This window comes from Pseudorhodoferax soli, assembly GCF_003337555.1.
Lineage (GTDB): Bacteria > Pseudomonadota > Gammaproteobacteria > Burkholderiales > Burkholderiaceae_C > Pseudorhodoferax > Pseudorhodoferax soli.
In genome coordinates this window covers 273,572-331,064 of sequence record NZ_QPJK01000003.1, presented here as the reverse complement: position 1 = coordinate 331,064, position 57,493 = coordinate 273,572, and the positions used below count along the sequence as shown (strand labels likewise).

The following is a 57,493-nucleotide window of genomic DNA, read 5'->3' as shown; positions in this document are numbered from 1 at the left end:
ATCGCGCAGCGTGCCGAACAGGCTGTTGGTGTTGCCGAACACGAACTGGCTGGCCACCAGGTGGTCGCCCGCCCGCAGCAGCGTGAAGAACACCGCGCTGATGGCGCCCATGCCAGTGGCGAAGCAGATGCTGCCCACGCCCCGCTCCAGCCGCGTGATCTGCGCCTCCAGGGCGGCCGTCGTCGGCGTGCCCTGGCGGGCGTAGCTGAAGCCGCCCTTGGTCGTGCCCTGGAACACCCCGATCAGGTCCTCGACCTTGTCGAAGGCATATTGCACGGAGGTGTGGATGGGCTTGTGCACGCCGCCATGCTCGATGCCGAAGCGCCGGTCGGAATGCACGATGCCCGTGCTGATGCCTTCTGAGGCCATGGGCGGATCAGGCTCCGGTCTTGTTCTTGTAGTTGGCGATGCCGTCGACCACTTCCTTCTTGGCCGCGTCGATGCCTTCCCAACCCAGCACCTTGACCCACTTGCCGGCTTCCAGGTCCTTGTAGTGCTCGAAGAAGTGGGTGATGGCCTTCAGGCGCATCTGGTTCACGTCGGCGACGGTCTTCCAGTGCGTGTAGATCGGCAGCACCTTGTCGGTCGGCACGGCCAGCACCTTGCCGTCCACGCCGGCCTCGTCTTCCATCATCAGGATGCCCAGCGGGCGGCAGGGCACGACCACGCCGGGGAACAGCGGGTACGGCGTGATGACCAGCACGTCGACCGGGTCGCCATCGCCGCTCAGCGTCTGCGGCACGTAGCCGTAGTTGCTGGGGTAGTGCATGGCGGTGGTCATGAAGCGGTCCACGAAGATCGCGCCGGAGTCCTTGTCCACCTCGTACTTGATCGGATCGGCGTTCATCGGAATCTCGATGACCACGTTGAACGCATCGGGGATGTTCTTGCCGGGGGAGACTTTGTCGAGGGACATGGTGCTTTCGGAGCAGTTGAGAAAAGGGAACGCCTGGGACAAACCCGGATTTTAGGGGGCGCGCTCGCGGTCGAGGCCGCGATGCAACAGTGTTTGCGAGATTTGCTTATATATTGGCCCGGTTGGCCAATCGTCATTCGCACGAGTTCTGAGCACGACGAGGAAGCAACGCAGCGGGGCACCGCGTGCGTTGTGCCCTTTCGAGCAACGAGAACAAGCGTGAGGAGAGACGTTCTATGACTGGCAACTCGGCGCTGATATTGGCGCTGGTCTGCGGCTTCATTGCCGTGGCCTATGGCTTCTGGGCCCGCAGCTGGATTTTGGCCAAGGACGCGGGCAACGCCCGCATGCAGGAGATCGCCGCGGCGATCCAGACCGGGGCTGCAGCCTACCTTGCACGACAGTACAAGACCATCGCCATCGTCGGCGTGGTGCTGACCGTGCTGATCGCCCTGTTCCTGGACGCCAAGACGGCGGTGGGCTTCGTCATCGGCGCCGTGCTGTCGGGCGCCTGCGGCTTCATCGGCATGAATGTCTCGGTGCGGGCCAACGTGCGCACGGCGCAGGCCGCCACGCAAGGCATCGGGCCGGCACTGGACGTGGCCTTCCGCGGCGGCGCCATCACCGGCATGCTGGTCGTCGGGCTGGGGCTCTTGGGCGTCACCGGCTTCTATTGGTATCTGGCCGCCAACGGCGCGCCGGGCACCAAGCCCAGCGAGCTGCTGAACCCGCTGATCGGCTTCGCATTCGGCTCTTCGCTGATCTCCATCTTCGCGCGGCTGGGCGGCGGCATCTTCACCAAGGGCGCCGACGTGGGCGCCGACCTGGTCGGCAAGGTCGAAGCCGGCATCCCCGAGGACGACCCGCGCAACCCCGCCGTCATCGCCGACAACGTGGGCGACAACGTGGGCGACTGCGCCGGCATGGCGGCCGACCTGTTCGAGACCTACGCCGTGACATTGATCGCCACCATGGTGCTGGGCGCGCTGGTGGTCACCGGCGGCGGTGCCAGCATGGTGGTGTATCCGCTGGCGCTGGGCGCGGTGTCCATCGTCGCTTCCATCATCGGCTGCTTCTTCGTCAAGGCCTCGCCCGGCATGAAGAACGTGATGCCGGCGCTGTACAAGGGCCTGGCGGTGGCCGGTGTGCTGTCGCTCGTGGCGTTCTGGTTCGTCACGGCGTGGCTGATCCCCGACAACGCGATTGCCGCGGCCGGCAGCCAGATGAAGCTGTTCGGCGCCTGCGCCGTGGGGCTGGTGCTGACGGCCGCGCTGGTCTGGGTCACCGAGTACTACACCGGCACGCAGTACGCACCCGTCAAGCACATTGCCCAGGCATCGACCACTGGCCACGGCACCAACATCATCGCGGGCCTGGGCGTGTCCATGCGCTCCACCGCCTGGCCGGTGATCTTCGTCTGCATCGCGATCTGGGTGTCCTACGCCCTGGGTGGCCTGTACGGCATCGCCATCGCAGCCACCTCCATGCTCAGCATGGCGGGCATCGTGGTGGCGCTGGACGCCTACGGCCCCATCACCGACAACGCCGGCGGCATTGCCGAGATGGCCGAGCTGCCCAGCAGCGTGCGCGACGTGACCGACCCACTGGACGCCGTGGGCAACACCACCAAGGCCGTGACCAAGGGCTACGCGATCGGTTCGGCGGGCCTGGCGGCGCTGGTGCTGTTCGCCGACTACACGCACAAGCTGGAGGCCTACGGCCGCGTGATCACCTTCGACCTGTCCAATCCGATGGTCATCATCGGCCTCTTCATCGGCGGGCTGATCCCCTACCTGTTCGGCGCCATGGCGATGGAGGCCGTGGGCCGCGCAGCCGGCTCGGTGGTGGTGGAGGTGCGGCGCCAGTTCCGCGACATCCCGGGAATCATGGAAGGCACGGCCAAGCCCGAGTACGGCAAGGCTGTGGACATGCTGACCTCGGCCGCCATCAAGGAAATGATGGTGCCCTCGCTGCTGCCGGTGGTCGTGCCCATCCTGGTGGGCCTCTTGCTCGGCCCGGCAGCGCTGGGCGGGCTGCTGATGGGCACCATCGTGACCGGCCTGTTCGTGGCGATTTCCATGTGCACCGGCGGCGGCGCCTGGGACAACGCCAAGAAATACATCGAGGACGGCCACCACGGCGGCAAGGGTTCGGAGACGCACAAGGCCGCCGTCACCGGCGACACCGTGGGCGACCCGTACAAGGACACGGCCGGCCCCGCGGTCAATCCGCTCATCAAGATCATCAACATCGTGGCGCTGCTGATCGTGCCGCTGGTGATGCAGTTCCACGGCGGCTCGGTTCCGATGGCAGCGCCGGCCGCCGCCACGGCTGGCGGCGATGTGGCCTCGTTCCGGGTCGACAACGGGGTCGTCAAGTTCTACTTCGCCAGCGCCAAGGCCGATCTGGCCACCGGCAGCGAAGCCGCGCTGGCCGAGGTGGCCAAGGCCGTCGCCGCCGGCAAGCGGGCGGTGGTGAGCGGCTACCACGATGCCTCGGGCGATGCCGCGAAAAACGCCGAACTGGCCCGCCAGCGCGCTGTTGCGGTGCGTGACGCGTTGAAGACCGCCGGTGTGCCCGAAGACAAGGTCGAACTCAGGAAGCCGGAGCAGACCACGGCCGGAGGCCCGCCCGCGGAGGCACGCCGGGTGGAAGTCGCCGTGCAATAGTCGGCGGCCCGCTTCCCCTGCGAGCCCGCCTGCAGCGCGGGCTTTTTGTTCACGGGCGGCCCAGGCCGTGCGGCCACGTAAGATTCCCCGCCATCGCCTGGCGACCGCCGGGCCCGCGATGCTCTATCCCCGGATGCGGCATCTGCCACACACACTCACGGTTGCCCCATGCCCCTGAACTACATCGCCAACGCCTTCGTCCCCTCCTCTTCCGGCCGCACCATCCCGGTCATCGACCCGTCCGACGGCCAGCCCTTCGAGGAGATCCAGCGCAGCAACGCACAGGACATCGACGCCGCCGTGCGCGCTGCGCGCCAGTGCTACGACGGCGTCTGGTCCAAGCTGTCGGCGGCCGAACGCAGCCGGCTGCTGATGCGCCTGGCCGAGAAGATCGCCGAACATGGCGAGGAACTCGCCGCGCTGGAACAGCGCGACTGCGGCAAGCCGACCAAGCAGGCCCGCGCCGACGCCATCGCGCTGGTGCGCTACTTCGAGTTCTATGCCGGCGCCTGCGACAAGCTGCACGGCGAGACCATCCCCTACCAGAACGGCTACAGCGTGTTCACCTGGCGCGAGCCGCATGGCGTGACGGGCCATGTCGTCCCCTGGAACTACCCCATGCAGATCTTCGGCCGCTGCGTGGCCGGCGCGCTGGCGGCCGGCAACGTCTGCGTGGTCAAGCCCTCGGAAGACGCCTGCCTGTCGCTGCTGCGGGTTGCCGAACTGGCGGCCGAGGCCGGCTTTCCGGCCGGTGCCATCAACATCGTGACGGGCTACGGCCACGAGGTCGGCGACGCGCTGGCGCGCCATCCCGGCATCGACCACATCAGCTTCACGGGCAGCCCCAAGGTCGGCACCTTGATCCAGCAGGCCGCCGCGGAGCGCCATTGCCCGGTCACGCTGGAGCTGGGCGGCAAGAGCCCGCAGATCGTGTTCGCCGATGCCGACCTGGACCAGGCCATCCCGGCCATCGTCAACGCCATCGTGCAGAACGCGGGCCAGACCTGCTCCGCGGGTTCGCGCCTGCTGGTCGAGCAGTCCATCTACGAGCCGCTGCTCGAACGCCTCGCCACGGCGTTCGAAGGCCTGCGCGTCGGCCCCGCCGCGATGGACCTGGACGTGGGCCCGCTGATCCGCGCCACGCAGCAGCAACGCGTCTGGGATTTCCTGTCCGATGCCCATTCGGCCGACATCCCGGTCGTGGCCCAGGGCCGCGTGGTGGAAGAAGCGCCCGAGACCGGCTACTACCAGGCCCCCACGCTGCTGCGCGACGTGCCCGTGGACCACCGGCTGGCGCAGGAAGAGGTGTTCGGCCCCGTGCTCGCCGCCATGGCCTTCCGCGATGAGGAGCATGCACTGGAACTGGCCAACGCCACCCAGTTCGGCCTCGTGGCCGGCGTCTGGACGCGCGACGGCGCACGCCAGTTCCGCATGGCCCGCGGCGTGCGCAGCGGCCAGGTGTTCATCAACAACTACGGTGCGGGCGGCGGCGTCGAACTGCCCTTCGGCGGCGTCAAGAGCTCTGGCCACGGCCGCGAGAAGGGTTTCGAGGCGCTGTACGGCTTCACGGTCCTCAAGACCGTGGCGGTGCGCCACGGCTGAGGCGGCTCAGCCCAGGGCGGTGTCGAGCAGCATCATGAGCACGAAGCCCAGCATGAGCCCGCCCGTGGCCCAGGCTTCGTGGCCCTTGCGGTGGGACTCGGGAATGATCTCGTGGCTGATCACGAACAGCATGGCGCCAGCCGCAAAACCCAATCCCCAGGGCAGCAGCGCGGCCGAGTAACTGATGATGGCCGCCCCGATGACGGCACCCACCGGCTCGATCAAGCCGGAGGCCATTCCCAGGCCCACGGCGACACTGCGCCGGTAGCCCGCCGCCAGCAGCGCCACGGCAACCACCAGGCCCTCGGGCACATCCTGTATCGCAATGCCGGTGGCCAGTGCGCCGGCCCGCGTCGGGTCGGTGCCGGCGAAACCCACGCCGATGGCCAGTCCCTCGGGCAGGTTGTGCAGGGCGATCGCGAAAACGAACAGCCAGGTGCGCTTGAGCGTGCGCGCTTCTGGACCCTCCTTGCCCTTGATGAAGTGTTCGTGCGGCAACCACCGCTCCAGCGCCAGCAGCACGATGCCGCCCAGCAGGATGGCCGCCCCCACGGTCATGCCCGAACGCCACGGCCCGGCACCGCCTGCAGTCGCGGCGGCCAGGCCCGGAATGATCAAGGAGAACGCGCAGGCGGCCAGCATCACGCCTGCGCCAAAGCCGAACAAGGTGTCTTGCGCACGGTCCGACAGGCGCTGCGACAGCAGGACCGGCACCGTGCCCAGCGCCGTGGCCAGCGCGGCCACCGAGCCGGCCTGCAGGGCCGCGGCCATGACCGGGTCTGCCAGGATCCGCTGGAGCAGGTGCACCAAGGGCAAAGCCAGGCCTGCAAGCAGGATGGCCCAGCCCAGCAGCTTGCGCGGGCGCAAGCCGGCCGTGGCCGTCATCTGGCCGGAAGACTGCGTCCCGTGCATCGGCTTCCTTTCCAAGGTTCAGCGCGGCCGGCGGGCGGCGGCGAAGCGGCCCGACACCTCGGTCCAGTCCACCACATTGAAGAAGGCCTGGATGTACTCCGGCCGGCGGTTCTGGTACTTGAGGTAATAGGCGTGCTCCCAGACGTCCAGCCCCAGGATGGGCGTGTTGCCCGACAGCCAGCCCGCCATCAGCGGGCTGTCCTGGTTGGCGCTGCTCTCGACGACCAGCTTGCCGTCCGGCGCCACGCTGAGCCACGCCCAGCCGCTGCCAAACCGTGTCAGCGCAGCGCGCGTGAAGGCATCCTTGAACGCTGCGAAGCCGCCCAGGTCCGCCTGGATGGCCTGCGCGAGTGCGCCCGTGGGCTCACCACCTCCCTGCGGCGACATCACGGTCCAGAACAGGCTGTGGTTGGCATGCCCGCCGCCGTTGTTGCGCACCGCGGTCTGCAGGCTCTCCGGCAACGTGGCGGCCTGGGCGACGAGTGCCTCGATCGGCAGCTCGGCCCATTCCGTGCCCTGCACCGCGTTGTTCAGGTTCGCGATGTAGGTCTGGTGGTGCTTGCTGTGGTGGATTTCCATGGTCTGCGCATCGATGTGGGGTTCGAGCGCGGTGTAGGCGTACGGCAGGGCCGGCAAGGTGTAGGGCATCGTTGTTGTCCTGTGGGTTGCGAAGTGAATTGAATCGGTGCGCCGTCAGTGCAAGGAGCCGAGCGCCACGCCCAGGCAGCCGGCGCGCAGGGCACGCGCGATCATGGGATGGGCGCCATGGGCTTCGAGGTACAGCAGCAGAGCCGCGTGGGTCTCGCGGCTGTGGCGCAGTGCCGCCTGCCGCAGCGCCCCGTCGGTGGTCGGGTTGCACAGCAGGTGCATCAGGGTTTCGTGGGCTGACGCCAGCTGGGCGGCCGCGAGGTCGTTGCCGCCGGCGTCAAGCTGGACCTCAGCGAGGTTGTGGTGGGAGACGACCAATGCGGCCACGCAGTCGTCGCTGCGCTCGCCCGGCTTTGTCAGCAGTGCCCGGGCCATGCCCAAGGCCTCCTGGAAGCTCGCCAGTGCCAGCAACACATGGCCTTGCCGCGCCGCCGCGGTGCCACGCGACATGAGCGACTGCCAGGGCAACAGCAGGTCGCCGCCGGCCGTTCGCGAATTGAGGGTTTCAGGATCCACGCGCATGCCTCCATCTGGGGTGCGCCCTTTGCGTGGACTGGAGCGTGCGTACTCGGGCGATCAGATGATAATGACTCGCAATTCCATTGTCCACACGCCAGCGGATTCCCCCAGACGCTGCGGCACAATCCCGCGATGGTCCGCCGCGTCATTCCCCTCGTTGTCCAGGCTGCGCCGCTGCCGGTCCCGCTGCATGCCGTGGACGAGGGTGCCGGCACGCTGTACGACCAGCTGCAGCGCCCCCTGCGCGACCTGCGCATCAGCGTGACCGACCGCTGCAACTTCCGCTGCAGCTACTGCATGCCCAAGGAAGTCTTCGGCAAGGACTACCCCTACCTGCCGCACAGCGCGCTGCTGAGCTTCGAGGAGATCACGCGGCTGGCGCGGCTGTTCGTGGCGCAGGGCGTGCGCAAGATCCGCCTGACCGGTGGCGAGCCGCTGCTGCGCAAGAACATCGAGGTGCTGGTCGAGCAACTGGCCGGCCTGCGCACGCCGGATGGCGAGCCGCTGGACCTGACCCTCACGACCAACGGTTCGCTGCTGGCGCGCAAGGCCGCCAGCCTGAAGGCTGCTGGTCTGAACCGGGTGACCGTGAGCCTGGACGGGCTGGACGACACCGTGTTCCGGCGCATGAACGATGTGGACTTTCCCGTCGCCGACGTGCTACGCGGCATCGAGGCCGCCCACCAGGCCGGGCTCGGCCCCATCAAGGTCAACATGGTCGTCAAGCGCGGCACGAACGAGCAGGAGATCGTGCCGATGGCGTGGCATTTCCGCGGCACGGGCGTGGTGCTGCGCTTCATCGAATACATGGACGTGGGCGCCACCAACGGCTGGCGCATGCACGAGGTCATGCCCTCGGCCGAGGTGGTGCAACGTCTGTCGGCCGAGCTGCCGCTGGTGGCGCTGGAGCCTTCGGCGCCCGGCGAGACGGCCGAGCGTTGGGGCTATGCCGATGGCTCGGGCGAGATCGGCGTCATCAGCAGCGTGACCCAGGCCTTCTGCCACGACTGCAACCGCGCCCGGCTGTCGACCGAAGGCCAGGTCTACCTGTGCCTGTTCGCAAGCCGCGGCCACGACCTGCGCAGCCTGCTGCGCGGTGGCGCGGACGACGGGCAGATCACACAGGCCATCGCCGGCATCTGGCACAACCGCAGCGACCGCTATTCGCAGCTGCGCGGAGCCGGCATGCTGGCACCGCTCGAGAAGCGCATCGAGATGAGCTACATCGGCGGCTGAGCCAGGGCCAGCGCCCCAGCTGAACTGCGGCGGCTTACCCGACCCAGCGCCGGGCGTTGTGCCACAGCTCCATCCAGGGGCTGGTGGCGCTCTTGTCGCAAGGCGTCCAACTCATCTGGATGTTGCGGAACACGCGCTCGGGGTGCGGCATCATGGCCGTGAAGCGGCCGTCGGCCGTCGTCACGGCCGTCAGGCCGTCCGGGCTGCCGTTCGGGTTGAACGGGTAGGCCTCGGTCGGCTGGCCGTGGTGGTCGGTGAAGCGCATCGCAGCGATCGCCTTGGCCGCATTGCCGCGCCGCGCGAAGTTGGCGAAGCCTTCGCCGTGCGCCACCGCGATCGGCAGCCGGCTGCCCGCCATGCCCTTGAAGAACAGGCTGGGCGATTCCAGCACTTCCACCTGCGACAGCCGCGCCTCGAAGCGCTCGCTGCGGTTGGTCGTGAAGCGCGGCCAGTCCTGCGCGCCCGGGATGATGTCGGCCAGCTCGGCGAACATCTGGCAGCCGTTGCAGACACCGAGGCCGAACGTGTCGCCGCGGCCGAAGAAGGCCTGGAACTGCGCCGACAGGCGTTCATGGAAGGTGATCGATCGCGCCCAGCCGATGCCTGCGCCCAGCGTGTCGCCATAGCTGAAGCCGCCACAGGCCACCACGCCCTGGAAATCGGCCAGGTCGAAGCGGCCGGCCTGCAGGTCGGTCATGTGCACGTCGAAGGCCTCGAAGCCGGCCTGGGTGAAGGCCCAGGCCATTTCCACGTGCGAGTTGACGCCCTGCTCGCGCAGCACGGCCACCTTGGGCCGGCGCTGCAGCAGTGCCGGCGCCACGGTCGTGCTGGGCGAGAAGGTCAGCGCCACCTGCAGGCCGGGATCGTTGGCTGCACCAACCGCCGCATGCTCCGCATCGGCGCCGGCCGGGTTGTCGCGCTGCTGGCAGATCTTCCAGCTCACGCTGTCCCAGACCTGGTGCAGGTCGGCCAGCTTGGCAGCGAACACCGACTTGGTGTCGCGCCAGACCTGGACCTCGCCCACGCCGACCTCGATGGCGCCGCCCGCAGGCCGCGTCTTGCCGATGAAGTGGCTCCATTTGGACAGGCCGTGGGCACGCAACACCTGCATGACCTCGTTGCGCTCGGAGGTGCGCACCTGCAGCACGGCGCCCAGCTCCTCGCTGAACAAGGCCTTCAGCGTGAGCTCCTCGCGCCGCGCCGAGACCTGGCTGGCCCAGTTCTTGGCGTCGCCGTACTCGGCCCGGCTGTCGCTGATCCCATCGCCCTCGGTGACCAGCATGTCCACGTTGAGCGCCACGCCGACATGGCCGGCGAAGGCCATTTCGCAAACCGTAGCCAGGAGACCGCCGTCGCTGCGGTCGTGGTAGGCGAGGATGCGGCCTTGGGCACGCAGTGCGTTGACCGCGTTGACCAGGTTGACTAGGTCCTGCGGCTCATCCAGGTCGGGTGCGGCATCGCCCACCTGGCCCAGCGTCTGCGCCAGGATGCTGCCGCCCATGCGGTGTTTGCCACGGCCCAGGTCGACCAGCACCAGCGTGCTGTCGGCCTCGGTCGCGTCCAGTTGCGGGGTGAGCGTGCCGCGCACGTCGGCCAGCGTCGCGAAGGCCGAGACGATCAGGCTCACCGGTGCGCTGACCTGCTTCTGCTCTGCGCCATCCTGCCACTGCGTGCGCATGGACAGCGAGTCCTTGCCGACCGGGATCGAGATGCCCAGCGCCGGGCACAGCTCCATACCGACCGCCTTGACCGTCGCGTACAGCGCGGCGTCCTCGCCCGGCTGGCCGCAGGCCGCCATCCAGTTGGCCGACAGCTTGACGCGCGGCAGCTCGATCGGCGCGGCCAACAGGTTGGTGATGGCTTCGGCCACCGCCATGCGGCCCGAAGCCGGCGCGTCGATGACGGCCAGCGGCGTGCGCTCGCCCATGGACATCGCCTCGCCTGCGAAGCCGGCGTAGTCGGCCAATGTCACGGCGCAGTCGGCCACGGGCACCTGCCAGGGGCCGACCATCTGGTCGCGGTGCGACAGGCCGCCCACGGTGCGGTCGCCGATCGTGATCAGGAAGCGCTTGGAGGCCACGGTCGGGTGCGCCAGCACGTCGATCACGGCCTTCTGCAGCTCCACGCCATTCAGGTCCAGCGGCGCGAAACGGCGCGCCACGGTCTGCACGTCGCGGTGCATCTTGGGCGGCTTGCCCAGCAGCACTTCCATCGGCATGTCGACCGGCGCATCGTCCGCTGCCAGCACCAGCCGGCGCTCCTCAGTGGCCCGGCCAACGACGGCAAACGGGCAACGCTCGCGGGCGCAGAAGGCCGCGAAGCGCTCCAGCGACTCGGGCGCGATGGCCAGCACGTAGCGCTCCTGGCTCTCGTTGCACCAGATTTCCTTGGGCGCCATGCCCGACTCTTCCAGCGGCACGGCCGACAGGTCGAAGCGCGCGCCGCGGCCGGCGTCGTTGGTCAGTTCCGGGAAGGCATTGGACAGGCCGCCCGCGCCGACGTCGTGGATCGCCAGGATGGGGTTGTCTGCACCTTGCTGCCAGCAACGGTTGATGACTTCCTGCGCACGGCGCTCGATCTCCGGGTTGCCGCGCTGCACCGAGTCGAAGTCGAGTTCGGCCGCGTTGGCGCCCGTGGCCATGGAACTGGCGGCGCTGCCGCCCATGCCGATGCGCATGCCCGGGCCACCCAGCTGGATCAGCAGCGCGCCGGCCGGAAACTGGATCTTGGTGGTCTGCTCGGCGGCGATGGTGCCCAGGCCGCCCGCGATCATGATGGGCTTGTGGTAGCCGCGGCGCTGGCTGTCCACGTCGCTGGCGGCCGTCTGCTCGTACTCGCGGAAGTAGCCCAGGAGGTTGGGCCGGCCGAACTCGTTGTTGAACGCCGCACCGCCGAGCGGGCCCTCGGTCATGATCTGCAGCGCACTTGCGATGTGGGCCGGCTTGCCGTAGGCCACATCGGCCGCAGCGGGCCAGAGCTTGGAGACCGTGAAGCCGGTCAGGCCGGCCTTGGGCTTGGAGCCGCGGCCCGTCGCACCCTCGTCGCGGATTTCACCGCCCGCACCGGTGGACGCGCCCGGGAAGGGAGAAATCGCCGTCGGGTGGTTGTGCGTCTCCACCTTCATGAGCACATGGTGCAGCGCCGGCTGACCGGCATAGGCCCCACCCTCGCCCGCCACGAAACGCTGCACGGTGCCGCCCTCCATGACCGAAGCGTTGTCGGAATAGGCAACGACGGTGTGCTGCGGCGCCAGCTGGTGCGTGTTGCGGATCATGCCGAACAGGCTCAGCGCCTGGTCCTGGCCGTCCACCGTGAACTTGGCATTGAAGATCTTGTGGCGGCAGTGCTCGCTGTTGGCCTGCGCGAACATCATCAACTCGACATCGGTCGGGTTGCGGCCAAGCTTGGTGAAGGCGTCCAGCAGGTAGTCGATCTCGTCCACCGCCAGGGCCAGGCCGAACGCACGGTTGGCCGACTCCAGCGCACCGCGGCCACCGCCCAGCACGTCCACGCGGGCCATGGGCGCGGCTTCCAAGGTGGCGAACAGGCCTTGCGCCTGCTGGCGGTCCGCCAGCAGGCTCTCGGTCATGCGGTCGTGCAGCAGGTCGCCGATGGCCAGCAGCTGCTCTGCGCTCAGTTGCGGCTTGCCGCCCAGCAAGCCGCTCTTGAGCACCAGCCGGTACTCGGTGATGCGCTCCACGCGGCGCACGGGCAGGCCGCAGTTGTGGGCGATGTCGGTCGCCTTGGACGCCCAGGGCGAGACCGTGCCCAGGCGCGGCGTGACCACCAGCACCGGGCCGTCGACCGGGCCCTGGTATGGGTCGCCGTAGTCCAGCAGGGCGGCCAGGCGCTCGGCGGCGGCCGGCTCCAGCGCGGCATCGGCCAGCACCAGGTGCACATGGCGCGCCGCCAGGCCCGTGATCTTGTCGTGGACCGCCTGCAGGCGGGGAAGCAGTTGCTGGACGCGGAAGTCGCTCAGGGCGTTGCCGCCTTCGAGCTGGATCGGGTGCGAGGTCACGTTGTGGCGGCCTGTGGATGGTGGGCGGCGGCGCCCGGGCAAGCGCTGACTGGGCTTGGCGGTTCGCCGCTGACGGAAAGCCGGCAATTTTAGCGGCGCCAGACAATGGAAAACCCGAGTGGGATAATTCGGCCCCATGAGCATCACCATCAAAGACGCCGCCGGAATCGCAGGCATGCGCGAAGCCTGCCGCCTGGCGTCCGAAGTTCTCGATTACCTGACGCCGCATGTCGCGGCTGGCGTCACCACCAAGGAAATCGACCGACTCGCCCACGACTACATGGTCAACGTGCAAGGCACGCGCTCGGCCACGGTGGGCTACCAGCCGCCCGGCTACCCGCCCTACCCGGCCGCGCTGTGCACCTCGTTGAACCATGTGGTCTGCCATGGCATCCCGAACGAGAAGCCGCTCAAGAAGGGCGACATCATGAACATCGATGTCACCGTGATCACCAAGGATGGCTGGTACGGCGACAACAGCCGCATGTACATCATCGGCGAGGGCTCCATCGCCGCCCGCCGCCTGGTGCAGGTGACCTACGAGGCAATGTGGCACGGCATCGTCAAGGTCAAGCCCGGCGCCCGCCTGGGCGACATCGGCCACGCCATCCAGAAGTTCGCCGAAGGCCAGGGCTACTCGGTGGTGCGCGAATTCTGCGGCCACGGCATCGGCCAGCGCTTCCACGAGGAGCCGCAGGTGCTGCACTACGGCCGCCCCGGCACCATGGAGGTGCTGGAGCCCGGCATGACCTTCACGATCGAGCCCATGATCAACGCCGGCCGGCGCGAGATCAAGGATGGCCCCGAGAAGGACGGCTGGACCATCGTCACCAAGGACCACTCGCTGTCGGCCCAGTGGGAGCACACCGTGCTCGTCACCGAGACCGGCTACGAGGTGCTGACCCTGTCGGCCGGCAGCCTGGCGCCGCCGGCTTTCGTGCAGGCGCAACCTGCCACGGCCAGCGCTTGAGCAGCCTGGCCGCCCCCTGCAGCGCAACGCCGGCGGCCGACCTGCCGGCCCTGCGTGCGCAATACCAGCAGCGCAAGAGCGCGCTGCTGCAGTCCTTGCGCGACTGCGGTGCCAGCACGCGCAACCTGCATGGCGTGCTGCAGCAACTGGGGCGGCTGGCCGACGAGACGCTGTGCCAGCTCTGGCAACGGGCCGGCATGCCCGCTTCATGCGCCCTGCTGGCCGTGGGCGGGTTCGGCCGGGGCGAGCTGTTCCCGCATTCGGATGTCGACGTGCTGCTCATGCTGCCCGAAGACCTCTCGCCCGAGCACGATGCCGACCTGAAGGCCTGCATCGAAGGCTTCATCGGCAGCTGCTGGGACGCGGGCCTGGAGATTGGCTCCTCGGTGCGCAGCATCCGCGACTGCCTGGCCGAGGCCGAGAAGGACGTGACAGTGCAGACCTCGCTGCTCGAGGCGCGGCTCATCGCCGGCCACAGCGGCCTGTTCACGCTGTTCAGCAACCAGTTCCGCAAGGCCGTCGACCCGCAGGCCTTCCTCGTGGCCAAGACGCTGGAGATGCGCCAGCGCCACAACAAATTCGACAACACCCCCTACGCGCTGGAGCCCAACTGCAAGGAATCGCCGGGCGGCCTGCGCGACCTGCAGCTGATCCTGTGGATCACCAAGGCCGCGGGCCTGGGCAACAGCTGGGATGAACTCGCCCGCACCGGCCTGGCCACGCCGCACGAAGCCCGCCAGATCAAGCGCAACGAGGCGCTGCTGGGGCTGATCCGCGCGCGGCTGCACCTGATCGCCGGCCGGCGCGAAGACCGACTGGTGTTCGACCTGCAGACGGCCGTGGCCGAATCCTTCGGCTGGCGCAACGACACCGCGCAGGAAACGCCGGTGCGCGCCAGCGAGCAGTTGATGCGCCAGTACTACTGGGCGGCCAAGGCGGTCAGCCAGCTGAACCAGGTCCTCCTGCTCAACATCGAGGAGCGGCTGAACCCCACCACGCACGCGCTGCGGCCGATCAACGAGCGCTTCTTCGAGAAGGCCGGAATGATCGAGGTGGCCAGCGACGACCTCTACCACCGCCATCCGCACGCCATCCTCGAGACCTTCCTGCTCTACGAGAGCACAGTGGGCATCCGCGGCCTGTCGGCGCGCACACTGCGTGCGCTGTACAACGCGCGTTCGCTGATGACGGCGCGTTTTCGCAACGACCCGGTCAACCGCGAGACCTTCCGCCGCATCCTGATGCAGCCGGCCGGCATCACGCACGCCATCCGGCTCATGAACCAGACCTCGGTGCTGGGCCGCTACCTGTGGGTGTTCCGCAAGATCGTGGGCCAGATGCAGCACGACCTGTTCCACGTCTACACCGTGGACCAGCACATCCTGATGGTGCTGCGCAACGTGCGCCGCTTCTTCATGGCTGAGCATGCGCACGAGTACCCGTTCTGCTCGCAGCTGGCGGCCGGCTGGGACAAGCCCTGGATCCTGTACATCGCCGCGCTGTTCCACGACATCGCCAAGGGCCGCGGCGGCGACCACTCCGAGCTCGGCGCGCGCGATGTGCGGCGCTTCTGCCTGCAGCACGGCATCGGCCGCCAGGACAGCAAGCTCATCGAGTTCCTGGTGGAGGAGCACCTGACGCTGTCGCGCGTGGCGCAGAAGGCCGACCTGTCCGACCCCGATGTCATCGCCGGCTTCGCCAAGCGCGTGGGCAACGAGCGCTACCTCACGGCGCTGTACCTGTTGACCGTGGCCGACATCCGCGGCACCTCGCCCAAGGTCTGGAACGCCTGGAAGGGCAAGCTGCTGGAAGACCTGTACCGCTACACGCTGCGCGTGCTGGGCGGCCGCGCGCCCGACCCGGATGCCGACATCGAGGCCCGCAAGCGCGAGGCGCTCACGCAGCTCGCGCTGCACGCCGAGCCCTTCGAATCGCACAAGCGGCTGTGGGCCACGCTGGACGTGAGCTACTTCATGCGCCACGAGGCTGGCGACATCGCCTGGCACGCGCGGCAGATCGCGCGCCACCTGGGCCCCGGAGGCCTGGATCCGGCCCAGCCCGCGCTGGTGCGCGCGCGCCGTTCGCCGGTGGGCGAAGGCCTGCAGGTGATGGTCTACACGGCCGACCGCGCCGACCTGTTCGCGCGCATCTGCGGTTACTTCGACCACGCCGGTTTCTCCATCATCGACGCCAAGGTGCACACGGCCAACAACGGCTACGCGCTGGACACCTTCCAGATCGTCACCTCCATGCTGCCCGAGCACTACCAGGAGCTCATGCACATGGTGGAGGCCGACCTGGCCCAGGCGCTGGCCACCGCAGGCCCGCTGCCCACGCCGGGCCGCGGCCGCGTGTCGCGCCGGGTCAAGAGCTTCCCGGTCGCGCCGCGCGTGGACCTGCAGCCCGACGACAAGGCCCAGCGCTGGCTGCTGTCCATCTCTGCCAGCGACCGGCCCGGCCTCCTGTACCTGGTGGCGCGGGTGCTGGCACGCAACGAGATCAGCGTGCAGTTGGCCAAGATCAGCACGCTTGGCGAGCGCGTGGAAGACACCTTCCTGGTCCAGGGCCCCGCGCTGCAGCAGAACCGGCTGCAGATCGCCGTGGAAACCGAACTGCTCGAAGCGCTAGCCTGAGCGCGATCGGTCCAGGATGCCGCCACCTGCCCCCTGGATCTGCACCGCGGCGCTCGCGCTGCTGGCAGCCGGTTGTGCCATGCCGCTGCCGCCTGGCGAGGCCCCGCAGGTCAACACGCTGGGCATGGTGTTCGTGCGCATTCCGGCCGGCAGCTTTCGCATGGGCACCGCGGCATCGACAGAGGAACTCCAGGCGCTGTACCCCCAGGCCGAAGCACGGCGCCTGCAGGACCTGGCCGACGAGAGGCCGGCCCATGCGGTGCGCATCACGCGGGCCTTCTACCTGGGCAGCAGCGAGGTCACGGTCGGCCAGTTCCGCGCCTTCCTCGAACGCTCGGGCCATGTGCCGGAATCGGTTGCGGACGGGACCGGCGGTTACGGCTGGAACCCGGCCTACAACCCCGCCACCACGGCGCGGGGCGACGCCTTCGAGGGCCGCGATCCGCGCTACTCCTGGCGCAACCCGGGCTTCGCGCAGGGCGATGACCATCCGGTCGTCAATGTGACCTGGAACGACGCCCAGGCGCTGGCCCAATGGCTTTCGCGCACCGAAGGCCGGCGCTACCGCCTGCCGACCGAGGCCGAGTGGGAATACGCCTGCCGCGCCGGCCAGCACGGCGCGGAGCCGCCACCCGCCGCACTGCAAGGCCAGGCCAACGTGTTCGACCGCGACGCCGCCGCGCATTGGCCCCGGTGGGCGGGCCAGGCCTTCCCGTTCCACGACGGCCAGGCCTTCACCGCCCCCGTCGGCAGCTTCGCGCCCAATGCGTTCGGCCTGCACGACATGCTGGGCAACGTTTGGGAATGGACTGCCGACTGGCATGCCGACGACTACTACACGCGTTCGCCCGTCGACGATCCGAAGGGCCCCGCCGACGGGGAAGTGAAGGTGCGCCGCGGCGGCTCCTGGCACACCTGGCCGCTCTATGCGCGCTGCGGCTTTCGCAACTGGAACACGCCCGAGACGCGCTACACGCTGGTCGGCATCCGGCTGGTGCTCGAGGTGCCCTGAACTTCAGTTGTCGATCACGCGCCGCGTGAAGGCTTCCAGGTAGTCCATCAGCGCGTCGGCGCCCTGCACCGCCTCGGCCTCGCTGCCCTTGGCGATGCCGCTGGCCAACAGCGCGTGGCAGCGCGCGCCCTCCTTGATCTCGCCGGCATGCTGGTAGGCATACCAGAAGCGCCTGCATTGCGTGACCAGCGGCACCACCGCCGTGACGGCCGACGCATTGCGGCTGGCGGCGTGGTTGGCCGCGTCCAGATCATGGTCGGCGCGCATGTAAGCCTTGAGGTCGTCGCGCGCGGCGGCGGCCACCATGCGCTCAGCGCAATCGATCAGCAGCTGGCGTTCGACTGCGTTGGCGCGGCGTGCCGAGCACGAGGCGATCACGCGCTCCAGCACGCGCCGCGTGAGGATCGCGTCCAGGTGGTTGGCCAGGTCGATCGGCGAGACCAGCAGGCCGCGGCGCGGTTGCTGCACGATGAGCCCGATGGACATCAGCCGCATCAACGCCTCGCGCACCGGCGTGCGGCCGATGGCGATGCGCTCGGAGATCTCGGCCTCGACGATGGGGCTGCCGGGCGGTAGCCCCATGGTGGAGATCATGGCTTCGATGGCCTCATAGGCCAGGTCGGCATCGCGCCGCTTGGGCGCGGCAGCCTTCTTCACGGTCACTTCCGATTCCCCGGGTAAGCACGGATGAAATTCCGTGGCATCAAGCTTGCTTTGAACTCTAGCATACGGCTAATATATTTCAAATATTCCAAAGGAATACCCAAGATGCAGCAGCCCGCCCCACCCCGGCGCAATGGATTGTCCAGTCTGGTGCTCGACGCCTCCAGCGCGGTGCTGCGCCTGGAGCGCTGGCTGATCCTCGGCTTGATGGCGCTGCTCATGGCGCTGATCCTCGTCAACGTGGCCACCCGCTACACCGGCATGCCGATCTACTGGATCGACGAGGCCGCGGTCTATTCCGTCGTCTGGCTGACCTTCGTCGGCGGCTCGGCCATGACGCGGCTGCGCATGGACTTCGCCGTCACGCTGCTGACGGACAAGCTCGGCGCGGGCGCCGCGCGCATCTTCAAGCTCACCGCCGGTGGAGGTGTGCTGGTGTTCGGCCTGGCCATGCTGTGGATGTGCTGGATCTGGATGGACCCGGTGGGCATCGCGCGCGCAGGTTTCGATGCCAAGGAGTTCGCCGGCACCTCCTTCAACTTTCTCTACACCGAGCGCACGCAGACCTTGAACTGGCCGACCTGGCTGCTGCAGACCATCCTGCCAATCTTCGCGTTCACGCTGAGCCTGCACGCCGCGGCCAACCTGGTCGAAGACCTGGGCTGGCAGCCCAAGCGCCGCCACGCCGGCTTCCCCGTGTCGGACGCCGAAGCCGTGGTGAACTGACCATGCTGACCAGCCTCTTCTTCCTGGCCGTCATGTTCATCGGCGTGCCGATCGGCATCTGCCTGTGCCTTGCCGGCATGTTCTACATCTGGGACAGCGGCAACCCGCTCTTGTTCCAGTCGTTCCCGATGCAGATGTTCGGTGGCGTGGACAGCTACGGCCTGATCGCCATCCCGCTATTCATCCTGATCGGCGAGATCATGAACGGCGGCGGCATCACGCGCCGGTTGGTCGAGCTGTCCATGGCCTTCATCGGCTCGGTCAAGGGAGGGCTGGCCTACGTCAACATCCTGGCCAACGCGCTGGTCTCCTCCATCATCGGCTCGGCCACGGCGCAGGTGGCCATCATGTCGCAGGTCATGGTGCCGCAGATGGAAAAGCAGGGCTACGACAAGACCTTCGCGGCCGGCCTCACGGTATACGGCGGCATGCTTGGGCCCATCATCCCGCCCTCGGTGATGTTCGTGGTCTACAGCGTGCTGGCCCAGGTGGCAGTGGGCGACATGCTGATCGCGGGCATCCTGCCCGGCATCCTGCTCACGGTGCTGTTTTTCGTGCTCATCGCCCTCATGGGGCTGGTCTACGAGTACCCGCGCAGCGAGCGCCGCACGCTGCGCCAGCGCGCCAGATCGGTGGCGGTGTGCAGTCCCACGCTGCTGATTCCCATCGTTATCGTGGGCTCCATCCTGTCGGGACTGGCCAATCCGACCGAGGCCGCGGCCGTGGGCGCCGTCGCATCGGCGCTGGTGGGCCGTTACGTCACCAAGGAGTTCCGCTTCAGCCAGATCCCCGAGATGCTGGTGCGCTCGGGCATCTACTCGGCCATCGTGCTGTTCCTCGTGGCGGCAGCCGCCGTGTTCTCGTGGATCCTGATCTTCGGCAAGGTGCCGCAGGCCACGGCGGCCTGGGTGCAGACGGTGGCCAAGGACCCCGTCACCTTCATGCTGCTCTCCAACGTGATCCTGCTCGTGATCGGCACCGTGATCGACGGCATCCCGGGCCTGATCATGACCGTGCCCATCCTGCTGCCGATCGCCACCGAGGTCTATGGCATCGACCCGCGCCACTTCGGCGTGGTGGTGGTCGTGAACCTGGTGCTGGGCCTGATGTCGCCGCCCGTGGGGCTGAGCTTCTTCGTCGCCGCCGCGGTCACGGGGGCCAAGCCCGGAAAGATGTTCATCGTGACGCTGCCGTTCTTCCTGGTCTGCTGCGTCGCGCTGGTGCTGTTGTCGATCTTCCCCTGGCTGTCGCTGGGGCTTCTCAAGTAACTTTCCCACCTGGAGCCTTTGCCATGACTCTTCGTCAGATCTCCCGCCGTTCCTTCGTCGCCGGCAGTGCCGCTGCCGCCTCGCTCGCCTTCAGCCCCCTGCTGCGCGCCCAAACCAAGGAGTTCCGCATCGGCCTCATCACGCCGGCCGGCCACTCGTGGAACCGCGCCGCCGTGGCCTTTGGCGAGACGCTCAAGAAGGAGACCGGCGGGCGCCTGTCGGCCACGGTGTTCCACTCGGGCCAGCTCGGCAACGAGTCCGCCATGATGCAGCAGCTGCAATCCGGCGCGCTCGACATGGGCTGGATCCAGGCCGCCGAGCTCGGCTCGCGCGTGGCCACGGTGGCAGCGATCAACGCGCCCTACCTGGTGCGCTCGACCGCCGCCGTGGCCCAGCTGGTCAAGACGCCCGCCGCCCTCAAGCTGCTCGAGGTGCTGCCGCGCGAGACCGGCTGCATCGGCCTGGGCTGGGGCATCACGGGCATGCGCTCGGTGTTCTCGACCAAGGACCTCGCCAGCTCGGCCGACCTCAAGGGCCTCAAGCTGCGCATCAACCCCACCCCGGTCTACCGCGACTTCTACCAATCCATGGGCGCCGCACCCACGCCGATCCCCACGCCCCAGGTGTTCGACGCCATGGCCAACGGCCAGGTCGATGCGCTGGAGGCCGACATCGAGTTCTCGTGGAATGCGCGCTTCGACAAGGTGTCCAAGGTGATCCTGCAGATGAACGCGCTGTTCATGCCGTTCGCGCCGCTGGTGTCGGGCCGCGTCTGGGCGTCGCTGCCCGACAAGGACAAGGAGCTGATCCGCGAACAGGTCGCCAAGTCGCTGGACGCGCAGATCGCCGAGATCGCGGGCACCGAGCCCGGCCTGCTGGCCAAGTTCAAGGAGACCGGCATCGCCATGAAGGCCGAGCCGGCCGCCAATGTCGAGGCCAGCATCAAGGCCTTCGATGCGATCTGGCTGCCCAAGGCGCCTGCCATCGCCGAGTTGCGCACCGCTGGCGCCAAGCTGTAATCCATCCCAACCACAAGAGGCAAACCATGAGCCCCAAAGTCAATTGGCAGGGCGTGTTCCCCGCCGTCACCACCCAGTTCCGCGAAGACATGTCGGTCGACGTGGACGCCACCGCCAAGGTGATGGACGCGCTGATCACCGACGGCGTTTCCGGCCTGATCGTCTGCGGCACGGTGGGCGAGAACTGCTCGCTCTCCACCAAGGAGAAGATCGCCATCATGGAAGCCGGCCGCGCCGTGGCCAAGGGCCGCGTGCCCGTGATCTGCGGCATCGCCGAGTTCACCACGGCCTTTGCCGTGGAGACCGCCAAGGAGGCCGCGCGCATCGGCGTGGACGGCATCATGGTCATGCCGGCCCTGCTCTACTCGTCCAAGCCGCACGAGACGGCGGCGCACTTTCGCACCGTGTCCAAGGCCACGGACTTGCCGGTGATGGTCTACAACAACCCGCCGATCTACAAGAACGACGTGACGCCGGACATCCTGGCCACGCTGGCCGACTGCGAGACCATCGTCTGCTTCAAGGACAGCTCGGGCGACACGCGCCGCTTCATCGACACGCGCAACATGGTCGGCGACCGCTTCGTGCTGTTCGCCGGCCTGGACGACGTGGTGGTCGAGAGCGTGGCGATGGGCGCCGTCGGCTGGGTCTCGGGCATGTCCAACGCCTTCCCCAAGGAGGGCGAGACCCTGTTCCGCCTGGCCAAGGCGAAGCGCTTCGACGAGCTGATGCCGCTGTACGAGTGGTTCATGCCGTTGCTGCACCTCGATGCGCGGCCCGACCTGGTGCAGTGCATCAAGCTGTGCGAGCACATCATGGGCCGCGGCACCTTCCGCACCCGCCCGCCGCGGCTGGAGCTGCCGGCGGCGGACAAGGCGCATGTGGAAACCATCATGAACAAGGCCCTCGCGAACCGTCCGCAGTTGCCCGACGTGGGGATCACCAAGGGCTGAGCGGCCCCCTCGTCGCGTTCAGAGCTGCTCAGCCGCGACGACGTGCCACGCCGGCCAGGCCCAGGCCGGCCAGCACCAGGGCCAGCGTGGCGGGCTCTGGCACTTCGCTCGCATCCTGGAAGCTGAAGTCGTCCATCACGTAGAACGCGTGCAGGTTGCTGGACACCACCACGGCATCGACCGCACCGGTCCAGCCGCTCGCCAGGAACGCTGGCGTCGCCGACAGGCCCAGCGTGTCGGAGCTGCCGACCAGCGCGCCGGCCAGGTACAGGTCGAAGCGCACGCTGGCCTCGCCGTAGCCGGCGAACCAGGCACCGTCGAACACCGTCGGCGCGATGAAGCGGATGGTGCTGGTGGCATCCGTGCCGTCCCAGCCCATGGCGATGCGGCCATCGCCGGAGTGCGCCGTGTACGGGGCCTCGGGCGCCGTGAAGGCCGACCAGCTGCTGCCCGACCAGTCCAGCCCGCCATAGTTGGTGGGCACGGCGGCATAGCCGTTGGCGCCCACGATGTCGTCGAAGCTCAGCACGGCGGCCGAGGCGAAGGAAGCGCACAGCGCGAGGGCCGTGCCGGCGATCACGCCGCGAAGGATGGAATGCATGTTCTTTCTCTGAAGTGGGTTCATTGGCCCAGCGCGGGATCGCTGACCGTGTGGCGGCCGGTCTCGACACGGCCGGCGAAACGCCGCAGGTAGTCGGGCTGGCCCGACACCGTGGCGCTGAAGTCGTACCAGTAGCCGTTGCCGGCCACCGGCAGGCGCACGGAGAGTTCGCTGCGCGGCGCCAGCGCGTGGCTTTGCGTCAGCGGCTGGTAGGCATTGGCGGCCAGGCTGAAGGTGCATGGCGCCGCGCCAGCGTTGACTAGGCGCAGCACGAGCTCGCCCGTGGCGGCGTCGCAGCGCACCTGCACGTCGGGCCGCGGCTGGCCGGCTGCGATCGCCCGCAGCGCGCTGCCCGTGAAATGGCGGTGGTAGCCGTTGGGGCCCAGCACCCACAGGTCGTAGGCACCGCCCACGGCCGGCGTCCACAGGTCCGACAGCGTCTTGCCGGGTTCGACCATGTAGCGGCGCGGCACGGCCGCCAGGTCCTTGCGGTCGTAGACATGGAACACGGCGGCCTGGCGACCCGTGTTGGCGAAGTCCAGCGCCACGCGCACGGCCGCCATGGTGGCGCCGGGCTGCACCGCGCAGATCGTCGCCAGCTCGTAGGGCAGCGCGCGCGAGGGGCGCGTGCCGCCGGCCTGCACCGGCAATTGCGGCGCGGCCGGTGGCGCGATTTGCGCGAGCCGCTGCTGGGCCGTGCGCAACGCATCCGCCTCGCCGCGGCTCTTGCGGCCCTGCAACACGGGCAGCGCTTCACTGTTGGGCGTGGCGAAATTGAAGGCGCTGGTCAGGTCGCCGCACACGGCGCGGCGGAACGGGCCGATGTTGGGCTCGGCCACACCGAAGCGCGCCTCCAGGAAGCGGATCACCGAGGTGTGGTCGAACACCTGCGAGTTGACCCAGCCACCGCGGCTCCACGGCGAGATCACGTACATGGGCACGCGCGGGCCCGGGCCGTAGACGCGGCCGTCGGCTGCCGGCTGGCTGGTGCTTCCGAGCGGCCTGCCGTGCGTGTAGTACTCGGCCGCCAGGTCGGCCTGGGCCAGCGTGGTCTTGCCGGCATAGCCGCCCTTGCCGTCCGGCGACGGCGCCGAGGGCGAAGGTACGTGATCGAAGTAGCCGTCGTTCTCGTCGAAGTTGACGATCAGCACGGTCTTGCTCCAGACGTCGGGGTTGGCCGTCAGCGCGTCCAGCACCTCTTGCAGGAACCAGGCGCCCTGCACCGGACTCGAGGGGCCGGGGTGCTCGCAGTAGGCCGAGGGCGCGTTCATCCAGGACACGGCGGGCAGCTTGCCTTCGCGGATGTCGCGCTTGAAGGCGTCCAGGTAGTTCTCGGGCGAGGTGCCGGGCAAGGTGTTGGCGATGCCCTTGTAGAGCGGGTTGTTCGCGTTGTCCGTGGGTGCGTCGTAGGCGTGGTACGGCAGGGCCTGGCCAGAGTTGCTGTAGGCGCTGTTCGGTGCGCCGCCACTGGACACGGGATAGCCCGAAGCCTGGTTGGCGCGGCGGAACTGGCGGAACGCGCCCAGCATGTTGTCGCCCCACTCGTCGGGCATGTTCTGGTAGCTGATCCAGCTGACGCCGGCCGCCTCCAGGCGCTCGGCATAAGTGGTCCAGGTGTAGCCCGTGTTGACGGCGCTGGCGCGGCCATCGAGCCAGTCCCACTCGTTGGAGACGAAGGCCGTGCCGGTCGGCACCGCGCCGTTGGTGCCCGTCAGGAAGAACGCGCGGTTGGCATCCGTGCCCGTGTGCATGGCGCAGTGGTAGGCATCGCAGAGCGTGAAGGCATTGGCCAGCGCGAACGGGAAGGGAATCTCGGCTTCCTTGAAGTAGCCCATGGAGATCTGGTTCTTGTAGCGCGGCCACTGGTCCATGCGGCCGTTGTCCCAGGCCTGCTGGCTGTCGTTCCAGTCGTGCGGCGTGCCATTGGCGCGCTGCGCGTTGCCCCGGCTGCCGTCCAGGTGGAAGGGCATGACTACATTGCCGTTGGCCAGGCGCTGCTGCCAGACGTTGCGGCCCTCGGGCAGTGGAATCGGGAAGCGGTCGCCGAAGCCGCGCACACCGGCCAGCGTGCCGAAGTAGTGGTCGAACGCACGGTTCTCCTGCATCAGGATCACCACGTGCTCGACATCGCGGATGGTGCCGGTCGCGTTGTGGGCGGGGATGGCCAGCGCCCGCTGGATTGCCGGCGGAAAGGCTGCGTAGGTTGCGGCGGCGATGCCCGCGTGGGCACTGCCGCGCAGGAAACTGCGTCGTGAGGTCATGGCTGTCGTGTGAGGTGTGGACGGCGCGCGCGGCGCGGCTTGTCGCCGCGGATGCGCACCGTGCCAGCGTATGCCGCGCGCGTGACGCGGCCGTGACCTCGACCCAGGGAGCGCCGTTGCGGCGCCCCGCCTCAGGCAGCGATGCTCAGTCGTCCTCGTTGGCGGCGATGCCGGGGAACAGCACTTCGGTGAAGCCGAAGCGCGTGAAGTCGCGCACGCGCATCGGGTACAGCTTGCCGATCAGGTGGTCGCATTCGTGCTGGACCACGCGCGCATGAAAGCCCTCCACCGTGCGGTCGATCGCGTCGCCGTACTGGTCGAAACCGGTGTAGCGGATCCTGGACCAGCGCGGCACCACGCCGCGCAGGCCGGGCACGGACAGGCAGCCTTCCCAGTCCTCTTCCTCGTCGGCCGACAGCGGCGTGATGACCGGGTTGCACAGCACGGTGATGGGCACCAGCGGCCGGTCCGGGTAGCGCGGGTTGCGGTCGTTGCTGCCGAAGATCACGAGCTGCAGGTCGACGCCGATCTGCGGCGCCGCCAGGCCCGCACCGTTGACGGCGTGCATGGTGTCGAACAGGTCGGAGACCAGCAGGTGCAACGCGTCGGAGTCGAAGGACTCGGCGGGCACGGGCTGGGCGACGCGCAGCAGGCGCGGGTCGCCCATCTTGAGGATGTCGCGGACGGTCATGGAGATTCAGGCTGGTCGCGTAACGTGCGCAGTTGAAGGGCAAGCCGTGGCACCTCGACATGGATGAGGCTCCACAGAATGTCGTTGTCGATGCCCAGGTAACCGTGGATGAGCCGGTTGCGCGTTGCCACGATCAAGCGCCAGGGCACCTCGGGATGGGCCGCGCGCACGGCTTCCGGAATGCGCATGGCGGCGTCGCCCAGCAGTTCAAGGTTACGCACCGTGGCGTCGTAGCGCATCGCCTCGGCGACGAAGGCATCTTGCGCGATGCCTGCGGTGTAGCTCTGCACCCTCTCGCAGAACTGCAGCATGTCATCGATATAGAAGCGCCACTCCCGCGGCGCGGTGGGCTCAGACATGGATGGCATCGCGTTCGATGTGCGGGCGCAACTCCTGGCGCAAGGCCTTGTCGGTCACCAGGTCGACGGGGCGGCCCAGCATGTCTTCCAGATAGAACATCAGGCCGAAGTAGCGTTCCGATGTGGCCGGGCCGTCGAAACGCACGAGCAGGTCGATATCGCTGTGCTCCGATGCCTGGCCACGCGCGACCGAGCCGAACAGGGCCAGATCGAGGACGCCGAAGCGATCGGCCATCACACGCTTGTGTTGCGCCAGCAATTGCAGAACGGCGGCAGGGTCCATGCCGGGGATTATGTCTGTCGCTGTTCGAGCAAGGCCAGCATGCCCGCCTCGTCCAGCACTGCGATGCCGAGCTGCTGTGCCTTCTCCAGCTTGCTGCCGGCTTCCTCGCCGGCCACCACGTAGTCGGTCTTCTTGGACACGGAACCGGCCACCTTGGCACCTGCAGCTTCCAGCATTTCCTTGGCCGCATCGCGCGAGAGGGTGGGCAGCGTGCCGGTCAGCACGAAGGTCTTGCCAGCCAGCGGTAGCGGCACGCGCTGCGCGGCCAGGCCCTCGGACTCGGGCCAGTGCACGCCCGCCGCGCGCAGCTGCTCCACCACCTCGCGGTTGTGCGGCTGCTCGAAGAAGGTGCGCAGGCTCCGGGCGACGATGGGGCCGACGTCGTTGACCTCCAAAAGCTGCTCCAGTGTCGCGTCCATGATGGGGTCGAGCCGGCCGAAATGCTTTGCCAGGTCTTTTGCCGTGGACTCGCCGATGTGGCGGATGCCCAGGGCGTAGAGGAAGCGGCCCAGCGTGGTGGTCTTGCTGTCTTCCAGCGCCTGCACGAGGTTCATGGCGCTCTTGTCGGCCATGCGCTCCAGCATCGACAGCTTGCCCACGCCCAGCTTGTAGAGCTCGGGCAGCGTGCGGATCAGGCCGCCATCGACGAGCTGGTCGACGAGCTTGTCGCCCAGGCCCTCGATGTCCATGGCGCGCCGCCCGGCGAAGTGCAGCAGCGCCTGTTTGCGCTGGGCCGGGCAGAACAGCCCGCCCGAGCAGCGGTGGTTCACACCGTCGGGCTCGCGCACCACGGCGCTGCCGCACACCGGGCACTGGCGCGGCATGCGGAAATTCGGCACGTAGCCTTCACGCGGGCCCGGCACCACGCCCACCACCTCGGGGATCACGTCGCCGGCCCGCCGCACGATCACCCGGTCGCCGACGCGCACGCGCTTGCGCCGGATCTCGAACAGGTTGTGCAGCGTGGCGTTGCTGACAGTGGTGCCGCCCACGAACACGGGCTCGAGCTTGGCCACGGGCGTGAGCTTGCCGGTGCGGCCGACCTGGATCTCGATGCCGTTGAGCCGCGTGATCTGCTCCTGCGCCGGGTACTTGTGGGCAACCGCCCAGCGCGGCTCGCGCGACTTGAAGCCGAGCTGCAGTTGCAAGGCGCGGTCGTCGACCTTGTAGACCACGCCGTCGATGTCGAACGGCAGGCTGTCGCGTGCGGCCGCGATCAACGCATGGAAGTCGGCCAGGCCCTGGGCGCCCTGCACCACCTGGCGGTCGTTGTTGACGGGCACGCCCATGGCGCCGAGCGCGTCCAGCGTGGCCGAATGCGTGGCCGGTGCGTCCCAGCCCTGCACCTCGCCAAGGCCGTAGGCGAAGAAGCTCAACGGCCGCTGCTGGGCGATGCCGGCGTCCAGCTGGCGCACCACGCCGGCGGCGGCGTTGCGCGGGTTCACGAAGGTCTTGCCGCCGCTTTCGCGCTGGCGTTCGTTCAAGGCCTCGAACTCGTCGCGGCGCATGAAGACCTCGCCGCGCACTTCCAGCACCGGCACGTTGCCGTGCTTGAGGTAGTTGGGGATGGACTTGATCGTGCGGATGGTGTGCGTGACGTCCTCACCGGTCTCGCCGTCGCCGCGCGTGGCGGCCTGCACCAGCTCGCCCTGCTCGTAGCGCAGGTTGATGGCCAGGCCATCGAACTTGAGTTCGGCCGCATAGGCCAGCGCCGGTGCGTCGTCGGCCAGCTTGAGCGCGTTGCGCACGCTGGTGTCGAACTTGAGCGCGCCGGCCGGGGTGGTGTCCGTCTCCGTCTTGATCGACAGCATCGGCACCGCATGGCGCACCGGCGTGAGGCCTTCCAGCACGGCACCGATCACGCGCTGCGTGGGCGAATCGGGCGTCACGAGTTCGGGCCAGGCGGCCTCCAGCGCTTCGAGCTGCTGGTAGACGCGGTCGTATTCGGCGTCCGGCACCTCCGGGTCGTCGAGCACGTAGTAGCGGTGCGCGTAGCGGCGCAGCAGCGCTTTCAGCTGCTGCGCCTGCGCGGTCTGCTCGGACGGGGCCATCAGCCGAACAACCGGCGGGCGAGCGCCGAGCCGGCCGACAGTTCGCGCGTGTCCAGCGTGTCGTACAGCTGCTCGAGCTCGGAGCCGATCACATCCATGGCCTCGCGCGTGAGCGGGCGCGCCGTGTCGTCGGTGACCACGCCGTCCATGGCCTGGGCCAGCGCCATCGCCGCTTCGCGCAGGCGCACGAAGGGCTGCTCGGCGCGTTCGACCTGGGGTACGTCCAGCGTGAGCGTCACGCTGCGGATGGCGGCCTGGTCCGGGTCTTCGGCCAGCGCGGCCTGCGAATCGAAGCTCAGGCCCAGCAGCGGCGGCAAGCCTGGCGTGCCCGAGGGCAGCACCATGCGGCCCGGGATCATGCCGGCCACGAAGCCCAGCCGCGCGGCGTTCTGGTGCAGGTAGCCGGGGCTCCAGGCCGCGTGCAGCGCGCGCAGCGTGAAGCTCAGCTGCGCGTCGTGGCTGCTGGCGAACTGGTCGAGTTCGCGCGCGCGTGCCACCTCCTCGCGCATCTCTGGGAATTCGGGCGCACCGTTCAGGGCGTCGGCGAAGGCCTGGGTCTTCATGACGAACTCGGAGAATTCGATTTCATTGAGCGCACCCGTGCGGTTGGCCAACTGCACGCCGGCCTGCAGCGCGTCGTAGCGCTGGCCGGCTTGCGCAGCCTCCCACTGCCCGCCGTTGACGTTGCGGCCTTCCACCGCGAAGGGCTTGCTGCCGACACGGCGCGTGGCCGGCAGCGCGGCCAGCACGGCGTCGCCGGAGACGGGGCCTTCGAGGGCGATGGGAGCGATCACGTCGATCAGCGGGTCCAGCGTGGCCCGGCGCTCGGGCGCAGCCGGCAGCGGCAGGCTGGCATCGTCGAAGCCGGGTTCGCGTCGCTCACCGTCGGCCGCGTCCTCGGTGGCGGCTGGCTCGGCGACGATGGGGTCGGGCTTGCGCGGCGCATTGCGGCGCGACGACCAGGCGCTGTGCGCTACGACACCGGCCAGCACCACGCCGCCGGCCACGGCCAATCCGATCTGCAGCGTACTGCTCATCGGTTTCCTCTTGTTCTGGTTGGAATGGGTTCAGGTCTCGGCCATCGACAGGGCCGATTCCATGTCGACCGCCACGATGCGCGAAACGCCCTGCTCCTGCATGGTCACGCCGATCAACTGCTTGGCCATTTCCATGGCGATCTTGTTGTGGCTGATGAACAGGAACTGGGTCTCGCGGCTCATGGCGCTCACGAGTTTGGCATAGCGCTCGGTGTTGGCATCGTCCAGCGGCGCGTCCACCTCGTCGAGCAGGCAGAACGGTGCGGGATTGAGCTGGAAGATCGCGAACACGAGTGCAATGGCCGTCAGCGCCTTCTCGCCGCCGGACAGCAGGTGGATGGTCTGGTTCTTCTTGCCGGGCGGCTGGGCGATGACCTGCACGCCCGAGTCCAGGATCTCGTCACCCGTGATGACGAGGCGCGCATTGCCGCCACCGAACAGCTCGGGGAACATGCGGCCGAAGTGGCCGTTGACGGTGTCGAAGGTGCCCGAGAGCAGGTCGCGCGTCTCGTTGTCGATCTTGCGGATCGCGTCCTCGAGGGTGGTCATGGCCTCGGTCAGGTCGGCGGTCTGCGCGTCCAGGAACTGCTTGCGTTCGCGCGCGGCACTGAGTTCGTCCAGCGCGGCAAGGTTGACGGCGCCCAGCGCGACGATCTCGCGGTGGAGCCGGTCGATCTCGGTCTGCAGGCCGGAAAGGCGCACATTGCCTTCGGTGATGGACTGGGCCAGCTGGGCCATGTCCACACCCGCATCGAGCAGGTGCTGGCTGTACTGCTCCAGGCCCAGGCGCGCGGCCTGCTCCTTGAGCTGGAACTCCATGATGCGCTGGCGCAGGGGGTCGAGCTCGCGCTCGAACTTGAGCCGGCGTTCGTCGCTCGCGCGCAGGCGCTGCGTGAGGTCGTCGTACTCGCTGCGCTGCGCGCCGAGCGCGGCCTCCCGCTCGAGCTTGAGCGCCAGGGCGTTCTGCAGCCCGGCCTGGGCCGCGGCGTCCGACAGGCGCGCCAGTTCCTCGCGGGCGCGCTCCTCTTCGCCCACGAGCGTGCCGGCCTGCTGCTCGGCCATGGCGATGGCGCGCGACAGTTCGTCGCGGCGCGCGCCCAGGCTGCGGTGCGCGAATTGCGCCTCCTGGGCTTGGCGCTCCAGGCCGCGCTGCTGCTCGCGCGATTCGGCCAGCCGGCGCTGGGCCTCGATCACGCGCTCGTCGAGCTGTGCATGGCGCTCCTGGCTGTCGGCCAGCTGCATGTCCAGTTCCTCGAAGCGTGCCTCGGCCGTGATGCGGCGCTCCTGCAGGTCTTCCAGCTGGGCGTCGACCTCGGCCAGGTCGGAGCCCAGCTGTTCGTTGCGGGCGCGTGTCTGTTCTGCCAGCTGCTGCAGCCGCAGCGTCTCGACCTGCAACGCATGGAAACTGCTCTGGGTCTCGGCGGCTTCGCGGCGCGCGCCGACCAGACGCTGCGAGGCATCGGCGTAGGCAGCCTCGGCGCGCACGAGGGCGCTGCGCGACTCCTCGCCGATCAAGGCTTGCGCGCGCAGCTGCTTGTCCAGGTTCTCGATCTCCTGCGCCCGGGCCAGCAGGCCGGCCTGCTCGGAGTCCTGCGCGAAGAAGCTCACGCTGTGCGCGCCGACCGCATGGCCGGCGCGCACGTAGATCGTCTCGCCGGGTTGCAGCTGGCTGCGCTGGGCCAGGGCTTCCTCGAAGCTCTGCGCCGTGTAGCAACCGTGCAGCCATTCGGCGAACAGCGCGCGCTGGGCCGCATCGCCCAGGCGCAGCAGGTCGGCCAGCCGCGGCAGGGCCGCCGGTTCCTGAGCGGCGGGCGCCGCAGGCGGGCTGTAGAAGGCCAGCTTGGCCGGCGGGCCGTCGGCGCCCTGCTGGCCGAGGAAGCCCTTGACGCTGTCGAGCCGCGAGATCTCCAGCGCGCCCAGGCGTTCACGCAAGGCGGCCTCCAGCGCGCTCTCCCAACCCTGCTCGATGTGGATGCGGCTCCAGATGCCTTGCAGGCCGTCCAGGCCGTGGCGGGCGAGCCACGGCGCGAGCTTGCCGTCGGTGCGCACCTTCTCCTGCAGCGCCTTGAGCGCTTCGGCGCGGGCCGACAGGTCGGCCTCGCGCGCCGACTCGGTGTTGACGGTCTGCTGGCGTGTGCGCCGGTCTTCGTCCAGCTGCGGCACGCTGTCCTGCAGTTCCTGCAAACGTGCATCGGCGATGCCGGCGGCCTCCTGGGCCTGCTCGAGCTGCTCCTGCAACTGGGCCAGGCGCGCCTCGTCGGGCACGGCCAGCGCGCGCTGGTCGGTCACGAGGCGCTCGCGCCGCTGGTTCAGCTGGCGGGATTGCTCCTCGATGCTGCGCTGCTCCGCCGCCAGGACCTGGATCTGCTGCTGGACCTGGCCCACGCTCGTGCGCTGCTCGTTGGCGCGCGCCTGGGCCTGGCCCAAAGCATCCTCGAGTTCGGGCAGGCGCATGGCCTGTTCCTCGACCTGGGCGGCCAACAGTTCAGCGGCCTCCTCGGCCTGCTCGCCCTGGCCGGACAGCGTCTCGATCTCGGCCTCGGCATCCGCGCGCCGCGTGCCCCATTGGCCGATCTGCTCCTTGAGCGTGGCCAGGCGCTGCTCCACGCGCTGGCGGCCTTCGACCACGAAGCGGATCTCGCTTTCCAGCTTGCCGACCTCGGCACTGGCCTCGTAGAGCTTGCCCTGGGCCTGGTTGACCAGGTCGCCAGCGGCATAGTGGGCCTGGCGCACGGTCTCCAGTTCGGCCTCGATGTGGCGCAGGTCGGCCACACGGGATTCCAGGGCGGTCTGCGCGTTGGCGACCTCGGCCAGGATGCGGGCCTGATCGGCCTCGCTGTCGGCACGCTTCAAGAACCACAGCTGGTGCTGCTTGAGCGTGGCGCTGGCTTGCAGCGCGTGGTAGCGCTGCGCTACCTCTGCCTGCTTTTCCAGCTTGTCGAGGTTGGCGTTGAGCTCGCGCAGGATGTCTTCCACGCGGGTCAGGTTCTCGCGCGTGTCCGACAACCGGTTCTCGGTCTCGCGCCGACGTTCCTTGTACTTGGAGACACCGGCCGCTTCTTCGAGGAACAGCCGCAGCTCCTCGGGCTTGGACTCAATGATGCGGCTGATCGTGCCCTGGCCAATGATGGCGTAGGCGCGCGGGCCCAGGCCCGTGCCCAGGAACACATCCTGCACGTCGCGCCGGCGCACAGGCTGGTTGTTGATGTAGTAGCTGCTGGTGCCGTCGCGCGTTAGCACGCGCTTGACGGCGATCTCGGTGAACTGCGACCACTGGCCGCCAGCACGGTGGTCCGAGTTGTCGAACACCAGTTCCACGCTGGCGCGGCTGGCCGGCTTGCGCAGGTTGGTGCCGTTGAAGATCACGTCCTGCATGGACTCGCCGCGCAGTTCGCTGGCCTTGCTCTCGCCCAACACCCAGCGCACAGCGTCCATGATGTTGGACTTGCCGCAGCCGTTCGGCCCGACCACGCCCACGAGCTGCCCCGGCAGCAGGAAGTTCGTGGGCTCGACGAAGGACTTGAAGCCGGCCAGCTTGATGGAGTTGAGGCGCAAGGGAAAGCTTGGTTGGAAAAGGCAGCGTGTCTGGGAGGTCGGTGCGGACCGCGCCGAACCCGCATGCACGGCCAGTGCAGCGCACAGTCGCCCAAAATTTTATCTGAGCCGCTTCCAGGGCCTGCCCGCCCGCTCCCGCGCAGAAACGGCAATGCCCGGCAAGAGGACTTGCCGGGCATTGCTGGAGGGGGGCTGCGGCTTACTTCGCCAGCTTGCGGCGGCCTGCCGCCAGACCCACCAGACCCAGACCGAACAGCGCGACCGAGGTCGGCTCGGGCACTTCGGTCACGCGGGTCTTGCTCGTGAAGGTGCCGGAGCCGAAGGCGTTGCTGGCGCTGACGATCGTCGTGAACACGGTGCCGAAGGTGAAATCCGCACCTTCCGTCATGGTGTTGGTGTCGAAGTAGCTGGCGGCGAGGCCACCCACCACATCGAGCTGACCGCCGCCGAACATCGACCGGACGACGCCGTTGCGGGTCACGATCGTGCCATCGAGCGAACTGCCGTCGACTTCATGGCCGAGCATCTCGAGCCACAGCACCGAAGGCGCGTTGGCGTAGTTCACCGTCACATTGACCCAGCCGTTGGAGTAGCTCGGCGAGAACGTCCCCGTGACGTTGCCGCTCGGCAGGCTGCCGCTGCTCAGCTGGAAGCCGCCGAAGCTGAAGGTCAGCGTGCAGCCCGTGCAGAAGCTCGTGTTGTCGTTGATGCCCGAGATTGTTCCGGTGCCGCTCAGCACGCCTTGCGCATTCACCGTCTGGTGGACGGAGGCGGTGTTGCCCGAAAAATCGAGGGAGAAGCCGTTCGCGTCCACGGCGGCGGTGTCCCAGGTCACGCCACCAACGTTGACGATGGCTGCTTGCGACACGGCTGCGGCTGCGGCGAGTGCGGCACCGGCGAGGGTCTTCTTGAGCACGTTCATATGTAGTCCTTGCATGTTGTCGAAGACGGCGTCTGCCGCTCCTGCGCACCAAGGAAGCACTTTCAGTGCCAACAATTTGCAACAATGTAAGTCGTTGATTTATTGAAACAAATCAGTGTTTCAAACGCAACACGTAAGTGACTGTAAGTTTTCGTGACATCCGCGTGTGAACTTGTTCACGCTTCCACCGGGACGACGTCCGACCGCCCGCGGCGCTAGCGGTAGCGGCCCGGCGAGAGGATGCCGTTCGGGTCCAGGCAGTCGTGCAGCCGCGCGTGGAAGGTCCGTGCGGTGTCCTGCAGGCCCACCACGGTCTGCATGCCGCCAATGCCGACGCGGTAGGGGAAATAGCCGGCCGCGCGCCCGGTCTGCACGAGTTCCGCGTAACAAGCCTTGGCGGCGGCCACGGCCTTGGGGTCGTCGCGCTTGAAGACGATGGGAACGGTGCTGTCCACGAGCTTGTCGCTCAGCGTCGTGAAGGTGATCAGCGGCTCGATGCCGTGGCGCGCCGTGACCTCATGGACCATCTTCACGTAGGCGCGCATGGTGGATGGGCGCATGGGTACCAGCGGCGCATACCAGATCAGCCCGCTGCCGTCGCGCGCGGGGTCGCGGAACTGGCCTTTGGGCGGGTTCGGGTTGCGCCAATAGGCCAGCGGCAGCGCCGTCTCGTTGGGCCGGCCGGCCACGAGTTCCAAGGACAGCGCCAGCGTCTGCGCCGTACTGCCGATGCGCTCGCCCAGCCCGCCCGGCAAACGGCCCGCGGCCCGCGCCAGCGTCTTGGCCATGGAAGGCGTGAGGAAGATGAGCCGGCTTGCGATGCCCGCCAGCGCCCGCCTGATCTCCTTCTGCGCGGCCGCGACCACGCCCTTGGTGCCGTACAGCGTGCCGAAGCCGGTCCACGGAAAGAGCTGGTACTGGCTACCGAGTTCGGAGATGACGTTGGGCGGGATCAGCCCATTGACCAGGCGGCCTTCCGGGTACGGCGCCGACATGGCCAGCACCCGGTGCTGGTTCATGAGGTTGATGGCGCCGACCGTGCCCGGCAGCCTGGACAGCACGTTGCGGATCGCCGCAGCCGCCGCTTCCAGCAGGCTGTCGTCCTTCAGACTGAACAGGCAGACCTTGACGCACTCGGGCCGCTTGGCCAGCACGATGCTCATCTTCGTCACGATGCCGAAGGCACTCTGCGTGAACAGGCCGACCGAATACGGGCCGATGCCGTACTTGAACAGGCGCGCGATCTCCTCGCCTCCCGCCTCGTGCATGGCCGTGCGGTAGACCGAGCCGTCGGCCAGCACCGCCTCCACATCGGTCACGGCCGCGAAGTGGTCGGTGATGGGCGTGACACCGTAGCCGCGCTCCAGCGCGTTGGACAACAGGCTGCAAGTCGGCCCCGCACCCGTGACGGGCACGAGAAACGGGTGCTGCCCGGCGTCGAGGAAGTCCGAGAGCATGCCCTGCGTCACGCCCGGCTCCACCGTCACGACACCGAACTCGGCGTCGAAGTGCAGGATCTTCTGCAATCCGCCCAGATCGATCAGCACACTGCCGTCGCCGGGCGGCAACGCCGTGCCATAGCCCCAGTTGTGGCCGGTGCTGATGGGATGCACGGGCACCTTGTGCCGTTGCGCAATACGCATCACCTCTGGCAGCAGGCCACTGTCCAGGATGCGCAGCGCCGCAGGAATCGCACGCTCGTTGGCTGCCGTATCGGCGCCATAGGCCTCCTGGGCCCGCTGCGCATCCAGCACCTGCTCCGCACCGAGGCGTTGCCGCCATTCAACGACCGCTGCGTCGATGTCCATCGCTTACTCCAGCTACATGAATCAGGGCATATTACGCAAGATTATTGATTTCACCGCATCACCAAACGGGGCGCGCGCCAGAACTGTCGCGAAATCAGACCGGCGGCCGCAGCCGCTTGTCCGTTTGCACAGATGAGCGCAACAAACTCCAGATGGTCTGGATGCGTGCGATGGAGCGGTTCTCCTTGGGCATGGAGATCCAGAAGGTGCGCACGAACTGCGCCTCCTCGGGCAGCACGGCGCACAGCCGGTCGTCGCCGTCGGCCAGGAACGCCGGCAGCACGCCGATCCCTGCGCCCAGGGCAACCGCCTGGTGCTGGGCCAGCACGCTCGTGCTGCGCAATGCGTAGCGCTGCGGGCGGCAGAGCTCTGCCAGGTAGCGCAACTCCTTGCTGAACAGCAGGTCGTCGATGTAGCTGATGAAGCTGTGCTGCGGCAGGTCGTCGCGGCTGCGGATCGGCGGGTGCCGGGCCAGATAGTCGGGCGAGGCATACAGCCGCAGCACGTAGTCGCACAGTCTGGCGGCGACCGCATTGCCCCGCACCGGCCGCTCCAGCGAGACCACGATGTCCGCCTCGCGCTGCGACAGGTTGACGTTGCGCGGCAGCGGCAGCAGGTCGATCACGAGCTGTGGATGCGCCTGCGCGAAGCGCGCCAGCAAGGGCGCCAGCACCACGGTGCCGAAGCCCTCGGTCGCGCCCACACGCACCACGCCCGACAACTCGCCATCCCGCGCCGGGGCCGTGCCCAGCACCGCGAGGCTGGCCGCTTCCATGGCCTCCACCTGGGGCAACAGGCGCCGGCCGGCCTCGCTCACCAGGTATTCGCCACCTGAGCGCGTGAACAACGGCGCACCCACGATCTGCTCCAGCGCACGGATGCGGCGCGACACCGTGGTGTGTTGGACGTCCAGCCGCCGCGCGGCCGCACTGAGCTTGCGCGTGCGCGCCAGTTCGAGGAAGTAGCGCAGGTGGTCCCAGTCCATGGGCTGCGAGTATTGTGCAAATTTGCAGAGCGGGACAGCCCGGTTTGCTATTGCGAACCTAAATTTGCACAGGTAGCATGGCCAGCGATTCCTACATCCATACCAGGAGACCTGTCCATGTCCGCCCTCCCCAAGTCCGAGCCCGCCGTGCCCACCGTCAAGCTGCTCATCGACGGCAAGTTCGTCGAGTCGCGCAGCACCGAATGGCGCGACATCGTCAACCCTGCCACCCAGGAAGTGCTGGCCCGCGTGCCCTTCGCGACGCCAGGCGAGATCGACGCGGCCGTCGCCTCAGCCAAGACCGCCTTCAAGACCTGGCGCAAGACCGCCATCGGTGCACGCGCCCGCATCTTCCTGAAGTACCAGCAGCTGATCCGCGAGAACATGGCCGAGCTGGCCGCCATCCTCACGGCCGAACAGGGCAAGACCCTGCCCGACGCCGAAGGCGATGTGTTCCGCGGCCTGGAAGTGGTCGAGCATGCCGCCGCCATCGGCAACCTGCAGCTCGGCGAGCTGGCCAACAACGTGGCCAACGGTGTCGACACCTACACCGTGCTGCAGCCGCTGGGCGTGTGTGCCGGCATCACGCCGTTCAACTTCCCGGCCATGATCCCGCTGTGGATGTTCCCGATGGCGATCGCCACCGGCAACACCTTCGTGCTCAAGCCTTCCGAGCAGGACCCGATGGTGACCATGCGCCTGTGCGAGCTGGCGCTGGAGGCCGGCATCCCGCCCGGCGTGCTGAACGTCATCCACGGCGGCGAGGCGGCTGTCAACGCGATCTGCGACCACCCCGACATCAAGGCCATCAGTTTCGTTGGCTCGACCAAGGTCGGCACCCACGTCTACAACCGCGCCACGCTGGCCGGCAAGCGCGCGCAATGCATGATGGGCGCGAAGAACCACGCCATCGTGATGCCCGACGCCAACAAGGAGCAGACGCTCAACGCCCTGGCGGGTGCGGCATTCGGCGCCGCTGGCCAGCGCTGCATGGCAGTCTCGGTGGCTGTGCTGGTGGGCGAGGCGCGCAACTGGATTCCGGATCTCGTGGCCAAGGCGAAGACGCTGAAGATCGGTGCCGGCACCGACAAGGGCGTGGACGTGGGCCCGCTGGTCTCCTGCGCCGCCTACGACCGCGTGAACAGCCTGATCGAGCGCGGCCTGGCCGACGGCGCCACGCTGGACCTGGACGGCCGCAAGCCTACTGTGCCCGGCTACGAGAAGGGCAACTTCGTCGGCCCGACGGTGTTCTCGAATGTGAAGCCCGGCATGGCCATCTACGACCAGGAAATCTTCGGCCCGGTGATCTGCCTGGCCGGTGCCGAGACCATCGACGAAGCCATCGAGCTCATCAACAGCAACCCGAACGGCAACGGCACGGCGATCTTCACGCAGTCGGGCGCGGCGGCCCGCCGCTTCCAGGAAGACATCGACGTCGGCCAGATCGGCATCAACGTGCCGATCCCGGTGCCGGTGCCGCTGTTCTCGTTCTCGGGTTCGCGTGCCTCCAAGCTCGGCGACCTGGGCCCCTATGGCAAGCAGGTCATCCTGTTCTACACGCAGACCAAGACCATCACCGAGCGCTGGTTCGACGATTCCACTGTCTCGCAAGGTGTGAACACCACGATCAGCTTGAAGTAAGTTCGGGTCCATGGACTTCGAACTTTCAGAGGAACAACAAGCCTTTGCCGACACCGCGCGCGAGTTCGCCACCAACGAACTCGCGCCGCATGCCGCGCTGTGGGACCGCGAGCAGATCTTCCCGCGGGACGCCATCGGCAAGGCCGGCGACCTGGGCTTTTGCGGCCTGTACGCGCCCGAGCGCATCGGCGGGCTGGCGCTGCCCCGGCTGGACGCCGCGCTCGTGTTCGAGCAGATGGCGGCGGTGGACCCCTCGACCACGGCCTTCATCACCATCCACAACATGGCGACCTGGATGCTGGGCACCTGGGCCACGCCCGCGGTGTGCGAGCGCTGGGGAGAGGACCTGACCAGCGGCCGCAAGCTGGCGTCCTACTGCCTGACCGAGCCTGGCGCCGGCTCGGACGCCGGCAACCTCAAGACGCGGGCCGAACTGCAAGGCCCCGAGTACGTCATCAACGGCGGCAAGGCGTTCATTTCCGGTGCGGGCGCCACAGACGTGCTGGTGCTGATGGCGCGCACGGGCGGCGGCGGCGCGGGCGGCGTCTCGGCCTTCGCCGTGCCGGCCGATGCCCCCGGCATCAGCTACGGCAAGAAGGAACACAAGATGGGCTGGAACAGCCAGCCCACGCGCACCATCAACTTCGACAACGTGCGCATCCCGGCCGACCACCTGCTGGGCAACGAAGGCGAAGGCTTTCGCATCGCCATGAAGGGCCTGGATGGCGGGCGCATCAACATCGCCACCTGCTCGGTCGGTGCGGCCCAGGGCGCGCTGGATGCGGCGCGGCGCTACCTGCATGAGCGCCAGCAGTTCGGCAAGCCACTGGCCAGCTTCCAGGCGCTGCAGTTCAAGCTGGCCGACATGGCGACCGAACTCGTGGCCGCGCGCCAGATGGTGCGCCTGGCCGCCAGCAAGCTGGACGCCGGCCATGCCGACGCCAGCACCTATTGCGCGATGGCCAAGCGCTTCGCCACCGATGCCGGCTTCAACGTCTGCAACGACGCGCTGCAACTGCATGGGGGCTACGGCTACCTGGGCGAATTCCCGCTGGAACGGCTGGTGCGCGACACGCGCGTGCACCAGATCCTGGAAGGCACGAACGAAATCATGCGCCTCATCGTGGCGCGCAAACTTCTCGAAAGCGACGTCGACATCCAATGACCGAAGCCGTGGTTCTCTTCAACGAAATCAAAGCCCACAACGGCAAGCGCTTCGGCGTGGCCACGCTCAACGCGCCGGCCTCGCTGAACTCGCTGTCGGTGGCCATGGTGCGGCTGCTCACGCCCCAGCTGCAGGCCTGGGCGAAGGACGATGGCATCGCTGGCGTGCTGCTCGATGCGGCCGGCGAGAAGGCCTTCTGCGCCGGCGGCGACCTGCGCCAGCTGTACCAGACGCTGCTGGACTGCGGCCCGGCCCGCAACGAATACGCCGAGCGCTTCTTCGGCGAAGAATACGAACTCGACTACCTGATCCACACCTTCCCCAAGCCCTTCCTGTGCTGGGGCCACGGCATCGTGATGGGTGGCGGCATCGGGCTGTTGGCGGGTGCCTCGCACCGCGTGGTCACGCCGCAGAGCCGGCTGGCCATGCCCGAGATCCACATCGGCCTGTACCCCGATGTGGGCGGCAGCTGGTTCCTGCGCCGCATGCCAGGCCGCACCGGGCTGTTCCTGGCGCTCACGGCCGCCAACTTCAACGCCAGCGACGCGCTGTTCGTGGGCCAGGCCGACCACCTGGTGCCGCACGAACGCAAGGCCCAGGTGCTGGACGCCATCGCCCAGGCCGCCTGGAGCGGTGACGAGAAAGCCGACCGCGCCACGCTCTCGCGCATCCTGATCGCGGCCGGCCAGGGCGCCGAGGCACCGGCTTCCAAGCTGCGCGAGCATTTCGACACCATCAACACCCTGATGGCCGGCGAAGACCTGAACGACATCGCCGCGCGGCTGTATGCGCTGCAGAGCGAGGACGCCTGGCTGCAGGGCGCGGCCAAGGCCTTCGCCAAGGGCGCGCCGAGTTCCATCGCGTTGAGCTTTGCGCTGTGGCAGCGCGTGCCGCGCATGTCTCTGGCCGAAGTGTTCCGGCTCGAGTACTGGGCATCGCTGGGCTTTTGCGCGCACAAGGATTTCGCCGAAGGCATCCGCGCCGTGCTGGTCGACAAGGACCGCAACCCCCGGTGGAGCCCGGCCAGCCTGGCCGAAATCACACCGGCCTTCGTCGAGGACCACCTGCGCCCGCGCGGCGAGATGGCGCCCGAACTCGTCGGCCTCGTCTAGACACACACGAACCACCACGGAGACAGACACATGAAGATCGCCTTCATCGGCCTCGGCAACATGGGCGGCCCCATGGCCATGAACCTGCACAAGGCCGGCCACCAGGTCAGCGGCTTCGACCTGTCCGAGGCCGCCTGCAAGAAGTACGCGGCCGACGGCCTGTCCATCGCCGACACGGCGGCCGCCACACTGGAAGGCGCCGAGGTCGTCGTCAGCATGTTGCCGGCGAGCCAGCACGTCGAGGCGCTGTACCTCGGTGACAAAGGCCTGATCGGCAAGATCGCACCGGGCACGCTGGTCATCGACAGCAGCACCATCGCCGCTGCCAGCTCGCGCAAGGTGGCCGAGGCCGGTGCCGCGCGCGGCATCGCGGTGCTCGACGCGCCGGTCTCCGGCGGCACCGGCGGGGCCATCGCCGGCACGCTGACCTTCATGGTCGGCGGCAGCCCGGCGGATCTGGAGCGTGCCCGCCCGCTGCTGGAGAAGATGGGCGCCAACATCTTCCATGCCGGCGATGCCGGTGCCGGCCAAACCGCCAAGATCTGCAACAACATGCTGCTGGGCATCCTCATGATCGGCACCTCGGAGGCGTTGGCCCTGGGCGTGGCCAATGGGCTGGACCCCAAGGTGCTGTCGGAGATCATGCGGCGCAGTTCGGGCGGCAACTGGGCGCTGGAGAAGTACAACCCCATGCCCGGCGTGATGGAGACCGCGCCGGCCTCCAAGAACTACGCCGGCGGCTTCGGCACGGACCTCATGCTCAAGGACCTGGGCCTGGCGCAAGAGAACGCCGCTGCCGTGCGCGCCGCCACACCCTTGGGTGGCCTGGCGCGCAACCTGTACGCCGCGCACAGCCTGGCGGGCCATGGCGCGCTGGATTTCTCCAGCGTGCTGAAGATGCTGCAAAAGGGCTGACATGGGGCCGACCAAGGGCTGACGCTCGGGCAGCCGGTCAGGCCTCGTCGGTCACCCGCTGCCAGGCCGCAAGGCCCAGCAGATCGCGCAAGCGGGCTGCGCCGCGCGCCGAGATGGTCAGGGCCCGGTTGCCGGCCTTGCGGCTCAACCACCCCTGGTCCAGGCAGTGCGCGCAGATCATCGCGCCGAGCCGGCCGGCCAGATGCGGCTTGCGTTCGCTCCAGTCCAGGCAAGGGCGGCAATACGTCCTGGCCCTTCGCGTCGGCGGCTGCTCGGGCGCAAGCGACAGGCCCCAGCGCGCGAGCACCGGCCCGGCCCGCTCGGTGACAAGGCCGGCCTCCCCGTCGAACTCGATCGCCTGGTCCGCCTGCAGCCGTTCGGCGATGGCCAGCCCGAGACGGCCGGCGATGTGGTCATAGCACATGCGGGCCATGCGCATCGCCGGCTCGCGCGGGCCCGGCACGACGGGCCGTTGAATCGGCACCTCCCCCGCGATCTGCATGAGGCTTTCCAGCACCTTGGCCACCTCGCCCGATGCGAGCCGGTGGTAGCGGTGCCGGCCCCGCTGTTCCACGTGCAGGAGGCCTCCCGCCACCAACTGGGCCAGATGGCGGCTGGCGGTCTGCGGCGAGACGCTGGCGGCCCCGGCCAGTTCGGTCGCGGTGAGCCAACGGCCATCCATCAGCTGCAGCAGCATCGCCGCGCGTGCGGGCTCGCCGAGCAGGGATGCGATCCGGGCAATCTGGTTGGTGTTCATGGTGTCGCTCCGACTGCCAGCGTATCCCAAGGCGCCAGCCCGACGCTTCGCTCTGGAGCGAAGCATCGCGGCCGGCCCTGACCGCAGCATCGAGCACATCGCGGGCTTGCCCCGCATACCGCTGTGCCGACACCATGCCGCCTGCCCTCTCCACGCTCTCGTCCTCTTGCCACGGCCGCAGCGTCGTGCGCGCGGCCTTCGTGCTGGCGCTGTTCGGCTGGGGCGTGGGCTTCTACGGGCCGCCCGTCTTCCTGCATGCGGTGCTGGAGCGCACCGGCTGGCCGCCGCCGCTGGTCAGTGCTGCGCTGACCTGCCATTTCCTCTTGGGTGCGGGGGTCGCCGCCGGCCTTCCTGCCATCCACCGGCGCATCGGGATCCCTGCCGCGACCGTGGCCGGATCCCTGCTGCTCGCTGCAGGGGTGCTCGGCTGGGCTGCAGCGGCCGAACCCTGGCAACTGTTCGTGGCGGCCATGTGCACGGGCGCTGGCTGGGTGCCGATGGGCGCCGCGGGCATCCATGCGATCGTCTCGCCCTGCTTCGCCGAGACGCGGCCGCTGGCATTGGCCAAGGCCTACAACGGCGCCAGCGTCGGCGGCATGGTCTTCTCGCCGCTGTGGGTGCTGCTGATCGACCGCGCCGGCTTTCCTGCGGCGGCCGTGCTGGTCGGTCTCGCCATGGTCAGCGTGGTGTTGTCCATCGCCAGCCGTGAGCTGGCCTGCGTTCCCGCGGGCCAGGTGGCGGCCACCGTGCCGGTGCCGCTGCCCCGCGCCAGCCATGCCGTGGCCGTGCGCAGCACGCTGTGGCGCGACCGCCGGTTCGTGACGTTGGCAACGGGCATGGCCCTGGGCCTCTTCGCGCAGATCGGGTTGATCTCCCAACTCTTCTCCTGGCTTGCAGCCGGCCTGGGCACCCGGCAGGCGGGCTGGATCATGGCGTTGGCCACCGCCTGCGGCATGGCCGGCCGCTTCGCCATGGCGTGGCTGCTGGCGCGGTGGGCCGACCGGCGCCGCGCCGCTGCGGCCAGCTACGCCGTGCAAGCCGCCGGAACGCTGCTGCTGTGGTGGGCGGGCATGGAACACACGGCGCTCCTGGCCTGCGGCGCCGTGTTGTTCGGCCTCGGCATCGGCAACGCCACCTCGTTGCCGCCGCTGATCGCACAGGCGGAGTTCGCACCTGCCGATGTGCCACGCGTGGTCGCGCGCAGCGTGGCACTGTCGCAGGCGCTGTATGCGTTCGCTCCTGCCGTGCTGGCCGCCCTGGTTGCGGCCGGGCCGCAGGCCGGGCCGACGGCGGCAGCCAGCTACGGCTCCTGCTTCCTGGTGCTCGTCCTGTTGCAGGTCTCGGCCGCCGTGGTCGTGGTCAGCGCGCCAGCGACTCGAGCAGCCGCTCGGGCTGCACCGGCTTGAATAGGCAGGGCAGCCCGCTGGCGCGGATGGCGGCGATGCGCTCGGGCGCGGTCTCGCCGGTCACGAGCAGGCCGCGCATCTCGGGCAGCTGGAGGCGCACCTCCACCAGGAAGTCCAGCCCGCTCTCGCTGCCCGGCAGGCGGAAATCGGCCACCACCGTGCTGATCTCCGGATGCGCACGCAGCGCCAGCCGGGCGGCCGGCACGTCGGCTGCCACGCGCACCTGGCAGCCCTGGGCCGACAGCCAGGACGCCATGGCCATGGCACTGACGGCCTCGTCGTCGAGCACCAGCACGTGGGCAGGCAGTTGCACGGTTCGGCGCAGGTGCGGGGGCACCACGACGCCCGACGGCGCCACTGGCGGCACGGCCCTGACCAACACACCGAAGCGCGTGCCCCGGCCCGGGCGCGAACGCAGCTGCACCGGGTGCTGCAGCAGCGCCGACAGCCGCCGCACGATGGACAGTCCCAGCCCCATGCCCTGGGCCCGGTCGCGCTGCGGATTGCCCACCTGGTAGAACTCCTCGAAGACCTGGGCCTGCTGCGCCGGCGCGATGCCGATGCCGGTGTCCAGCACCTCGAAACGCACGGCCTGGCCGCCATCCGGCAGGCGTGCCGGCCGCGCCGCGACCAGCACGCCGCCCTGCTCGGTGTACTTGATGGCGTTGTCCAGCAGGTTGCCCAGCAGGCGCTCGAGCAGCAACTGGTCGCTGGCCACATGCAGGTCGCCCGGCGCGCGGATGCGCAGGCGCAAGCCCTTGTCCTGCGCCCGCAGGCCATAGGTGCTCTGCAGCGAGACGAACAGCGCATGCACGCCCAGCGTCTCCAGGCGCGGCTGCACAGCGCCCGCATCCAGGCGCGACACGTCCAGCATGCCGTCCAGCGAGGTGCCCAGCATGCGCACCGCATGCGCCAGGCGCGCCACCGTCTCGCGCTGCGGCCCCTGGGCCAGCGCATGCTCCAGCACGGCGGTGAACAGCGAGACCGCGTGCAGTGGCTGGCGCAGGTCGTGGCTGGCCGAGGCCAGGAAACGCGTCTTCTCGCGGCTGCCGGCTTCCACGCGCTCGACCTGCTCGGCCAGGCGCTGCGCCAGGTCTTCGCGGTCGAAGCGCACCTGCAGCGAATCGACCAGCAGGTCGACCTGCTGCGCCGTCCACTTGACCAGCGTGGAACTGTACTGCGCCAGCGCCAGCGCCATGATCCAGCCGATCAGCCCGCCCGACCAGGCCAGCGCGAGGACCAGGCCGCACATGGCCGGCACGACGAAGGCAGCGACCGTCTGCCGGTGCGAACTCAGCACCGCGGCCGCGCTGGACACCATGCCGACGATGAACACCGCCACCAACGCCATGGAGGCGGTGTCGCCGTGGCGCATCAGCAGCCAGGGCGCCAGTGCCCAGGCGCCGCCCAGCATCCAGAGCAAGCGGGTCTGGCGGTGCAGTTCCGGGCCCAGTTCGGCATCGGGCACCGGGCCGCGCGCGAGCAGACGGCGCGTGTGGTTGTAGCGCACCGCCTGCACGGCATGCACCAGTACCGCCCAGGCCAGCGCCCGTGGCGACGGTGCCAGCACGTAGAACAGCACCCACAGCGCCAGCGCGTACAACGCGGCGGCGATGGAGGCCGACAGGCTGAACTTCTGCAGCAGCAGCTCGAGCTGGGCCCGCCGCACCGGGCGCATGGTGTCGGCGCCGCGCTCGGCGTCGACGAGTTCCTCGTGCAGCATGAGGCGCTGCCAAACCGCGGCCTTGGGCATGGCGGGTTCAGGTGGGAAACATACCCAGCAGTTCTGCGCGCGAGCGCACATTGAAGCCCAGGAAGACCGAAGACACGCAGTTCTTGACGGTGCCCAGCGTCAGCCCCGTCTCGGTGGCGATGGCCTGGTTGTCCATGCCGGCCAGCACCAGTTCGAGCACCTGCACCTGGCGCGGGCTCAGGCCCAGGCCATGGGCCGTGCGCAGCGCAGCCGCGCCGGGCGGTGCGCTCTGGGCCGGCAGCTGCGGCGGTGCATCGGCATGCTGGCGCAGTACCTCGATCCAGGCGTCCATCGCGCCCGCATCGGCCGACTTGCCGATGTAGGCGCGCGCGCCCAGGCGCAGCGCCTCCTCGCGGATGCGCAAGTCCTGCGCGCCGCTGAGCACCACCACGGGCACGCCGGGATGGTCGCGCCGCAGGATGCGCAGGCCGGCGAAGCCCTTGGCATCGGGCAGCTGCAGGTCCAGCAGCACTAGCGCGATGCGCCCCTGTGCCTGCGCGAGCTGGGCCAGGGCCTGCTCCAGCGTGCCGGCTTCCTCGACGGCGTAGCTGTCGGCAAACTGCTGCATGACCAGCGTGCGCACGCCCATGCGCACCAACGCGTGGTCGTCGACCACGAGCAGGCGCCGCACGCCGGCGGTGGCCAAGGGATCCGTCACGCAAGCAGACATGGCGCGGAACATACCAACAAGCCCTGCCGCTGACCAGCGCCGCGTGGCCGGGCCGGTGACCGGGGTCATGGTCGCACCGGCGCGCAGGCGCACCCGATAATCGCGCCCCATGAATCCCCTGCTCGACCGCCTGCAGCCCTACCCGTTCGAACGGCTGCGCCAGTTGTTTGCCGGCGTCACGCCTGCGCCCGGCCTGCGCGCCATCAGCCTGGGCATCGGCGAACCCAAGCACCCCACCCCGCCCTTCATCCAGGACGCGCTGGCCGGCGCGCTGCACGACGGCCTGGCCGGCTACCCGCCCACGGCCGGCACGCCCGAACTGCGCGCCGCGTTCACGGGCTGGCTGCAGCGCCGCTACGGCCTGGCGCTGGACAGCGCCCAGGTGCTGCCCGTCAACGGCTCGCGCGAGGCCTTGTTCGCGTTCGCGCAGACCATCGTCGATCCGACGCGGCCCGGCGCCACCGTCGTCTGCCCCAATCCGTTCTACCAGATATACGAGGGTGCGGCCCTGCTGGCCGGCGCCGAGCCCTATTACGCACCGAGCGACCCGGGACGCAACTTCGCTGTGGACTGGGACAGCGTGCCGGCCGACGTCTGGGCCCGCACCCAGCTGCTCTATGTCTGCTCGCCCGGCAACCCCACGGGCGCCGTGATGCCGCTGGACGAATGGCGCAAGCTGTTCGCGCTGTCGGACCTGCACGGCTTCGTGATCGCCTCGGACGAGTGCTACAGCGAGATCTACTTCGGCGACACCCCGCCGCTCGGTGGCCTGGAGGCCGCAGCGCAGCTGGGCCGCAGCGACCTGCGCAACATCGTGGCGTTCACCAGCCTGTCCAAGCGCAGCAACGTGCCGGGCATGCGCTCGGGTTTCGTCGCGGGCGACGCCGCCTTGATCAAGCAGTACCTGCTGTACCGCACCTACCACGGCAGCGCCATGAGCCCCGTGGTGCAAACCGCCTCCATCGCCGCGTGGAACGATGAGGCCCATGTCGAGGCCAACCGCGCCCTGTACCGCGAGAAGTTCGCCGCCGTCACGCCGCTCCTGGCCGAAGTGATGGACGTGCGCCTGCCCGACGCCAGCTTCTACCTGTGGGCCGGCGTGCCGCTGCGCCCGGGCGAGGCGGCCGAGGGCAGCGATGTGCGCTTCGCCCGCGAACTGCTCGCTCAATACAATGTGACGGTCCTGCCCGGCAGCTATCTCGCCCGCGAGGCCGCTGGCTTCAATCCCGGCCAGGGTCGCGTGCGCATGGCCCTGGTGGCCGAGACCGCCGAATGCGTGCAAGCCGCGCAGCGCATCGTTCAATTCATCCAATCGAGACCGCAAACAGCATGAGCCAACAGCTTCAAACCACCATCGACAACGCCTGGGAGAACCGGGCCAGCCTGTCGCCCCAATCTGCCCCCAAGGAGGTGCAGGACGCTGTCGAGCATGTGATCGCCGAACTGAACAACGGCAAGCTGCGCGTGGCCACGCGCGAAGGTGTGGGCCAGTGGACGGTGCACCAGTGGATCAAGAAGGCCGTGCTGCTGTCCTTCCGCCTGAAGGACAACGAGGTCATGCAAGCCGGCGCGCTGGGCTTCTACGACAAGGTGCAGACGAAGTTCTCGCACCTGTCGGCCGAGGAGATGAAGGCCACCGGCGTGCGCGTGGTGCCGCCGGCCGTGGCGCGCCGCGGCAGCTTCGTCGCCAAGGGCGCGATCCTGATGCCCAGCTACGTGAACATCGGCGCCTACGTGGACGAAGGCAGCATGGTCGACACCTGGGCCACCGTGGGCAGCTGCGCCCAGGTCGGCAAGAACGTGCACCTGTCCGGCGGCGTGGGCCTGGGCGGCGTGCTGGAGCCGCTGCAGGCCAACCCGACCATCATCGAGGACAACTGCTTCATCGGCGCACGCTCGGAAGTCGTCGAAGGCGTGATCGTCGAAGAGAACTCGGTGCTGGGCATGGGCGTGTACATCGGCCAGAGCACCCCGATCTTCAAGCGCGACACGGGCGAGATCATCTTCGGCCGCGTGCCGGCCGGCAGCGTGGTGATCAGCGGTGCCCTGCACAAGAAGACCGCCAACGGCACCGACTACTCGACCTACGCCGCCGTCATCGTCAAGACCGTGGACGCGCAGACTCGCGCCAAGACCAGCCTGAACGATCTGCTGCGCGATTGAGCGCACCACCCGGAGGCCCGACCATGAGCACGATGGAACGCATCCTGCGCCTGATGCAGGAGAAGAAGGCCTCCGACCTGTTCCTGTCGGCGAACGCGCCGGCGCAGCTGAAGATCAACGGGCTCACCGTGCCGATCAACAGCCAGATCCTGCCCTTCGACGCGCCGGTGAAGCTGCTGGCCGAGGTGATGTCGGCGCAGCAGATCCAGGAGCTGGACCGCACTGGCGAGCTCAATGCCGCGGTCTCGCTGAGCGGCGTCGGGCGCTTCCGTGTGAGCGCCATGCGCCAGCGTGGCAGCTACGCGGTGGTGGTGCGTTACATCAACACCGAGATCCCGACGCTGGAGTCGCTCAAGGTGCCGCCCGTGCTGGCCGACCTGGTGCAGCGCCGGCGCGGCCTGCTCCTGGTGGTGGGCGCCACGGGCGCGGGCAAGACCACCACGCTGGCGGCCATGATGGACCACCGCAACGAGCGCCAGAGCGGGCACATCCTGACCATCGAGGAGCCGATCGAGTTCCTCTTCAAGAACAAGAAGTCCATCGTCAACCAGCGCGAGATCGGCACCGACACGCAGTCGCTGCAGGTTGCGCTCAAGAATGCGCTGCGCCAGGCGCCCGATGTGATCCTGATCGGCGAGATCCGCGACCGCGAGACCATGTCCGCGGCCATCGCCTACGCCCAGACCGGCCACCTGTGCCTGGCCACGCTGCACGCCAACAACAGCTACCAGGCGCTGAACCGCATCCTGAACTTCTACCCGGTCGAGGTGCGGCCCACCATGCTGGGCGACCTGGGCGCGGTGCTGCAGGCCGTGGTCTCGCAGCGGCTGCTGCGCACCACGCGCGGCGACCGCGTGCCGGCCGTGGAAGTGCTCATGAACACCGCGCTGGTGTCCGAGATGATCGAGCACGGCGACTTCTCGGGGGTCAAGGAGGCGATGGAAAAGTCCATCGCCGAGGGCTCGCAGACCTTCGAGGCCGACATCGCGCGGCTGATCACCGAAGGCGTGATCGAGCGCCAGGAGGGCCTGTCCCATGCCGATTCGGCCACCAACCTGATGTGGCGGCTGCAGAACGATTTCTCACGCGGTGCCGCTGCCCAGGCGCCCGCGGAGCCCGACGACGAACCGTCCTTCACCGAAATCACGCTGGACGTGAAGACCTGACCCCATGACCGCCACCCTGCGCCTGGCCGAGCAGCTGATCGCCCAGCCTTCTATCACCCCCGAGGACGGCCAATGCCAGGCCGTGATCGCCGAACGCCTGGCGCCGCTGGGCTTCTCCTGCGAACCCATCGTCAGCGGGCCTGCCGATTTCCGTGTGACCAACCTGTGGGCACGCCGCGCCGGCAGCGCCGCCACGGCGCGCACGCTGGTCTTCGCCGGCCACACCGACGTGGTGCCGACCGGCCCGCTGGCGCAGTGGACCAGCGACCCGTTCACCCCCACGCACCGCGACGGCAGGCTCTACGGGCGTGGCGCGGCCGACATGAAGACCTCGTTGGCGGCCTTCGTCGTCGCCACCGAGGAATTCCTCGCCGCCACGCCGCAGCCCGCGCTGTCGATCGCCCTGCTCTTGACCAGCGACGAGGAAGGCCCGGCGCGCGACGGCACGGTGGTGGTCTGCGAGCAGCTGCGCGCACGCGGCGAACGCCTGGACTGGTGCATCGTCGGCGAGCCGACCTCGGTCGAGCAGACCGGCGACATGGTCAAGAACGGCCGCCGCGGCACCATGGGCGGCAAGCTCACGGTGCTGGGCATCCAGGGCCACATCGCCTACCCGCAGCTGGCGCGCAATCCCATCCACCAGGCGCTGCCCGCGCTGGCCGAGCTGGCCGGCATCGAATGGGACCGCGGCAACGCCTTCTTCCCGCCGACGAGCTTCCAGGTCAGCAACATGCATGGCGGCACGGGAGCGAGCAACGTGATCCCGGGCGAGGTCGTGGTCGACTTCAACTTCCGCTTCTGCACCGAATCCACGGCCGAAGGCCTGCAGCAGCGCGTGCGCGAGGTGCTGGACCGCCATGGTCTCGAGTACCGGCTGGACTGGGTCGTCGGCGGCCTGCCGTTCCTGACCACGCCCGGTCCGCTCGTGGATGCCGTGCGCGACGCGATCGCAGCAGAAACCGGCTTGGCCACCGAGCTGTCGACCACGGGCGGCACCAGCGACGGCCGCTTCATCGCCCAGGTCTGCCCCGAGGTCATCGAACTCGGTCCGCCCAACGCCACGATCCACAAGATCGACGAGAACGTGCGCGTGGCCGACATCGAGCCGCTCAAGAACATCTACCGCGGCGTGCTGGAACGGCTGGACCGGTCGCTGCGGTGAGCACCGTCCTGCAGACCATCGAGGCCGCGGCCATGCGGCTGGAGCAGGCCGGCGTGGCCTTCGGCCACGGCACGCTCAACGCGTTCGACGAGGCCGCCTGGCTGGTGCTGTGGCGCCTCGGCCTGCCGCTGGACGCGCTGGACGACGTGGCCGAGCAGCCAGTCCAGGCCGCGGCCCAGGCCCAGATCGCCGCGCTGCTGGACGAACGCATCGCCAGCCGCAAGCCCGCCGCCTACCTCACGCGCGAAGCCTGGCTGCAGGGTGTGCCCTTCTACGTGGACGAGCGCGCCATCGTGCCGCGCTCCTTCATCGCCGAGCTGCTGGCCGATGGCAGCATCGACCCCTGGCTCGGCGAACACACGCGCCGCGTGCTCGACCTGTGCACCGGCAACGGCAGCCTGGCGGTGCTGGCGGCCATGGCCTGGCCCGAGGTGCAGGTCGAGGCGGCCGACCTGTCGCCTGACGCCCTGGCCGTGGCCCGCATCAACGTGGACCGGCACGACCTGGCCGATCGCATCACACTGGTCGAGTCCGATGGGCTGGCCCGTGTGGGCGGCCCGTTCGACCTGGTGCTGTGCAACCCGCCCTACGTGAACAGCGACAGCATGGCCGCGTTGCCCGCCGAGTACCAGGCCGAGCCGACGCTGGCATTGGCAGGCGGGAAAGACGGGATGGACTTCATCCGCCGGCTGCTGCAGGAGCTTTCTGCGAAAATGGCGCCTTTCGCGGTGTTGGTGCTGGAAATCGGCAATGAGCGCCCCTACTTCGAAGCCGCCTTCCCGGCGCTCGAAGTCGTGTGGCTGGACACCAGCGCTGGTGCAGACCAGGTGCTGCTGGTGACACGCGAAGCCCTCAGCCTTCTTTAATTCTTTCGGTCACCGCAGCGTGGTGATCTCATCGCCATGATCACCCTCAAGAACGTCGTCCTGCGCCGCAGCGCCAAGGTGCTGCTGGACAGCGCCAGCGTCACCATCAACCCTGGCGAGAAAGTCGGCCTGGTGGGCCGCAATGGCGCGGGCAAGTCCACGCTGTTCGCGCTGCTCAACGGCACGCTGCACGAAGATGGCGGCGATTTCTACGTGCCGCCGCAGTGGCGCCTGGCCCAGGTGGCGCAGGACATGCCCGAGACCGACCAGAGCGCCACCGACTTCGTGATCGAAGGCGACACCACGCTGCTGGCCGCGCAGCAGGAAGTGGCGGCCGCCGAAGCCACTGACGACGGCGAGCGCATGGCCAACGCCTACATGGCCCTGTACGACGCCGGCTCGGGCGACGCCCAGGCGCGCGCACAGGCGCTGATCCTCGGCCTGGGCTTCAAGACCACTGAACTCGGGAACCCCGTCAACAGCTTCTCGGGCGGCTGGCGCATGCGTTTGCAGCTGGCGCGCGCGCTGATGTGCCCGTCCGACCTCATGCTGCTCGACGAGCCGACCAACCACTTGGACCTGGACGCCCTGGTCTGGCTGGAAGCCTGGCTCAAGCGCTACATGGGCACCTTGCTGGTGATCAGCCATGACCGCGAATTCCTGGATGCCATCACCGACGTGACGGTGCACATCGAGGCCGCCAAGCTCAACCGCTACGGCGGCAACTACACCAAGTTCGAGGACATGCGCGCCGAGAAGATGGAGCTGCAGCAGGCCTCGTTCTCCAAGCAGCAGGACAAGATCGCCCACCTGCAGAAGTTCATCAACCGCTTCAAGGCCCAGGCCAGCAAGGCCAAGCAGGCGCAGAGCCGGGTCAAGGCGCTGGACCGCATGGAGAAGATCGCGCCGCTCCTGGCCGAGGCCGAGTTCACCTTCGAGTTCAAGGAACCTGCCAACCTGCCCAACCCGATGCTGTCGATGTCGGACGCCACCTTCGGCTACCCGCCGCCGGAAGACGCGCCCGCGGGCACCGGCCCCACCGTCATCGTGCAGAAGGTCAACAAGTCGGTGCTGGCCGGACAGCGCATCGGCATCCTGGGCGCCAACGGCCAGGGCAAGTCGACGCTGGTCAAGACGGTGGCGCGCGCGCTGCGGCCCATCCAGGGCGAGATCCTGGAAGGCAAGGGCCTGAACATCGGTTACTTCGCGCAGCAGGAACTCGACGTGCTGCACCCGGCCGATACCCCGCTGGAGCACATGATCGGCTTGGTCAAGGAGACCACCGCCGCCGGCAAGCTGGCTGGCCAGGGCACGCGCGAGCAGGACCTGCGCAGCTTCCTTGGCACCTTCAACTTCAGCGGCGACATGGTCAAGCAGGCCGTGGGCAGCATGAGCGGCGGCGAGAAGGCGCGCCTGGTGCTGTGCATGATCGTCTGGCAGCGCCCCAACCTGCTGCTGCTCGACGAGCCGACCAACCACCTGGACCTGGCCACCCGCGAGGCGCTGGCCATGGCGCTCAACGAGTTCGAAGGCACGGTCATGCTGGTCAGCCACGACCGGGCCCTGCTGCGCTCGGTCTGCGACGAGTTCTGGATGGTCTCGCGCGGCGGCGTGGAGCCATTCGACGGCGACCTGGACGACTACCAGCGCTACCTGCTCGACGAATCCAAGCGCCTGCGCGAAGAGCTCAAGGCCGCGCCGGTGCCCAAGGCCGCCGCCACGCCGGCACCGGCGCCCGCGGCGGTCCAGCGCAAGCAGGACGCCCAGAGCCGCCAGGAGCAGAACGAACGCCTGCGCCCGCTCAAGAAGCAGATCGAGAAGCTGGACCGCAGCATCGCCGCGCTGACCGAGGAAAAGGCGGCGCTCGAACAACGGCTGAGCCAGCCCCTGGCGCCGGCCGAGATGGCCGAGGCCGGCCGCCGCCTCAAGCAGGTCGGCGAGCAGCTGAGCGCGCAGGAAGAAGAGTGGCTCGGGCTGTCCGAGCAACTGGAAACTTCCTGACAAGCCGGGGTTCGGGCTTCATGTACATTGCCCGGGCCTTCCACTCTCCTTGCATACACCATGTTCTCTTTGATCGGCACCATCATCGTCGGCTTCATCGTGGGTCTGCTGGCGCGCGCGCTCAAGCCCGGCGACGACAAGCTGGGCATCATCATGACCTCCATCCTCGGCATCGCCGGCTCGCTGCTGGCGGGCTGGGCTGGCCAGAAGATGGGCTGGTATGCCCCCGGTGACCCGGCCGGCTGGATCGCCTCCATCGTGGGCGCCGTCGTGCTGCTGCTCGTCTACGGGATGGTCAAGAGCAAGTAGACGCCATGGCCACGGCGCTCGAACTGGCCCAGGGCGATGAGCGCCTCGTCGCGGCGGTCCGGCGCGGCCGGCGCATGCTGCACGGCAAGGCCATGGTCGCTGCGGCAGCCAGCGCCATGCCCGTGCCAGGGCTCGACTGGGCCGTCGACGCCGCCGTGCTGTCGCGCCTGATCCCGGCCGTCAGCGCGGAGTTCGGCCTCACGGCCGAGCAGATCGGACGCCTGGAGCCGCAACAGCGCGACCAGGTGCAAAAGGCCGTCAACATGGTCGGCTCCGTACTCATCGGCAAGTTCATCACGCGCGATCTCGTGCTCAAGGCCGCCGCCGCCGTGGGCATGCGCCTCACGACCAAGCAGGCCGCCAAGTACGTGCCTTTCGCAGGCCAGGCGATCTCGGCACTGGTCGGCTACAGCGCCATCCGCTTCCTCGGCGAGGAACACCTCAAGGACTGCGTGCGCGTGGCGCGAGAGGCGCAACTCGTGCTGCCCGAACCGGCGCCACGCAAACGGCTGCTGCTCCCAGGCCGCGCCTGAGCGCCGAGCGCCTCAATGCCGGAACGGCTTGAGGTCCAGCAGGATCGACACCGTCTTGCGGCTGCCTTCGACGGCCGTCACGATGCGGGCGCCACACTGGCTGGTCTGGCCCGCCCGGCTCTCGTAGGCCAGGCGCCGCTGGAAGCGCGAAGCATCGCCATCGAACAGAAAGCCCACGCGGTGGTTGCCGACACGCACCTCCACCCGCCCGCCCACCTCCACCGGCGCATGCAGCGTCGCCATGCACAGCGGGCCGAGTTCGGCCAGCGCCGCATGCAACACGGCCTGGTGCCGCTCTGTGTCGGTGATGGCGAAATCGAAACGGCCCAGGGCCTGCCAGTGGTGCAGGTCTGCCGCCTGGATTCCATTGCCCGCCGCAGCGCCAAAGTCGGAAACAGCCAGCGCGTACAGATCGCCGGCCGGATCGACGCGCGGCCGTACCAGGCTCCACAACAGGAACACCGCAGCGGCACCGCCCAGGACCATGACCAATTCAGACATCGAATCCCCCGTGCGCATGGGTTGCGCGTTTCCCGCAAGGCCTGCGTTCGCGCCACAGGGGGCACAACGCAGTAGCAGCAAAGCTGCGGGTTTTACCGGATTCGGGGGGGCCTGCGCAAGGCCTTTGGCCTGACCGCGTCGAATCAGTTGGCCTGGGCCAACTGCTCCAGGATGGCGGGGTTCTCCAAGGTGCTCGTGTCCTGGGTGATCGCCTCGCCCCTGGCGATGGAACGCAGCAGCCGCCGCATGATCTTGCCCGAGCGCGTCTTGGGCAGGTTGTCGCCGAAGCGGATGTCCTTGGGCTTGGCAATCGGCCCGATTTCCTTGGCCACCCAGTCGCGCAGTTCCTTGGCGATCTGCTTGGCCTCCTCGCCATGCGGGCGCGGGCGCTTGAGCACGACAAAGGCGCAGATGGCTTCGCCCGTGGTGTCGTCGGGCCGGCCGACCACGGCCGCCTCGGCCACGAGGTCGGTCTTGGCGACCAGGGCCGACTCGATCTCCATGGTGCCCATGCGGTGGCCCGAGACGTTCAGCACGTCGTCGATGCGGCCCGTGATCGTGAAGTAGCCCGTCTGCGCGTCGCGGATCGCGCCGTCGCCGGCCAGGTAGTAGCCCTTGAGCTCAGGCGGGTAGTAGCTCTTGACGAAGCGCTCGGCGTCGCCCCAGATGGTGCGGATCATGCCGGGCCAGGGCTGCTTGACGACCAGGATGCCGCCATGGCCGTGCGGCACGTCGTTGCCGGTCTCGTCGACGATGGCCGCCGCGATGCCCGGGAACGGCAGCGTGCACGAGCCCGGCACCAGCGTGGTAGCGCCTGGCAGCGGCGTGATCATGTGGCCGCCCGTCTCGGTCTGCCAGAACGTGTCGACGATGGGGCAGCGGCCGCCACCCACATGGCGGTGGTACCACTCCCAGGCCGCGGGGTTGATCGGTTCGCCGACCGAACCCAGGATGCGCAGGCTGGACAGGTCGTACTGCTTGGGGTGCACGGCCTCCGTCGCCTCGGCCGCCTTGATCAGCGAGCGGATCGCGGTCGGCGCGGTGTAGAACACCGTCACCTTGTGGTCCTGGATCATCTTCCAGAAACGCCCCGCGTCCGGGTAGGTCGGCACGCCCTCGAACACGATCTCGGTGGCGCCGAGTGCGAGCGGGCCGTAGGCGATGTAGCTGTGGCCCGTGACCCAGCCGATGTCGGCCGTGCACCAGAACACGTCGTCGTCCTTCAGATCGAAGGTCCACTTGGTCGTCACGGCCGCCTGCAGCAGGTAGCCGCCCGTGGAGTGCTGCACCCCCTTGGGCTTGCCCGTGGAGCCAGAGGTGTAGAGCAGGAACAGCGGATGCTCGGCCTCGACCCACTCGGGTTCGCACTTCGACGGTTGCCCTTCGGTCAGTTCGGCCAGCCAGAGGTCGCGCGGCGCCTGAAAGGGCACGGCGCCGCCCGTGCGGCGGGCCACCAGCACGTTGCGCACGCTCTCGCAGCCGCCCAGGCCGATGGCCTCGTCGACGATGGCTTTGAGCGGCAGCTGCTTGCCGCCGCGCACCTGCTGGTCGGCCGTGATCACGATGGAGGCGCCCGTGTCGGCGATGCGGTCGCGCAGTGCCTGCGCCGAGAAGCCGCCGAACACCACGGAATGGATGGCGCCGATGCGCGCGCAGGCCTGCATGGCTGCCACCCCATCGACCGACATGGAGATGTAGATGACGACGCGGTCGCCCTTCTTCACCCCCAGCGAGCGCAGCGCATTGGCGATGCGGCAGGTGCGCTCCAGCAGTTCGCTGTAGCTGACCCGGGTGACCTGGCCGTCGTCGGCTTCGAAGATGAGCGCGGTCTTCTCGCCCAGGCCGCGCTCCACGTTGCGGTCCAGGCAGTTGTACGAAACGTTGAGCCGGCCGTCGGCAAACCACTTGAAGAACGGCGCCTGGCTGCGGTCCAGCACCTGCGTGAACGGCGTTTGCCAGCTGATGAACTCGCGTGCCAGGCCGCCCCAGTAGCCCTCGGGGTCGGTCTCGGCCTGGGCCACCAGCTTGTCGTAGGCTGCGCGGCCAGACACATGGGCGTTGCGGGCCAGCTCCGGCGGTGGCGCGTACTGGGCGGTGGCTTCTGTCATCTCGTCTCCTCGGGCACGATGCGGATGGTTGGGACGGGCGATTGCATCACATCGCCCGCCGCCTTGGCCGCCAGCATCCACCAGGAACGTTGCACGACCGTGGCCCAAACTTAACAAATGTTTGCACCGTGCCCCAGGACCGTTGCAAGCGTTACGCTCGCCCGGACGCCATGCCCACCCACGAACCGTCCTCCGACGCCAGCGCGCCGCTCGCGCGCTACCTGACGCTGCAGGCCGGCCTGGACCTGCTGGACCGCGGTCTGTCCATCTTCGACCGCGACCTCAGGCTCGTGGCCTGGAACCGTGCCTACCTGAAGCTGCTCGACTTTCCCGAGGCCATGGGCTATGTGGGCGCGCCGTTCGAGAGCTTCATCGCCTACAACGCCCAGCGCGGCGACTACGGCCCGGGCAACGCGGCCGCCCTCGTGGCCGAACGCGTGGCGGCGGCGCGGGCCTTTCGCGCGCACGAGATCGAGCGCACGCGGCCGGGCGGCCAGGTGCTGCGCATCCGTGGCGAGCCGGTGCCCGGCCATGGCTTCGTCACGCTGTACTCCGATGTGACGGCCGAGCGGCATGCCGAAGCCACCATCCGCGCCCACACCGAGCAACTGGAGGCCCGCGTCGCCGAACGCACGGCCGAGTTGCAGCGCAGCGAACACCGCATGCGCCTGGTGATGGACTCCATCCCCGCGGCCGTGGGCTTCTTCGATGCCGGGCGCACCTACCGCTACCTGAACCGCGCCTACCACGACTGGTTCCGCGTGGACACCAGCGCGCCGGACCGGGCCAGCGCCCGCGCCTTCCTCGGCGATGCGGTCTATGCGGGTGTGCGGCCACGCGTGCTCCGCGCGCTGCGCGGCCAGGCCCAGAGCTTCGAGTACGAACTGCAGACCGCCCACGGCGAACGCCGCATCGTGCGCACCTCGCTGGTACCCGAGCGCGCACGCG

The 57,493-nt window shown here is 68.7% G+C and carries 47 protein-coding genes (2 of these 47 cut by a window edge); 24 read left to right on the top strand and 23 right to left on the bottom strand.

Annotated elements, in window-relative coordinates; translation table 11 throughout:
• Positions 1-369, bottom strand: the 5' portion of a protein-coding gene (locus DES41_RS13190; RefSeq protein ID WP_114468107.1) for a cystathionine gamma-synthase family protein. It extends 864 nt beyond the left edge of the window; the window shows 369 of its 1,233 coding nt (coding positions 1-369); its start codon is at positions 367-369; the stop codon falls past the left edge of the window.
• Positions 370-376: 7 nt separating this feature from the next.
• Positions 377-916: an inorganic diphosphatase gene (gene ppa / locus DES41_RS13185; RefSeq protein WP_114468106.1), complete on the bottom strand. Its 540-nt coding sequence runs from the start codon at positions 914-916 to the stop codon at positions 377-379.
• 236 nt (positions 917-1,152) lie between these two features.
• Between ppa and DES41_RS13180 the strand changes: the two genes are divergently transcribed.
• Both DES41_RS13180 and DES41_RS13175 read left to right on the top strand, forming a co-directional pair.
• A complete protein-coding gene (locus tag DES41_RS13180; protein ID WP_114468105.1) occupies positions 1,153-3,585 on the top strand; it encodes a sodium-translocating pyrophosphatase in 2,433 nt (810 codons plus the stop codon).
• A 168-nt stretch (positions 3,586-3,753) separates the two neighbouring features.
• A complete protein-coding gene (locus DES41_RS13175; protein WP_114468104.1) occupies positions 3,754-5,187 on the top strand; it encodes an aldehyde dehydrogenase family protein in 1,434 nt (477 codons plus the stop codon).
• 6 nt (positions 5,188-5,193) lie between these two features.
• Here the strand turns inward: DES41_RS13175 and DES41_RS13170 are convergent, their stop codons facing one another.
• The 3 genes from DES41_RS13170 to DES41_RS13160 are packed head-to-tail and all read right to left on the bottom strand — an operon-like array spanning position 5,194 to position 7,263.
• A complete protein-coding gene (locus DES41_RS13170) occupies positions 5,194-6,099 on the bottom strand; it encodes a ZIP family metal transporter (RefSeq protein WP_245965685.1) in 906 nt (301 codons plus the stop codon).
• 18 nt (positions 6,100-6,117) lie between these two features.
• Positions 6,118-6,747: a superoxide dismutase gene (locus tag DES41_RS13165; RefSeq protein WP_114468103.1), complete on the bottom strand. Its 630-nt coding sequence runs from the start codon at positions 6,745-6,747 to the stop codon at positions 6,118-6,120.
• A gap of 45 nt (positions 6,748-6,792) precedes the next feature.
• Complete coding sequence (locus tag DES41_RS13160; protein WP_147282848.1) at positions 6,793-7,263, bottom strand: hypothetical protein; 471 nt, start codon at positions 7,261-7,263, stop codon at positions 6,793-6,795.
• 135 nt (positions 7,264-7,398) lie between these two features.
• Here DES41_RS13160 and moaA point away from each other — a divergent pair, with 135 nt between their 5' ends.
• Complete coding sequence (gene moaA / locus DES41_RS13155) at positions 7,399-8,502, top strand: GTP 3',8-cyclase MoaA (RefSeq protein WP_114468101.1); 1,104 nt, start codon at positions 7,399-7,401, stop codon at positions 8,500-8,502.
• 34 nt (positions 8,503-8,536) lie between these two features.
• On the opposite strand, the gene purL is transcribed toward moaA, so the two are convergent.
• Positions 8,537-12,658, bottom strand: a complete 4,122-nt coding sequence (purL, locus tag DES41_RS13150) for a phosphoribosylformylglycinamidine synthase (protein WP_114468411.1) — start codon at positions 12,656-12,658, stop codon at positions 8,537-8,539.
• Here purL and map point away from each other — a divergent pair.
• From map to DES41_RS13135, 3 genes are read left to right on the top strand one after another with little or no spacing between them, the layout of a single operon-like run.
• Positions 12,657-13,490 (top strand): type I methionyl aminopeptidase, encoded by an 834-nt coding sequence (gene map / locus DES41_RS13145; protein ID WP_114468100.1) that lies wholly within the window; start codon positions 12,657-12,659, stop codon positions 13,488-13,490. The genes purL and map overlap by 2 nt on opposite strands.
• Complete coding sequence (locus DES41_RS13140; protein ID WP_245965683.1) at positions 13,487-16,123, top strand: [protein-PII] uridylyltransferase; 2,637 nt, start codon at positions 13,487-13,489, stop codon at positions 16,121-16,123. Before map ends, DES41_RS13140 begins: the two co-directional genes overlap by 4 nt.
• A 16-nt stretch (positions 16,124-16,139) precedes the next feature.
• Entirely contained in the window at positions 16,140-17,135 is a 996-nt protein-coding gene (locus DES41_RS13135) for a formylglycine-generating enzyme family protein (protein ID WP_114468099.1), read from the top strand.
• A gap of 3 nt (positions 17,136-17,138) precedes the next feature.
• On the opposite strand, the gene DES41_RS13130 is transcribed toward DES41_RS13135, so the two are convergent.
• Entirely contained in the window at positions 17,139-17,792 is a 654-nt protein-coding gene (locus DES41_RS13130) for a GntR family transcriptional regulator (RefSeq protein WP_425466360.1), read from the bottom strand.
• Between the two features lie 111 nt (positions 17,793-17,903).
• Between DES41_RS13130 and DES41_RS13125 the strand changes: the two genes are divergently transcribed.
• From DES41_RS13125 to DES41_RS13110, 4 genes are read left to right on the top strand one after another with little or no spacing between them, the layout of a single operon-like run.
• A complete protein-coding gene (locus tag DES41_RS13125; RefSeq protein WP_114468097.1) occupies positions 17,904-18,524 on the top strand; it encodes a TRAP transporter small permease in 621 nt (206 codons plus the stop codon).
• A gap of 2 nt (positions 18,525-18,526) precedes the next feature.
• Positions 18,527-19,792 (top strand): TRAP transporter large permease, encoded by a 1,266-nt coding sequence (locus DES41_RS13120; RefSeq protein ID WP_114468096.1) that lies wholly within the window; start codon positions 18,527-18,529, stop codon positions 19,790-19,792.
• Between the two features lie 23 nt (positions 19,793-19,815).
• Positions 19,816-20,811, top strand: a complete 996-nt coding sequence (locus DES41_RS13115; RefSeq protein ID WP_114468095.1) for a TRAP transporter substrate-binding protein — start codon at positions 19,816-19,818, stop codon at positions 20,809-20,811.
• A 26-nt stretch (positions 20,812-20,837) separates the two neighbouring features.
• A complete protein-coding gene (locus tag DES41_RS13110; protein ID WP_114468094.1) occupies positions 20,838-21,764 on the top strand; it encodes a dihydrodipicolinate synthase family protein in 927 nt (308 codons plus the stop codon).
• A gap of 28 nt (positions 21,765-21,792) precedes the next feature.
• On the opposite strand, the gene DES41_RS13105 is transcribed toward DES41_RS13110, so the two are convergent.
• From DES41_RS13105 to DES41_RS13055, 11 genes are all read right to left on the bottom strand, one after another.
• Positions 21,793-22,365, bottom strand: coding sequence for a PEP-CTERM sorting domain-containing protein (locus DES41_RS13105; RefSeq protein ID WP_170168172.1), 573 nt, complete (start codon positions 22,363-22,365; stop codon positions 21,793-21,795).
• Positions 22,366-22,385: 20 nt separating this feature from the next.
• A complete protein-coding gene (locus DES41_RS13100) occupies positions 22,386-24,626 on the bottom strand; it encodes a phosphocholine-specific phospholipase C (RefSeq protein WP_114468092.1) in 2,241 nt (746 codons plus the stop codon).
• A gap of 145 nt (positions 24,627-24,771) precedes the next feature.
• Positions 24,772-25,317, bottom strand: a complete 546-nt coding sequence (def, locus tag DES41_RS13095) for a peptide deformylase (protein ID WP_114468091.1) — start codon at positions 25,315-25,317, stop codon at positions 24,772-24,774.
• A complete protein-coding gene (locus tag DES41_RS13090) occupies positions 25,314-25,676 on the bottom strand; it encodes a HepT-like ribonuclease domain-containing protein (protein WP_114468090.1) in 363 nt (120 codons plus the stop codon). Before DES41_RS13090 ends, def begins: the two co-directional genes overlap by 4 nt.
• Positions 25,669-25,959: a nucleotidyltransferase family protein gene (locus DES41_RS13085; protein ID WP_114468089.1), complete on the bottom strand. Its 291-nt coding sequence runs from the start codon at positions 25,957-25,959 to the stop codon at positions 25,669-25,671. The genes DES41_RS13090 and DES41_RS13085 overlap by 8 nt, the downstream gene beginning before the upstream one ends.
• An 8-nt stretch (positions 25,960-25,967) precedes the next feature.
• Positions 25,968-28,010 carry an NAD-dependent DNA ligase LigA gene (gene ligA / locus DES41_RS13080; protein WP_114468088.1) on the bottom strand — a complete coding sequence of 681 codons (2,043 nt, stop codon included), beginning with the start codon at positions 28,008-28,010 and terminating at the stop codon, positions 25,968-25,970.
• Positions 28,010-29,047, bottom strand: coding sequence for a cell division protein ZipA C-terminal FtsZ-binding domain-containing protein (locus DES41_RS13075; RefSeq protein WP_114468087.1), 1,038 nt, complete (start codon positions 29,045-29,047; stop codon positions 28,010-28,012). Before DES41_RS13075 ends, ligA begins: the two co-directional genes overlap by 1 nt.
• A gap of 30 nt (positions 29,048-29,077) precedes the next feature.
• A complete protein-coding gene (gene smc, locus DES41_RS13070) occupies positions 29,078-32,602 on the bottom strand; it encodes a chromosome segregation protein SMC (protein WP_114468086.1) in 3,525 nt (1,174 codons plus the stop codon).
• A gap of 199 nt (positions 32,603-32,801) precedes the next feature.
• Positions 32,802-33,524 carry a PEP-CTERM sorting domain-containing protein gene (locus DES41_RS39045; RefSeq protein ID WP_170168171.1) on the bottom strand — a complete coding sequence of 241 codons (723 nt, stop codon included), beginning with the start codon at positions 33,522-33,524 and terminating at the stop codon, positions 32,802-32,804.
• Positions 33,525-33,739: 215 nt separating this feature from the next.
• Entirely contained in the window at positions 33,740-35,332 is a 1,593-nt protein-coding gene (locus tag DES41_RS13060) for an FAD-binding oxidoreductase (protein ID WP_114468084.1), read from the bottom strand.
• 94 nt (positions 35,333-35,426) lie between these two features.
• Positions 35,427-36,317, bottom strand: a complete 891-nt coding sequence (locus tag DES41_RS13055; RefSeq protein WP_114468083.1) for a LysR family transcriptional regulator — start codon at positions 36,315-36,317, stop codon at positions 35,427-35,429.
• A gap of 117 nt (positions 36,318-36,434) precedes the next feature.
• Here DES41_RS13055 and DES41_RS13050 point away from each other — a divergent pair, with 117 nt between their 5' ends.
• Genes DES41_RS13050 through mmsB form a run of 4 tightly spaced genes read left to right on the top strand, consistent with a single transcriptional unit; the run spans position 36,435 to position 41,150 of the window.
• Positions 36,435-37,958: a CoA-acylating methylmalonate-semialdehyde dehydrogenase gene (locus tag DES41_RS13050; protein WP_114468082.1), complete on the top strand. Its 1,524-nt coding sequence runs from the start codon at positions 36,435-36,437 to the stop codon at positions 37,956-37,958.
• 10 nt (positions 37,959-37,968) lie between these two features.
• The gene (locus tag DES41_RS13045; protein ID WP_114468081.1) at positions 37,969-39,123 is read left to right on the top strand and encodes an acyl-CoA dehydrogenase family protein; all 1,155 of its coding nucleotides are present in this window, start codon (positions 37,969-37,971) and stop codon (positions 39,121-39,123) included.
• Positions 39,120-40,235 (top strand): enoyl-CoA hydratase/isomerase family protein, encoded by a 1,116-nt coding sequence (locus DES41_RS13040; protein WP_114468080.1) that lies wholly within the window; start codon positions 39,120-39,122, stop codon positions 40,233-40,235. Before DES41_RS13045 ends, DES41_RS13040 begins: the two co-directional genes overlap by 4 nt.
• A gap of 30 nt (positions 40,236-40,265) precedes the next feature.
• A complete protein-coding gene (gene mmsB / locus DES41_RS13035; RefSeq protein ID WP_114468079.1) occupies positions 40,266-41,150 on the top strand; it encodes a 3-hydroxyisobutyrate dehydrogenase in 885 nt (294 codons plus the stop codon).
• A 37-nt stretch (positions 41,151-41,187) separates the two neighbouring features.
• Here mmsB and DES41_RS13030 read toward each other — a convergent pair whose 3' ends face one another.
• Complete coding sequence (locus DES41_RS13030) at positions 41,188-41,907, bottom strand: ArsR/SmtB family transcription factor (protein WP_114468078.1); 720 nt, start codon at positions 41,905-41,907, stop codon at positions 41,188-41,190.
• 134 nt (positions 41,908-42,041) lie between these two features.
• Between DES41_RS13030 and DES41_RS13025 the strand changes: the two genes are divergently transcribed.
• Entirely contained in the window at positions 42,042-43,313 is a 1,272-nt protein-coding gene (locus DES41_RS13025) for an MFS transporter (RefSeq protein WP_114468077.1), read from the top strand.
• Here the strand turns inward: DES41_RS13025 and DES41_RS13020 are convergent.
• Together DES41_RS13020 and DES41_RS13015 are read right to left on the bottom strand one after the other, a co-directional pair.
• Positions 43,267-45,066: an ATP-binding response regulator gene (locus tag DES41_RS13020; RefSeq protein ID WP_114468076.1), complete on the bottom strand. Its 1,800-nt coding sequence runs from the start codon at positions 45,064-45,066 to the stop codon at positions 43,267-43,269. The genes DES41_RS13025 and DES41_RS13020 overlap by 47 nt on opposite strands.
• A 7-nt stretch (positions 45,067-45,073) precedes the next feature.
• Positions 45,074-45,724: a response regulator transcription factor gene (locus tag DES41_RS13015; protein ID WP_170168170.1), complete on the bottom strand. Its 651-nt coding sequence runs from the start codon at positions 45,722-45,724 to the stop codon at positions 45,074-45,076.
• Between the two features lie 121 nt (positions 45,725-45,845).
• On the opposite strand from DES41_RS13015, the gene dapC reads away from it, so the two are divergent.
• Genes dapC through DES41_RS12975 form a run of 8 tightly spaced genes read left to right on the top strand, consistent with a single transcriptional unit; the run spans position 45,846 to position 53,936 of the window.
• The gene (gene dapC / locus DES41_RS13010) at positions 45,846-47,069 is read left to right on the top strand and encodes a succinyldiaminopimelate transaminase (protein WP_114468074.1); all 1,224 of its coding nucleotides are present in this window, start codon (positions 45,846-45,848) and stop codon (positions 47,067-47,069) included.
• Positions 47,066-47,899, top strand: a complete 834-nt coding sequence (dapD, locus tag DES41_RS13005) for a 2,3,4,5-tetrahydropyridine-2,6-dicarboxylate N-succinyltransferase (RefSeq protein WP_114468073.1) — start codon at positions 47,066-47,068, stop codon at positions 47,897-47,899. Before dapC ends, dapD begins: the two co-directional genes overlap by 4 nt.
• A 23-nt stretch (positions 47,900-47,922) precedes the next feature.
• Entirely contained in the window at positions 47,923-49,065 is a 1,143-nt protein-coding gene (locus DES41_RS13000) for a PilT/PilU family type 4a pilus ATPase (protein WP_114468072.1), read from the top strand.
• 4 nt (positions 49,066-49,069) lie between these two features.
• Positions 49,070-50,227: a succinyl-diaminopimelate desuccinylase gene (gene dapE, locus DES41_RS39040; protein ID WP_114468071.1), complete on the top strand. Its 1,158-nt coding sequence runs from the start codon at positions 49,070-49,072 to the stop codon at positions 50,225-50,227.
• A complete protein-coding gene (gene prmB, locus DES41_RS39035) occupies positions 50,224-51,093 on the top strand; it encodes a 50S ribosomal protein L3 N(5)-glutamine methyltransferase (protein WP_114468070.1) in 870 nt (289 codons plus the stop codon). Before dapE ends, prmB begins: the two co-directional genes overlap by 4 nt.
• A 36-nt stretch (positions 51,094-51,129) precedes the next feature.
• Entirely contained in the window at positions 51,130-53,094 is a 1,965-nt protein-coding gene (locus tag DES41_RS12985) for an ABC-F family ATP-binding cassette domain-containing protein (RefSeq protein WP_114468069.1), read from the top strand.
• Positions 53,095-53,154: 60 nt separating this feature from the next.
• Positions 53,155-53,403, top strand: a complete 249-nt coding sequence (locus DES41_RS12980; protein ID WP_114468068.1) for a GlsB/YeaQ/YmgE family stress response membrane protein — start codon at positions 53,155-53,157, stop codon at positions 53,401-53,403.
• Between the two features lie 5 nt (positions 53,404-53,408).
• The gene (locus tag DES41_RS12975; protein WP_114468067.1) at positions 53,409-53,936 is read left to right on the top strand and encodes a hypothetical protein; all 528 of its coding nucleotides are present in this window, start codon (positions 53,409-53,411) and stop codon (positions 53,934-53,936) included.
• Between the two features lie 12 nt (positions 53,937-53,948).
• On the opposite strand, the gene DES41_RS12970 is transcribed toward DES41_RS12975, so the two are convergent.
• Both DES41_RS12970 and acs read right to left on the bottom strand, forming a co-directional pair.
• A complete protein-coding gene (locus DES41_RS12970; RefSeq protein ID WP_147282847.1) occupies positions 53,949-54,437 on the bottom strand; it encodes a hypothetical protein in 489 nt (162 codons plus the stop codon).
• A 143-nt stretch (positions 54,438-54,580) separates the two neighbouring features.
• On the bottom strand, positions 54,581-56,545 hold the full coding sequence (acs, locus tag DES41_RS12965) for an acetate--CoA ligase (RefSeq protein WP_114468065.1): 1,965 nt from the start codon (positions 56,543-56,545) through the stop codon (positions 54,581-54,583).
• A gap of 170 nt (positions 56,546-56,715) precedes the next feature.
• Between acs and DES41_RS12960 the strand changes: the two genes are divergently transcribed.
• Positions 56,716-57,493, top strand: partial view of a hybrid sensor histidine kinase/response regulator gene (locus DES41_RS12960; protein ID WP_114468064.1) — the 5' portion only. Its footprint extends 1,199 nt past the window's final position; 778 of the gene's 1,977 nt are visible here — the first part of the coding sequence; the start codon lies at positions 56,716-56,718; the stop codon falls past the right edge of the window.

Bases quoted from the DNA above. Each gene is read 5' to 3' on its own strand.
- ppa (WP_114468106.1), bottom strand. From the start codon at position 916: ATGTCCCTCGACAAAGTCTCCCCCGGCAAGAACATCCCCGATGCGTTC.
- DES41_RS13180 (WP_114468105.1), top strand. From the start codon at position 1,153: ATGACTGGCAACTCGGCGCTGATATTGGCGCTGGTCTGCGGCTTCATT.
- DES41_RS13175 (WP_114468104.1), top strand. From the start codon at position 3,754: ATGCCCCTGAACTACATCGCCAACGCCTTCGTCCCCTCCTCTTCCGGC.
- DES41_RS13170 (WP_245965685.1), bottom strand. From the start codon at position 6,099: ATGCACGGGACGCAGTCTTCCGGCCAGATGACGGCCACGGCCGGCTTG.
- DES41_RS13165 (WP_114468103.1), bottom strand. From the start codon at position 6,747: ATGCCCTACACCTTGCCGGCCCTGCCGTACGCCTACACCGCGCTCGAA.
- moaA (WP_114468101.1), top strand. From the start codon at position 7,399: ATGGTCCGCCGCGTCATTCCCCTCGTTGTCCAGGCTGCGCCGCTGCCG.
- map (WP_114468100.1), top strand. From the start codon at position 12,657: ATGAGCATCACCATCAAAGACGCCGCCGGAATCGCAGGCATGCGCGAA.
- purL (WP_114468411.1), bottom strand. From the start codon at position 12,658: ATGGGGCCGAATTATCCCACTCGGGTTTTCCATTGTCTGGCGCCGCTA.
- DES41_RS13135 (WP_114468099.1), top strand. From the start codon at position 16,140: ATGCCGCCACCTGCCCCCTGGATCTGCACCGCGGCGCTCGCGCTGCTG.
- DES41_RS13125 (WP_114468097.1), top strand. From the start codon at position 17,904: ATGCAGCAGCCCGCCCCACCCCGGCGCAATGGATTGTCCAGTCTGGTG.
- DES41_RS13120 (WP_114468096.1), top strand. From the start codon at position 18,527: ATGCTGACCAGCCTCTTCTTCCTGGCCGTCATGTTCATCGGCGTGCCG.
- DES41_RS13115 (WP_114468095.1), top strand. From the start codon at position 19,816: ATGACTCTTCGTCAGATCTCCCGCCGTTCCTTCGTCGCCGGCAGTGCC.
- DES41_RS13110 (WP_114468094.1), top strand. From the start codon at position 20,838: ATGAGCCCCAAAGTCAATTGGCAGGGCGTGTTCCCCGCCGTCACCACC.
- DES41_RS13105 (WP_170168172.1), bottom strand. From the start codon at position 22,365: ATGCATTCCATCCTTCGCGGCGTGATCGCCGGCACGGCCCTCGCGCTG.
- DES41_RS13100 (WP_114468092.1), bottom strand. From the start codon at position 24,626: ATGACCTCACGACGCAGTTTCCTGCGCGGCAGTGCCCACGCGGGCATC.
- def (WP_114468091.1), bottom strand. From the start codon at position 25,317: ATGACCGTCCGCGACATCCTCAAGATGGGCGACCCGCGCCTGCTGCGC.
- DES41_RS13090 (WP_114468090.1), bottom strand. From the start codon at position 25,676: ATGTCTGAGCCCACCGCGCCGCGGGAGTGGCGCTTCTATATCGATGAC.
- DES41_RS13085 (WP_114468089.1), bottom strand. From the start codon at position 25,959: ATGGACCCTGCCGCCGTTCTGCAATTGCTGGCGCAACACAAGCGTGTG.
- ligA (WP_114468088.1), bottom strand. From the start codon at position 28,010: ATGGCCCCGTCCGAGCAGACCGCGCAGGCGCAGCAGCTGAAAGCGCTG.
- DES41_RS13075 (WP_114468087.1), bottom strand. From the start codon at position 29,047: ATGAGCAGTACGCTGCAGATCGGATTGGCCGTGGCCGGCGGCGTGGTG.
- DES41_RS39045 (WP_170168171.1), bottom strand. From the start codon at position 33,524: ATGAACGTGCTCAAGAAGACCCTCGCCGGTGCCGCACTCGCCGCAGCC.
- DES41_RS13060 (WP_114468084.1), bottom strand. From the start codon at position 35,332: ATGGACATCGACGCAGCGGTCGTTGAATGGCGGCAACGCCTCGGTGCG.
- DES41_RS13055 (WP_114468083.1), bottom strand. From the start codon at position 36,317: ATGGACTGGGACCACCTGCGCTACTTCCTCGAACTGGCGCGCACGCGC.
- DES41_RS13050 (WP_114468082.1), top strand. From the start codon at position 36,435: ATGTCCGCCCTCCCCAAGTCCGAGCCCGCCGTGCCCACCGTCAAGCTG.
- DES41_RS13045 (WP_114468081.1), top strand. From the start codon at position 37,969: ATGGACTTCGAACTTTCAGAGGAACAACAAGCCTTTGCCGACACCGCG.
- DES41_RS13040 (WP_114468080.1), top strand. From the start codon at position 39,120: ATGACCGAAGCCGTGGTTCTCTTCAACGAAATCAAAGCCCACAACGGC.
- mmsB (WP_114468079.1), top strand. From the start codon at position 40,266: ATGAAGATCGCCTTCATCGGCCTCGGCAACATGGGCGGCCCCATGGCC.
- DES41_RS13030 (WP_114468078.1), bottom strand. From the start codon at position 41,907: ATGAACACCAACCAGATTGCCCGGATCGCATCCCTGCTCGGCGAGCCC.
- DES41_RS13025 (WP_114468077.1), top strand. From the start codon at position 42,042: ATGCCGCCTGCCCTCTCCACGCTCTCGTCCTCTTGCCACGGCCGCAGC.
- DES41_RS13020 (WP_114468076.1), bottom strand. From the start codon at position 45,066: ATGCCCAAGGCCGCGGTTTGGCAGCGCCTCATGCTGCACGAGGAACTC.
- dapC (WP_114468074.1), top strand. From the start codon at position 45,846: ATGAATCCCCTGCTCGACCGCCTGCAGCCCTACCCGTTCGAACGGCTG.
- dapD (WP_114468073.1), top strand. From the start codon at position 47,066: ATGAGCCAACAGCTTCAAACCACCATCGACAACGCCTGGGAGAACCGG.
- DES41_RS13000 (WP_114468072.1), top strand. From the start codon at position 47,923: ATGAGCACGATGGAACGCATCCTGCGCCTGATGCAGGAGAAGAAGGCC.
- dapE (WP_114468071.1), top strand. From the start codon at position 49,070: ATGACCGCCACCCTGCGCCTGGCCGAGCAGCTGATCGCCCAGCCTTCT.
- DES41_RS12985 (WP_114468069.1), top strand. From the start codon at position 51,130: ATGATCACCCTCAAGAACGTCGTCCTGCGCCGCAGCGCCAAGGTGCTG.
- DES41_RS12980 (WP_114468068.1), top strand. From the start codon at position 53,155: ATGTTCTCTTTGATCGGCACCATCATCGTCGGCTTCATCGTGGGTCTG.
- DES41_RS12975 (WP_114468067.1), top strand. From the start codon at position 53,409: ATGGCCACGGCGCTCGAACTGGCCCAGGGCGATGAGCGCCTCGTCGCG.
- DES41_RS12970 (WP_147282847.1), bottom strand. From the start codon at position 54,437: ATGTCTGAATTGGTCATGGTCCTGGGCGGTGCCGCTGCGGTGTTCCTG.
- acs (WP_114468065.1), bottom strand. From the start codon at position 56,545: ATGACAGAAGCCACCGCCCAGTACGCGCCACCGCCGGAGCTGGCCCGC.